Origin of the sequence: Stenotrophomonas sp. RIT309 (assembly GCF_000632045.1) — a bacterium.
Classification (GTDB): Bacteria; Pseudomonadota; Gammaproteobacteria; order Xanthomonadales; family Xanthomonadaceae; genus Stenotrophomonas; species Stenotrophomonas indicatrix.
Genome location: NZ_JFYS01000024.1, coordinates 1 through 41,409 on the forward strand (window position 1 = coordinate 1; position 41,409 = coordinate 41,409).

General features: G+C 66.1%; 33 protein-coding genes. 22 read left to right on the forward strand and 11 right to left on the reverse strand.

The window, feature by feature from the left end; translation table 11 throughout:
• Positions 1 to 358 precede the first annotated feature (358 nt).
• From pepQ to rph, 8 genes are all read right to left on the reverse strand, one after another.
• A complete protein-coding gene (gene pepQ / locus BW38_RS06635) occupies positions 359 to 1,690 on the reverse strand; it encodes a Xaa-Pro dipeptidase (RefSeq protein WP_025874203.1) in 1,332 nt (443 codons plus the stop codon).
• A 75-nt stretch (positions 1,691 to 1,765) separates the two neighbouring features.
• The gene (locus BW38_RS06630; RefSeq protein ID WP_025874204.1) at positions 1,766 to 2,140 is read right to left on the reverse strand and encodes a PilZ domain-containing protein; all 375 of its coding nucleotides are present in this window, start codon (positions 2,138 to 2,140) and stop codon (positions 1,766 to 1,768) included.
• The gene (locus BW38_RS06625; RefSeq protein ID WP_032976981.1) at positions 2,137 to 4,413 is read right to left on the reverse strand and encodes a DUF1631 family protein; all 2,277 of its coding nucleotides are present in this window, start codon (positions 4,411 to 4,413) and stop codon (positions 2,137 to 2,139) included. Before BW38_RS06625 ends, BW38_RS06630 begins: the two co-directional genes overlap by 4 nt.
• 119 nt (positions 4,414 to 4,532) lie before the next feature.
• Positions 4,533 to 5,759 carry a radical SAM family heme chaperone HemW gene (gene hemW, locus BW38_RS06620; RefSeq protein ID WP_081794584.1) on the reverse strand — a complete coding sequence of 409 codons (1,227 nt, stop codon included), beginning with the start codon at positions 5,757 to 5,759 and terminating at the stop codon, positions 4,533 to 4,535.
• A gap of 34 nt (positions 5,760 to 5,793) precedes the next feature.
• Complete coding sequence (locus tag BW38_RS06615; protein ID WP_140393531.1) at positions 5,794 to 6,288, reverse strand: hypothetical protein; 495 nt, start codon at positions 6,286 to 6,288, stop codon at positions 5,794 to 5,796.
• 32 nt (positions 6,289 to 6,320) lie between these two features.
• Entirely contained in the window at positions 6,321 to 6,923 is a 603-nt protein-coding gene (gene rdgB, locus BW38_RS06610; RefSeq protein ID WP_032976984.1) for an RdgB/HAM1 family non-canonical purine NTP pyrophosphatase, read from the reverse strand.
• Positions 6,923 to 7,309, reverse strand: coding sequence for a VOC family protein (locus tag BW38_RS06605; protein ID WP_025874209.1), 387 nt, complete (start codon positions 7,307 to 7,309; stop codon positions 6,923 to 6,925). The genes rdgB and BW38_RS06605 overlap by 1 nt, the downstream gene beginning before the upstream one ends.
• Positions 7,306 to 8,031 (reverse strand): ribonuclease PH, encoded by a 726-nt coding sequence (gene rph, locus BW38_RS06600; RefSeq protein ID WP_025874210.1) that lies wholly within the window; start codon positions 8,029 to 8,031, stop codon positions 7,306 to 7,308. Before rph ends, BW38_RS06605 begins: the two co-directional genes overlap by 4 nt.
• A gap of 122 nt (positions 8,032 to 8,153) precedes the next feature.
• Between rph and BW38_RS06595 the strand changes: the two genes are divergently transcribed.
• The 10 genes from BW38_RS06595 (at position 8,154) to BW38_RS06550 (ending at position 20,502) form a co-directional block, all read left to right on the forward strand.
• On the forward strand, positions 8,154 to 9,014 hold the full coding sequence (locus BW38_RS06595; RefSeq protein WP_032976986.1) for a YicC/YloC family endoribonuclease: 861 nt from the start codon (positions 8,154 to 8,156) through the stop codon (positions 9,012 to 9,014).
• Complete coding sequence (gmk, locus tag BW38_RS06590; protein WP_032976987.1) at positions 9,011 to 9,673, forward strand: guanylate kinase; 663 nt, start codon at positions 9,011 to 9,013, stop codon at positions 9,671 to 9,673. Before BW38_RS06595 ends, gmk begins: the two co-directional genes overlap by 4 nt.
• Before the next feature lie 110 nt (positions 9,674 to 9,783).
• Complete coding sequence (gene rpoZ / locus BW38_RS06585) at positions 9,784 to 10,083, forward strand: DNA-directed RNA polymerase subunit omega (protein WP_005410877.1); 300 nt, start codon at positions 9,784 to 9,786, stop codon at positions 10,081 to 10,083.
• A gap of 106 nt (positions 10,084 to 10,189) precedes the next feature.
• Positions 10,190 to 12,352: a bifunctional (p)ppGpp synthetase/guanosine-3',5'-bis(diphosphate) 3'-pyrophosphohydrolase gene (locus BW38_RS06580; RefSeq protein WP_025874213.1), complete on the forward strand. Its 2,163-nt coding sequence runs from the start codon at positions 10,190 to 10,192 to the stop codon at positions 12,350 to 12,352.
• 197 nt (positions 12,353 to 12,549) lie between these two features.
• The gene (locus BW38_RS06575) at positions 12,550 to 12,936 is read left to right on the forward strand and encodes a RidA family protein (protein ID WP_025874214.1); all 387 of its coding nucleotides are present in this window, start codon (positions 12,550 to 12,552) and stop codon (positions 12,934 to 12,936) included.
• Between the two features lie 7 nt (positions 12,937 to 12,943).
• Positions 12,944 to 15,055: an ATP-dependent DNA helicase RecG gene (gene recG / locus BW38_RS06570; RefSeq protein WP_032976989.1), complete on the forward strand. Its 2,112-nt coding sequence runs from the start codon at positions 12,944 to 12,946 to the stop codon at positions 15,053 to 15,055.
• A 909-nt stretch (positions 15,056 to 15,964) separates the two neighbouring features.
• Positions 15,965 to 16,903: a nucleoside hydrolase gene (locus BW38_RS06565; RefSeq protein ID WP_032976990.1), complete on the forward strand. Its 939-nt coding sequence runs from the start codon at positions 15,965 to 15,967 to the stop codon at positions 16,901 to 16,903.
• Positions 16,904 to 16,990: 87 nt separating this feature from the next.
• Positions 16,991 to 17,233 carry a type B 50S ribosomal protein L31 gene (locus BW38_RS06560; protein WP_006389217.1) on the forward strand — a complete coding sequence of 81 codons (243 nt, stop codon included), beginning with the start codon at positions 16,991 to 16,993 and terminating at the stop codon, positions 17,231 to 17,233.
• Between the two features lie 296 nt (positions 17,234 to 17,529).
• Positions 17,530 to 18,807 carry a citrate synthase gene (locus BW38_RS06555; protein ID WP_025874217.1) on the forward strand — a complete coding sequence of 426 codons (1,278 nt, stop codon included), beginning with the start codon at positions 17,530 to 17,532 and terminating at the stop codon, positions 18,805 to 18,807.
• 594 nt (positions 18,808 to 19,401) lie between these two features.
• Positions 19,402 to 20,502, forward strand: a complete 1,101-nt coding sequence (locus tag BW38_RS06550) for a hypothetical protein (RefSeq protein WP_032976992.1) — start codon at positions 19,402 to 19,404, stop codon at positions 20,500 to 20,502.
• Between the two features lie 237 nt (positions 20,503 to 20,739).
• Here BW38_RS06550 and BW38_RS06545 read toward each other — a convergent pair whose 3' ends face one another.
• Positions 20,740 to 21,513 (reverse strand): helix-turn-helix transcriptional regulator, encoded by a 774-nt coding sequence (locus BW38_RS06545; RefSeq protein WP_032976995.1) that lies wholly within the window; start codon positions 21,511 to 21,513, stop codon positions 20,740 to 20,742.
• Between the two features lie 141 nt (positions 21,514 to 21,654).
• Here BW38_RS06545 and BW38_RS06540 point away from each other — a divergent pair, with 141 nt between their 5' ends.
• The 7 genes from BW38_RS06540 to BW38_RS06520 all read left to right on the forward strand — a co-directional run bounded on the left by BW38_RS06540 (position 21,655) and on the right by BW38_RS06520 (position 33,592).
• Positions 21,655 to 22,374: an alpha/beta hydrolase gene (locus tag BW38_RS06540; RefSeq protein ID WP_235189978.1), complete on the forward strand. Its 720-nt coding sequence runs from the start codon at positions 21,655 to 21,657 to the stop codon at positions 22,372 to 22,374.
• Positions 22,375 to 22,766: 392 nt separating this feature from the next.
• Positions 22,767 to 23,273 (forward strand): CS1 type fimbrial major subunit, encoded by a 507-nt coding sequence (locus BW38_RS06535; protein ID WP_025874221.1) that lies wholly within the window; start codon positions 22,767 to 22,769, stop codon positions 23,271 to 23,273.
• 49 nt (positions 23,274 to 23,322) lie between these two features.
• The gene (locus BW38_RS06530) at positions 23,323 to 26,046 is read left to right on the forward strand and encodes a TcfC E-set like domain-containing protein (RefSeq protein WP_032976999.1); all 2,724 of its coding nucleotides are present in this window, start codon (positions 23,323 to 23,325) and stop codon (positions 26,044 to 26,046) included.
• Between the two features lie 137 nt (positions 26,047 to 26,183).
• Entirely contained in the window at positions 26,184 to 27,176 is a 993-nt protein-coding gene (locus tag BW38_RS22120) for a CfaE/CblD family pilus tip adhesin (RefSeq protein ID WP_327083162.1), read from the forward strand.
• 19 nt (positions 27,177 to 27,195) lie between these two features.
• The gene (locus BW38_RS06525) at positions 27,196 to 27,894 is read left to right on the forward strand and encodes a pilus assembly protein (RefSeq protein WP_032977002.1); all 699 of its coding nucleotides are present in this window, start codon (positions 27,196 to 27,198) and stop codon (positions 27,892 to 27,894) included.
• Positions 27,895 to 27,961: 67 nt separating this feature from the next.
• Complete coding sequence (locus BW38_RS21550; RefSeq protein WP_038380398.1) at positions 27,962 to 32,785, forward strand: ESPR-type extended signal peptide-containing protein; 4,824 nt, start codon at positions 27,962 to 27,964, stop codon at positions 32,783 to 32,785.
• A gap of 69 nt (positions 32,786 to 32,854) precedes the next feature.
• Complete coding sequence (locus BW38_RS06520; protein ID WP_032977004.1) at positions 32,855 to 33,592, forward strand: hypothetical protein; 738 nt, start codon at positions 32,855 to 32,857, stop codon at positions 33,590 to 33,592.
• A 61-nt stretch (positions 33,593 to 33,653) separates the two neighbouring features.
• Here the strand turns inward: BW38_RS06520 and BW38_RS06515 are convergent, their stop codons facing one another.
• Positions 33,654 to 34,298, reverse strand: a complete 645-nt coding sequence (locus BW38_RS06515; protein ID WP_032977005.1) for a hypothetical protein — start codon at positions 34,296 to 34,298, stop codon at positions 33,654 to 33,656.
• A gap of 250 nt (positions 34,299 to 34,548) precedes the next feature.
• Positions 34,549 to 36,975 carry a penicillin-binding protein 1A gene (locus BW38_RS06510; protein WP_032977006.1) on the reverse strand — a complete coding sequence of 809 codons (2,427 nt, stop codon included), beginning with the start codon at positions 36,973 to 36,975 and terminating at the stop codon, positions 34,549 to 34,551.
• A 217-nt stretch (positions 36,976 to 37,192) separates the two neighbouring features.
• On the opposite strand from BW38_RS06510, the gene BW38_RS06505 reads away from it, so the two are divergent.
• From BW38_RS06505 to BW38_RS0120825, 5 genes are all read left to right on the forward strand, one after another.
• Positions 37,193 to 38,251, forward strand: coding sequence for a pilus assembly protein PilM (locus tag BW38_RS06505; RefSeq protein ID WP_032951624.1), 1,059 nt, complete (start codon positions 37,193 to 37,195; stop codon positions 38,249 to 38,251).
• Positions 38,251 to 39,147 (forward strand): PilN domain-containing protein, encoded by an 897-nt coding sequence (locus tag BW38_RS06500; protein ID WP_032977007.1) that lies wholly within the window; start codon positions 38,251 to 38,253, stop codon positions 39,145 to 39,147. Before BW38_RS06505 ends, BW38_RS06500 begins: the two co-directional genes overlap by 1 nt.
• Positions 39,144 to 39,800 (forward strand): type 4a pilus biogenesis protein PilO, encoded by a 657-nt coding sequence (gene pilO, locus BW38_RS06495; RefSeq protein WP_032977008.1) that lies wholly within the window; start codon positions 39,144 to 39,146, stop codon positions 39,798 to 39,800. The genes BW38_RS06500 and pilO overlap by 4 nt, the downstream gene beginning before the upstream one ends.
• 26 nt (positions 39,801 to 39,826) lie before the next feature.
• The gene (locus tag BW38_RS06490) at positions 39,827 to 40,333 is read left to right on the forward strand and encodes a pilus assembly protein PilP (protein WP_051501657.1); all 507 of its coding nucleotides are present in this window, start codon (positions 39,827 to 39,829) and stop codon (positions 40,331 to 40,333) included.
• A gap of 21 nt (positions 40,334 to 40,354) precedes the next feature.
• A partial coding sequence (locus tag BW38_RS0120825; RefSeq protein ID WP_032977014.1) for an AMIN domain-containing protein occupies positions 40,355 to 41,409 on the forward strand: 1,055 nt, incomplete at its 3' end.

A 41,409-nucleotide genomic window follows, 5' to 3' on the forward strand; every position in this document is an offset into this window, starting at 1 on the left:
AGGCTTGGTCGCCGCATCCATGCGGCTCACACCCCGCAAACCCACAGTACCCCGCCTTCGACAGTTTCCCGCGGCTGTTGGTAACGGCGGTTGTCGGCACGCGGGACTATTGGTAGGTGTCGACCTTGGTCGACACGGAGCGAGCGCAGCAAGCGACCCGCTCCTGCTTTTCTTTTTTCTTTTCCGTGGTTGGACGCGCGCAAGGAACTGTCAAAGGTGGGGCGGGTGGGCCATGCAGGGGCGTTGGCGCCATGGATGGCGCCATCGAGCTTACAGGGACGTACTTGCAGCGTCCCCTGCATGGCCCACCCGCCCCACCAACCGCGGCTTTTGATTTCAGCATCCAACCACGAGGGGCTCAGCCGTTGGCCGCCGCAAACACCGGGCGCGTCAGGTTGTCCGCTTCGCCATCAGTGCACAGCACTTCGTCTTCAATGCGGATGCCGCCGTACGGACGGAAGAAGTCCACACGCTCCCAGTTGATCGCATCGCCATGACCGGCGGCCTTCACTTCGTTCAACAGCATGTCGATGAAGTACAGGCCCGGCTCGATCGTCACCACCATGCCCGGCTCCAGCACGCGGGTCAGGCGCAGGTACGGATGGCCGGCGGGACGCTCGATGCGGCCGCCTTCATCGCTGGCCGCGAAACCGGCCACGTCATGCACCTGCAGGCCGATCAGGTGGCCGATGCCATGCGGGAAGAACGCGGCGCTGACGCCGGTTTCCAGCGCAGTCTGCGGCGATACCTTGATCACGCCGAAGTCTTTCAGCACGCCCATCAGCGACAGGTGCGCATCCACGTGCAGCTGCTTGTAGTCGAAGCCCGGGCGCACGGCCGCGCACATCGTCTGCTGCGCGGCATCGACCGCTTCGATCATCGCCGCGAACTCGTCATGGCCGGCGGCGGCGTAGGTGCGGGTGATGTCGCTGGCATAGCCGTGCGCGCTGGCGCCGGCATCGATCAGGAAGCTGCGCAGCGGCTGCGGTGCCTTGCGGCCCAGTTCGGTGTAATGCAGCACCGCCGCATGCTCGTTCAAGGCCACGATGTTGCCGTACGGCAGCTCGGTGGCGTCCTGGCCCACGGCCTGGCAGTACGCCATGTGGATGCTGAACTCGTCGGCGCCGTTGCGGAACGCCGCTTCGGCCGCGCGATGGCCGCGCACGCCGAGCACCTGCGCCTGGCGCATCAGGGCGATTTCGTACGGCGTCTTGCTGCCGCGGTGCCATTCCAGGTAGTTCACCACCGGCGCCGGATTGTTGGGCACATACGCGCCCAGCGCGCTCTGCGGCTCACCCAGGATCGCGCAGCGCGCCGGGTCGGGCGGCAGCAGTGCCAGCGCTTCGTCCGGCGTGCGGATGATATGGATGTCGAAGTGCTCGACCCACCAGCCGCTCGGTGCATCCGGCACCACATGCCAGTAGTCGAACGGCTGGTGGAAGATCACCGCTGGACGCTTGCCCGGGGTGAACACGATCCAGCTGTTGGGTACACGGGTCAGCGGCAGCCAAGCCTTGAACTGCGGGTTGACCGCGTACGGATAGTCACGATCGTCGAAGACCTGGTAGTGCAGGGTGCCGCTGGGCACCACCAGGTGGTCGAAGCCGCCGCGTGCCAGCGCCTGCTCGGCGCGTCGGCACAGCACGGCCAGGTGGTCGGGATACAGGGCGCCGGGGTCTTGCTGGATCATTGCGGTGGCTCGACACGGAAAACGGCCCTAGATTCTGCCGGATACCGACGCAATCCGCTGTGCCGGAACCGGCACTCAGCCCGTCGAAACCGGTGCCTCGTCGCTGTCTTCGCCGATCCACCGGCGCAGCAGCTGCCGATGCTCGCGTGACAGGGTCAGGAAGCGGAAGCCTGCCCAGCTCTGGCCGGGGGCATGCGCCGGTTCGCTCCACAGCAGGTGTACGCCGACGTCGATCCACTCGCTGCGGCCATCGGCCAATGGCAACGGGAAGCGCAACTGATACAGCGCGTCGTCGCGCAGCGCGGCGCTGGCCAGCATCAGCATGCCGGTCTCGGACACGTTGCCAAGCCGGCCGACCACGCTGTCGCGCATCTGGTCGGTCACCGGTACCAGATCGGACACCTGCCGGCGCGGCGCGCGGCGGGTATCAACGGGCGGTTGCGTACTCATGCCTTGGGCTCCTGCGGGCGACGTCCGGCCAGCGTGCGCAGTGCGCTCAGGCTGGCCTGCCAGGCGCGGTCGACCAGACGGCCCTTGTCTTCGGTGACCAGCTGCGCGCGTCCGGCGGCCATCTGCCGGGCGAGGGCATCCAGGGTGGTTTCGCCGATCTTCTGCCCGCGCGCGTTGACCAGCAGCACATGACCGGTCAGCAGGCTGTACCAGGACAGGCGCTGGCGGCGCAGCGCGCCTTCGCCATCGTCGATATCGAACCAGCTGCCGAAGGGCAGCGCGCACAGCTGCTGGTAACTGGCCTCCTCGGCCTCGCTGCGCGGTGCGGCGTCGCTTGCCAGGGCCTGTGCGCCGGTGTGTTCGCCCAGCCGTGCACGGGCCTTCAGGCGTGCACTGAGCTCGGTGCGCGAGGTGCTTTCGTCTTCGCCACCCGGCGTGGACAGGCGGCGCGCGACGGCAGCCGCCTCCTCTGCGTGGTAGCCCACCTGCAGCAGGGCCGATTCAACCTCGGCAGCCAGCGCAGCGTCGGTCGCGCTGCTTTCGCTTGCGGCCTCGGCCGTGATCGCCGCGATGCGTTCGGTCTGCTGCAGGCGCTCCTGCCATTGCGGCGAATCATCGCCGTGGCGCAGGCGGGTCAGCGTCAATGCATCTGCCCACGCCTGGCGCAGTAGTGTCTGCACGAAGCGCGGCGGCTCCTGCGTATCGCAGCACTGGTCGATCTGCGCATTGGCCTGGCGTCGCGCAAGTTCCAGCCGCTCCTTGCCGCGTGCGGCTTCCACGTGACGGCGCTCGGCCAGCTCGGCGCGGTGCGCGGCGGCGCGCTGGTGCTGCTGTATCTCGTCGTTGGCGGCGGCAAAGGCCTCGGGCGTGCGTGCATCCTGGCCGAGCAGGCCCTGCACGCTCTGCGCCAGCCGCTGCAGCAGCTGCGGATCGACATCGTCATCGCCGAGCCAGCTGGCGCCGGCTTCAGCGACATGGTTGAGCAGTTCGCGTGCCGGATGTTCGTCGCGCACGAAGAAGCCCGGGTCGGCCATCGCTGCGCGCGCCAGCGGTACCTGCAGGCGCGCGAGCAGGGCGGCTGGCACCGGGTCCGGCCGTTGCTGCTGCTGCACCTGCTGCAGCAGCAGGCGCAGCAGATCGAGGTTGTCGCGGTCGTGGCTGCCAAGGCTGGCCTGCGCGCCATGTTCGCTGCGCAGCTGGGCGACCACGGCGGCCTGCAGATCGGTCATGGCGCTGGCGGCGCTGGCCTGCCCCTGCAGGCGCGCCAGCACGGCATCAACCGCTGCACTGGGCAGGGCCGCTGGATCGGCCGCTGGCTGCGGGATCTGCCGCGCCTGTTGCAGCATCTCGTGCAGCACGCTGCTGGCCGGTACCGTCATGCCGGCCGACGCGCCGGGCGCGTCCGCATCAGCGAAGGCGTCCTGCATCAACGTCGACCACGAGCCGGGCGGTGCCGAGCCGCCCCAGCCGGTCATCGGCGTGGGCACGCGCGGAGACGGGCGTCCACTGCGGTCGCTGCCGACCGACTGGGTGATGATCCGGCGGGTGCTCGAAGAACGTGCCAGGTACGGGGTGTAGACCAGGCCCGGCAGGATGCCGTGCTGTGCCAGCAGCGCATTGGCGCGGTCGAGCACATTGCCCAGCCGCTCCAGTACCTGCCGCTCGAAGCTGCGGTACAGCGCCATCTGTACCTCGGCGCTGAGGGCATCCTGCTCGGCCAGCTTCCGCACCATCGCGCACAGGGCCTGCGGTGCCAGGGGCAGGGTGTCAGCTTCAAAGGCTGGTGCGCCGGCAACAACACCCAGGCGCTGGCCCAGCAGGTTCAAGGCGTTGGCCGAACGCAGGGTTTCCCGGCGCACCATTTCGGTCAGCAGCAGGTCGCGGTCGACTTCATGCTCGGCGACCAGGCTCAACCCCAGCATGCCGGGCAAGGGCGGTGGCGTGGTGGCGGCCACGACCGGGGTGATCGGTTCACGCAGCCGCGCAAGCGCATCGGCCAGCGCATCGAGCATGCGGTCGCTGAAGTGGCCGGCGAACGCATGCAGCTGGCCGCGCTGTGCCAGCAGGTCGGCCTGCTGTTGCGGGTTGCGGGCATGGTCGGCGTCATGCAGCAGGGTCTGCTCCAGCGCTTCCACGGTCAGGATCAGCGGTGCCGTCAGGGCCTGGTGGCACAGGCCGATCAACGCGCCCAGCAGCTCGCGCACGCGCGGCGGCAGGTCGGCTGCGGCCAGGCGGGCAGTGTCGGCACTGGAAAGGGAAAAGACAGCAGACATCGGCGAGGGGGTCCGGATTCCCGCGGATCGATCTTGGAATCTACCGTGTCGGCCGGTGAAGGCGCTACTTTAGCGATGGATCCATTCAGGGCCGCCTGCGATGGCGGCGCCGCAGCAGATCATGCTTCCAGGAACAGGCTGACCACATCGTTGGTGAAGCGCCGGCCCAGTTCGGTCGGCTGCACGTGCCCGTCTGCCACCACCAGCCAGCCACGCTGCACTGCTTCGCGCAGTGGTGTGTCCAGCACGCTGCGGGCCAGGCCGGTGCGCGATTCGAAGTCGCGCAGGCTGAACCCTTCGTGCAGGCGCAGCAGGTTGAGCATGTACTCGAACGGCAGGCGCTCGGCGGCGATCACTTCGTCACCTCCGAACGATGCGGCCGTGCCTGCGGTATCCATGAACGTCTGCGGGTGCTTGTGCTTCCAGCGTCGCAGCACGTGTTCCTCGGCACCGGAACTGATCTTGCCGTGTGCGCCGGCACCAATGCCGAGGTAGTCACCAAAACGCCAGTAATTCAGATTGTGCGCGCTCTGCCGGCCGGGGCGGGCATAGGCACTCACCTCGTACTGGCCGAAACCGGCCTGCGCCAGCAGCGCCTGGCAGTGTTCCTGCATGTCCCAGGCATGGTCTTCATCGGGGATGCCCTGCGGCGGCCGCGCGAAGAACACGGTGTTTGGTTCCAGGGTCAGCTGGTAGTGCGAGATGTGGGCCGGCTGCAACGCGAACGCGCGTTCCAGATCGGCCTCGGCACCGGCCAGGGTCTGCTCCGGCAGTGCGTACATCAGGTCGATGTTGAAGTTGTCGTAGCCCGCGTCCTGCGCCATCTTCACCGCGCGCTCGGCCTCGCCACTGTCGTGGATGCGGCCCAGTCGTTTCAGCGCGGCATCATCGAAACTCTGGATGCCGAAGCTGAGGCGGTTGACCCCGGCCGCGCGGTAGCGATCAAAGCGACCGTGCTCGGCGGTACCCGGGTTGGTTTCCAGAGTGATCTCGGCATTCGGCGCAAAGCGCAGGCGGGCACTGGCCTGCTGCAGGAAGCGGTCGATCGCCTCGGGCGGGAACAGGCTGGGCGTGCCACCCCCGAAGAACACGCTGCTGACCACCCGGCCCCAGACCAGCGGCAGGTCCTGGTCGAGGTCGCGCACCAGCGCATCGATGTAGGCATCGAAGGGCAGTTCGCCCTTGGCCTGGTGCGAGTTGAAGTCGCAGTACGGGCACTTGCGCACACACCACGGCAGATGCACGTACAGCGCCAGCGGCGGTGGCACCAGACGTGGCGGGGCGTCGTGGTCGCAGGACTCGCCGGGCAGGTGGTTGCAGTGGTCGTGGTCGTGGGCGTGCGTCATGGCTGGCGTGATGCGGACGTGGGGGAGCGGCAGATCAGTCCGCCGCCCGTAGAAGAGGGTCGACCAGGGAGCGCGGCTGCGCGCGAAGCACGGCAGCGGCAATCTGGCGGAAGAAGGGCGAGGGCCCTTTGTAGCTGCCTATAGCGTTGTCCATCAAACGGTGGCGCGCCGGACTGCAGCCATTGCGCATGCACAGATGGAGACCGGAGACCATGGCCTTGCGCTTGTCGGCAAAACTGTCAAGCCGTACTTCCAGCACGTCCACCAACGCCACATGGCGCCACCGATGCAGGCTGCCGATGTTGTGATAGCGCATGTGGCCGGCAGCAGCGTCCAGTTCGACGCGCTGCCACATGATGGGCGCGCCGATGAGCGTGATGACGGTCATGCCGACCAGCGCAACCACCGGTACCGCCCACCAGGATTCCTTCCCTGTCCACGCCAACATGCCGCCAAAGATCGCACCACTGATCAGCCCCAGTACGGCAAGCAGTTGCACCAGTTCCATTCCGGTGCGGTAGCGCTTCACTGTCATCCTTGAGTCTCCTGTCGGATGCTGGTTCAGGCCGCGAACTGCTGCTTGAGCTGCTGCTTGAGCTGCTGCAGGGCGATGGCGCGATGGCTGATGGCGTTCTTCAACGCCGGTTCCATTTCCGCAGCAGTCAGGCCGTGGGTGGTGTCCAGGAACACCGGGTTGTAGCCGAATCCATTGGTACCGCGAAGTTCGCGGATGATCTGACCTTCCCAGCGGCCTTCGCAGATCAGCGGCTGCGGGTCGGTGGCATGGCGCAGCAGCACGATCACGGCGTAGAAGCGGGCGCTGCGCTGGCCATCGGCGATGTCGGCCATCGCTTCCAGCAGCTTGGCATTGTTGGCCGCCGCATTGGTCGGGTGACCGGCATAGCGCGCGCTGTACAGGCCCGGTGCACCGCCGAGGGCATCGACGATCAGGCCCGAATCATCGGCCAGCGCCGGCAGGCCGCTCGCTTCGCAGGCCGCGCGCGCCTTCAGCAGCGCGTTCTCGACGAAGGTCAGGCCGGTCTCTTCCACATCGCCCAGGCCCAGTTCGGCGGCCGAAGTGATCTGCAGCGGCAGGTCGGCGAGGATTTCCTGCATTTCCACCAGCTTGCCAGCGTTGTGGCTGGCCAGGACAAGCTTCTTCATCAGCGGGGCTCCAACAGGTCCCAGGTGTTGCCGTACAGGTCGCGGAACACCGCGACCGTGGCGTAGGGTTCTTCGCGCGGTTCTTCCAGGAACTGGACACCGGCAGCCAGCATCGCCGCGTGGTCGCGGCGGAAATCATCGGTATTGAGGAAGAAGCCGACGCGGCCACCGGTCTGGTTGCCGATACGACTGCGCTGCTCGTCGTCGCTGGCGCGGGCCAGCAGCAGGGCGGCGGCGCTGCCATCGGTCGGGCCGACCACCACCCAGCGCTTGCTGCCCTGGTCGATGTCGTCCAGCAGCTGGAAGCCGAGCTTGCCGGTGTACCAGGCGATGGCCTCGTCATAGTCGGCCACCACCAGGGTGGTCAGGGCAATGCGCCGGTTCATGCCGACAGCGCTGCCTGCTGCGCGGCCAGCAGCTCGGTCACGCCCTTCTCGGCCAGGCCCAGCAGGGCATCGAGCTCGTCACGGCGGAAGGCATGGCCTTCGGCGGTGCCCTGCAGTTCGATGAAGCCGCCACCGTCGTTCATCACCACGTTCATGTCGGTGTCGCAGTCGCTGTCTTCGGCGTAGTCCAGGTCCAGCACCGGGGTGCCGCGGTAGACGCCGACCGATACCGCCGCCACCGCGCCGAGGATCGGATTGCGCTTGATGTCGCCGCGCTTCATCAGTACGTTCACCGCATCGACCAGGGCCACGTAGGCGCCGGTGATGGCCGCGGTACGGGTGCCGCCGTCGGCCTGCAGCACGTCGCAGTCCAGGGTGATGGTGCGTTCGCCCAGTGCGTTGCGGTCCACGCAGGCGCGCAGGCTGCGACCGATCAGGCGCTGGATCTCCAGCGTGCGGCCGCCCTGCTTGCCGCGTGCGGCTTCGCGGTCGCTGCGGGTGTGGGTGGCGCGCGGCAGCATGCCGTACTCGGCGGTCACCCAGCCTTCGCCCTTGCCACGCAGGAAGCCCGGCACCCGGTTCTCGATGCTGGCCGTGCACAGCACGCGGGTTTCACCGAAGCAGACCAGCACCGAACCTTCGGCGTGGCGGGTGAAACCGCGCTGGATGACGACCGGGCGCAGCTGATCGGGCTGACGGCCACTGGGGCGGAAATCGGACATGGGGCAGGTTCCGTAGGGAAAGGGAGTACGCCACCATCCCCGCGGCCTTCACGGGGCGGGGAAAGGGGCTCAAAAGAGACCGCTAGGGTACCATTCCCCCTTTGCAAGCACCGGATACATCCATGATTCGAAGCATGACGGCCTATGCCGGCGGCGAGCGCTCCACCCCGTGGGGAACGCTGGGCTGCGAGCTGCGCTCGGTCAACCACCGCTTCCTGGAAGTGGGCACGCGCCTGCCCGAGGAACTGCGCGCATTGGAACCGCAGCTGCGCGAACGCATTTCCGCGCGCCTGAGCCGTGGCAAGCTGGATCTGGTGATGCGCCTGCGCGCGCCGGACTCGGCCGCCAGCCTGCAGGTCAACGAGGTGCTGCTGGGCCAGCTGGGCCAGTTGGCACACCGGCTGACCTCCGATTTTCCCAACCTGCAGGTCAGCTTCACCGACCTGCTGCAGCTGCCGGGCGTCACCCAGGGTGAGGCCACCGATGCGGCAGCCCTGCAGATTGAAGCGCTGGCGCTGCTGGACCAGGTGCTGGAGGGCTTCATCGCCGCCCGCGAGCGTGAAGGCAATACGCTGGCCACCGCCATCGCCGAGCGCGTGGATGCCATCGAGCGCATCGCCGCGGAGGTCCGTACGCTGATTCCCGCCATTCGCGACGGCCAGCGCACCAAGCTCGCCGCTCGCCTGGCCGACCTGCCGCATCCGGTTGATCCGGGCCGCGCCGAGCAGGAACTGGTGATGTGGCTGCAGAAGCTGGACGTGGACGAGGAGCTGGATCGCCTGTCCAGCCATATCGTCGAGATCCGCCGCGTGCTCAAGCAGCGTGAACCGGTCGGCCGCCGCCTGGACTTCCTGCTGCAGGAGTTCAACCGCGAGGCCAACACGCTTGGCTCCAAGTCGGTGGACAGCCGCACGTCCAACGCCGCCGTCGAGCTGAAGGTGCTGATCGACCAGATCCGCGAGCAGGTGCAGAACATCGAATGAGCATTTCCACGCCCCCGGCCGCGATCGCACGCGGCACGCTGTACATCGTTGCAGCGCCCTCCGGCGCCGGCAAGAGCAGCATCGTCAACGCCACCCTGGCGCGCGACCCGCAGATTGCCCTGTCGATCTCGTTCACCTCGCGCGCCATGCGCCCGGGTGAAGTGAACGGCCAGCACTACCACTTCGTCAGCGCCGAGAAGTTCGAGGAAATGATCGCCGCCGGCGATTTCTTCGAACACGCCTGGGTGCATGGTGACTGGAAGGGCACCGCCCGGCAGTCGGTGGAGCCGCAGCTGGCCGCCGGCCAGGACGTGCTGCTGGAAATCGACTGGCAGGGCGCGCAGCAGGTGCGCCAGCTGGTGCCGGGCACGGTGACGGTGTTCATCCTGCCGCCGTCCAAGCAGGCCCTGCAGGACCGCATGCGCAAGCGTGGCCAGGACAGCGAGGCGGTCATCGCCCAGCGCCTGGGCGCCGCCCGCGATGAAATGCTGCACTTCAACGAGTTCGACTACGTCATCGTCAATGAAGTGTTCGACACCGCCGTGGACGAACTGTGTGCGATCTTCACCGCCAGCCGCCTGCGCCGGGACGCCCAGAAGGTCCGCCATGCCGGCCTGATCCAGGCCCTGCTGACCCCGGATGCGGGTTCAACTGATTGATTCCTAAAGGGTCCGGTGGGGGTTGGCTTGATTTTGTCCAGCCCCTGCCAGTACACTCCGTCCCCTTTCCCTCATTCGACTGAGCGGCCGACCGGTCGCCGGGAGCCCGTATGGCCCGCATTACCGTAGAAGATTGCCTGGAAGTCGTTAACAACCGTTTCGAGCTGGTGATGATGGCCTCCAAGCGCGCCCGTCAGCTCGCCAATGGCGTGCAGGCCACGCTGGACAACAGCGAGACCGAGGACAAGCCGACCGTGCTGGCGCTGCGCGAAATCGCTGCCCGCAAGATCGACAACGCGCTGATCGACGAAGTCGAGAAGGCCGAGCGTGAGCGCGCCGAGCGCGAAGCGCTGGAGTGGGCCGCCGCCGAAGTGGTCGCCGACGAAGACATGTCCAAGAACGACGATTGATCGCATCGATCAACGTCATTGCTGGATACGCCGAACAGCCCGCCCCGTGCGGGCTGTTTCGCATTCAGGGTTTGCCGTAAACGTCGCGCTGGCATAGGCTTTGGCCATGAACCCAGGCCCCACTGCCAAGGTCGCCGCAGTCCCCGCTGCCGCCGTACCCGATTACGTCCTCCAGCTCGAACGCGCCGCCCACTACCTGCCGCCCGAGCAGCTGCCGCTGCTGCGCCGTGCGTGGGAAGTCGGCGCCTCCGCGCACGCTGGGCAGACGCGCAAGTCGGGCGAACCCTACATCACCCATCCGGTGGCCGTGGCCCAGGTGCTGGCCGAGCTCGGCCTGGACGTGGAAGCGCTGATCGCCGCGATCCTGCACGACACCATCGAAGACACCCCGCTGACCCGCGAGGCCCTGTCGGCCGAGTTCGGCGAAGCCGTGGCCGAACTGGTGGACGGCGTCACCAAGCTGGACAAGCTGAAGTTCCGCGACCGCCAGGAAGCGGCCGCCGAGAGCTTCCGCAAGATGCTGCTGGCGATGTCGCGCGACCTGCGCGTGATCATGATCAAGCTGGCCGACCGCCTGCACAACATGCGCACGCTGGGCGCGCAGAGCCGCGAAGCGCGTGGGCGCATCGCCCGCGAGACGTTGGAGATCTACGCCCCGATCGCTCAGCGGCTGGGCATGAGCCTGGTCAAGAGCGAACTGCAGAACCTTGGCTTCAAGGCGCTGTACCCGTGGCGCCACGCGATCCTGGAAAAGCACATCCGCAGCCAGCCGGTCGTGCGCCGCGAGGCGCTGGCGCAGGTGGAAGTGCAGCTGTCGCAGCGCTTGGCCAAGGAAGGCATCGAGCACCGCCTGGTCAGCCGCATCAAGACCCCGTGGAGCATCTACAACAAGATGCGCGACGAGAACAAATCCTTCGACCAGGTGATGGATGTGTTCGGCTTCCGCCTGGTGGTACGCGGCGTACCGCAGTGCTACCACTCGCTGGGCGCGGTGCATGCCGCGTTCAAGCCGCTCGATGGGCGCTTCCGCGATTTCATCGCCATTCCCAAGGCCAACGGCTACCAGTCGCTGCACACGGTGCTGTTCGGCCCGTATGGTTCGCCGATCGAGGTGCAGATCCGCACCGAGGAAATGGACCTGATCGCCGAGCGCGGCGTGGCTGCGCACTGGACCTACAAGTTCGGCGGTGATTCGCCCAACAGCGCGCAGAGCCGCGCCCACGCCTGGATCGTCGAACTGATCGATTCGCAGCGGGCCGCCGGTTCGTCGCTGGAGTTCCTCGACAACGTCAAGGTCGACCTGTTCCCGGACGAGGTCTACCTGTTCACCCCCAAGGGCAAGATCCTGGCCCTGCCGCGCAATTCCACCGCGCTCGACTTCGCCTACGCCGTGCATACCGACGTCGGCAACATGGCCGTGGCCTCGCGCGTGGACAAGAAACTGGTGCCACTGCGTACCAAGCTGGTGTCCGGGCAGTCGGTGGAGATCATCACCGCGCGCTCGGCCACGCCCAAGCCGCAGTGGCTCGAATTCGTGGTGACCAGCAAGGCGCGCACCGCCATCCGCCACCAGCTCAAGCAGCTGGAGCACGAAGACGCCGTGCAGTTGGGCCACCGCATGCTCGACCGCGCGCTGGAGGCGATGGACAGCTCGCTGGAGCGCCTGCCCAAGGGCCGCCTGGATGCCTTCCTGGCCGAACACCGGTTCCCGCGCCTGGAGGCCCTGCTGGCGGAAGTCGCGCTGGGCAACTGGATGCCGACCCAGGCTGCGCAGGCACTGATGGCCTACGCCGAACTGCGCGGCGGCGCGCATTCGCGCCACAGCTCGCAGGAAAAGATCCTGATCAACGGCAGCGAGCGTGGCGTGGTCACCTTCGCCGGCTGCTGCCAGCCCATTCCGGGCGACGACATCATGGGCTACCACACCGCCGGCAAGGGCATCGTGGTGCACCGCATGGATTGCCCGAACCTGGCCGAACTGCGCAAGTCGCCCGAGCGTTGGGTGCTGATCGGCTGGGATACCACCGTATCCGGCGACTACGACACCTCGCTGGTGGTGGAAGTGGAGAACGGCACCGGCGTGCTCGCACAGCTGGCCGCTGCGATCGCGCAGAGCCACTCCAACATCGAGCGCGTGGATTACCTGGACCGCGATTTCAACGCCGCAGTGCTGGCGTTCAACATCCAGGTGCGCGACCGCAACCATCTGGCCGAAGTGATGCGTCGCCTGCGCCGCCTGTCGGTCGTGCAGGCCGTTCGCCGGCAGTAGATCCTGCGCGTACTCTGGTAGCGCCGGGCCATGCTCGGCGAGCGCGCGGCGCGGCATGAATCAAATGCCGCCGGGCATGGCCCGGCGCTACCGGATCCGCGCTGTTTCCCAACGGGAAGAGGATCCGACCCCAGCCGACATTGCCCCCACCCGGTACAATCACCGCTCTGTTTTCCCCCAACGCACCGGAGCGACCCATGTCCCGCCAGATCATCAACACCGAAAAGGCCCCGGCCGCCATCGGCCCGTACTCGCAGGCCGTGCGCGCCGGCAACACCGTGTATTTCTCCGGCCAGATTCCGCTCGACCCGGCCACCGGCGACATCGTCGGCGTCGGTGACGTCGAAGCGCAGGCCCGTCGTGCCTTCGACAACCTCAAGGCCGTGGCCGAAGCCGCCGGCGGTTCGCTGGACAAGGTCGTGCGCCTGGGCCTGTACCTGACCGACCTGGCCGAATTCGCCAAGGTCAACGCGGTGATGCAGGACTACTTCCAGGCCCCGTTCCCGGCCCGTTCCACCATCGAAGTCTCCGGCCTGCCGAAGGGCGCCAACTTCGAGGTCGACGCGGTGATGGTCATCGACTGACCGCCACGTGGCACGCAAGGCGGCGGTCACCCCGGCACTGGCACCGTCCGGTGAAGCATCGCTTGCGATGCTCGCCGGCGTCGGGCCGGCCGTGGCCGCCAAGCTGCAGGCGCGTGGCCTGGCCACCCTGCAGGATCTCTGGCTGCACCTGCCGCTGCGCTATGAAGACCGTACCCGGCTGACCCGCATCGAAGACCTGCGCAACGGCATTCCGGCGCAGGTGGAAGTGCGGGTGGTGGCCGTCGAGCGCGGCATGCGCTACCGGCCGATGCTGAAAGTGGCAGTGGAGGATGAAGGGCAGGGCACCCTGGTGCTGCGCTTCTTCCATTTCCGCCAGCAGCAGGTCGGCCAGTTCGCGGTCGGCAACCGCCTGCGCTGCTTTGGTACGCCCAAACCGGGGCACCTCGGGTTGGAGATTGTCCATCCCAGTTACCAGGTGCTGGGCCGCAACGACGATCCCGATCTCGGCGACCGCCTCGACCCGGTGTATCCCACCGTCGAAGGCGTCGGCCCGATGACGATGCGCAAGCTGATCGGCCAGGCGCTTGATCGCCTGCCGGAAGAAAGCACGCTGGAACTGCTGCCGACCGGCTGGCTCGAGGGCCTCGGCCTGCCATCGCTGCGCAGTGCGCTGCTGACCGTGCATCAGCCACCACCGGATGCAGACCTGGCCGCACTTGCCGCCGGTACCCATCCAGCGCAGCGCCGGCTGGCAATGGAAGAACTGCTGGCGCACCACCTCAGCCTGCGTCGCCAGCGCATTGCGCTGCAGGCGCATCACGCGCCGCCGCTGGCCGGTCCCGGCAAGCTGGCCAAGGCGTTGTTGAAGCAGCTGCCGTTCGCGTTGACCGGCGCGCAGGCACGCGTGTTCAAGCAGATCCGCGAAGACCTTGCGCGCCCCAGCCCGATGCTGCGGCTGGTGCAGGGCGATGTCGGCTCGGGCAAGACCGTGGTGGCGGCATTGGCAGCGATGCTGGCGGTGGAGCAGGGCAAGCAGGTCGCACTGGCCGCCCCCACCGAACTGCTGGCCGAACAGCATCTCAACAACCTGCGCGGCTGGCTGGAGCCGTTGGGCGTGCGCATCGCCTGGCTGGCCGGCAAGGTCACCGGCAAGGCGCGCGCGAAGGTGATGGAACAGGTTGCCAACGGCGAAGCGCAGGTGGTGGTGGGTACCCACGCACTGATGCAGGAGGCGGTGGTATTCCACGATCTGGCGCTGGCCATCGTCGATGAGCAGCACCGCTTCGGCGTTCACCAGCGCCTGGCGCTGCGCGACAAGGGCAAGGGCGGCAACAACGTGCCGCACCAGCTGGTGATGACCGCCACGCCGATTCCGCGCACGCTGGCGATGTCCGAATACGCCGACCTGGATGTATCGGCCATCGACGAACTGCCGCCGGGCCGCACGCCGGTGCAGACCGTGGCACTGAACAACGATCGCCGCCCCGAGCTGATCGAGCGCATCGCCCTGGCCTGCCGCGAAGGGCGGCAGGTGTACTGGGTGTGCACGCTCATCGAAGAAAGCGAAGAACTGGATGCCACCCCGGCACAGGCCACCTACGAATCGCTGCAGGCGCTGCTGCCGGGCGTGCGCGTGGGGCTGGTGCATGGCCGGCTGAAAGCGGCCGAGAAGCTGGCGACGATGGTCGCGTTCAAGGCCGGCGACATCGACCTGCTGGTGGCCACCACCGTGATCGAAGTCGGCGTGGACGTGCCCAACGCCTCGCTGATGGTGATCGAGAACGCCGAGCGCTTGGGCCTGGCCCAGCTGCACCAGCTGCGTGGCCGCGTCGGCCGTGGTTCGGCGGTGTCGCGCTGCGTGCTGCTGTACCAGGCACCGCTTTCGCAGATGGCACGCGAACGCCTGCAGACCATGCGCGAAACCAACGACGGTTTCGTCATTGCCGAGAAGGATCTGGAGCTGCGCGGGCCCGGCGAACTGCTGGGCACCCGGCAGACGGGCCTGGCCGGTTTCCGCATTGCCGATCTGGCCCGCGATGCCGGCCTGCTGCCGGGCGTGCATGCGCTGGCCGAACGCCTGCTGGCGCAGCAACCGGCGCTTGCAGATCGCATGGTGCAGCGCTGGATCGGTACGGCCGTGCGCTACGCCTCGGCGTAAGGATCGGGCAGCCGGCCGGGGTCAGAGCCCTTGTCCTGCGACCAACGGATCCGACCCCTGCATTTCCTACGCTGCCGGCAACTGCGTGCCCATGTATTCGGCCAAACCCCGGCATGCCAGCAGCAACCCGAAGGGATAACGGGACGCGGTCATGTCGGCGGTCCTTGTGCGCAAGGCAGGAGGCCACCCACGCGAAGGCGAGGGTGGCGGGCGGTGAGTGGTTGCAATACCGGTGACGGCCTCAAGAACGCCGGCGGGCGCGAAGCCCCCACGCACCGCCCGCCATAAAACGCACGGACGGATTGCCTGCCGGACGCCACGCAGGAACACGCGCGCAACGCCGGCAGGCAAGCGTAAACAACAAGGCAGTCAAACGGGATTGCAAGCCCGTGCCATCCGTTGTCGATGGCCTCCCATGTTTTCCATGAAGGACTGTGGGCCTCAATGAGAAAAGTTGGAAAGATCGAAAACGCTGCAATTGCAGCGCGGCCCCGCCCGGCACGCCGATTACGTCATCTTTCCCGATCCCGCCGACGTCCATCCACGCATGGCGTGGATCTACCGTGTCGACCAAGGTCGATACCCACCAAGAGCAGACCATGCCGTGTCGACCAAGGTCGACACCCACCAAGAGCAGTGGACAACTGTCGAAGGCGGGGTGGGTCCGGTTGCGGGGGCGTGAGCCGCATGGATGCGGCGACCGAGCTTACATGGACGTACTTGCAGCGTCCCCCGCCACCGGACCCACCCCGCCATCCCACGGAATGCCAGCTTCTGCCGTTGCCGTTGCCGTTGCCGTTGCCGTTGATTCGGCGGGTGCCGGGCGCAGCCCGGCCGAACCCGAACCCCCGTACTTGCAACGGTCATCATCCCGGTCCACACTTCGTTGCCGATCTGAAGACGGCAACGATGACCAAGAAGATCCCGCTGTTGATCGATACCGACCCCGGTGTCGACGACGCACTGGCCCTGCTGATGGCCTTCGCCGATGAACGGCATGACGTGGTCGCCCTGACCATCGCCGCCGGCAACGTAGGCCTGCAGTACACCGTCCGCAACGCCCTCAAGCTCTGCGACATCGTCGGCCGCACCGACGTGCCGGTGTTCGCCGGCAGCCCCGATCCGCTGCTGCATCCATCCGTCGACGCCGCCCACGTGCATGGCCGCGATGGCTATGGCGATGTGGACCTGCCGCCGCCGAGCCGCCAGGCCGACGCCGAGCACGCCGCGCTGGCCATCCTGCGCCTGTCGCACCAGCATGCCGGCGAACTGATGCTGGTGATGCTCGGCCCGCTGACCAACCTGGCACTGGCGCTGAAACTCGATCCGACCCTGCCCCAGCGCATCAAGCGCATCGTGGTGATGGGCGGCGCAGTCACCTGCCACGGCAACATCACCCCCGCCGCCGAATTCAACATCGCCTTCGATCCGGAAGCCGCGCATGTGGTGTTCACCGCGTTCCCGCACTTGCTGGTGTCGGACTGGGAAGCCACCGTTGCCCACGGCCTGCCGTTGGCCGAAGCCGAGCAGTGGCTGGGTGCCGATTCCGATCGCGCGCGCTTCTACGAGCTGATCTCGCGCAAGACCCGTGGCCTGTCCGAAGACAGCAAGGGCGGCCGCTGGTATACCGCCGACGCGCTGGCCATGGCCTGGGCGCTGAACCCGGAAGGGCAGCTGCAGGTTGAATCGCGGCCGCTGAATGTGGAACTGAACGGCACGTTCAGCCGCGGCGCGACCATCGTCGACTGGAACCGCCAGACCGGCCAGGCGGACAACTGCGACCTGCTGATGGCCTACGACCAAGGGCGTTTCGAGGCCCTGGTACGCCAGGCCCTGGGTGCGGACTGAGGTCAGCCCCCTGCACTGGTTGCCCCGGGCGGCAACCAGTGCTTATAATGCCGCTCTTGACCACCAGCCCATTTACGGTGTGAGCCCATGAAGGCCGATATCCATCCGAACTACCGCGACGTCGTCTTCCATGACGTCACCTCCGATTTCAAGATCCTGACCCGCTCGACCATGAGCACGAAGGAAACCATCAAGTGGGAAGACGGCAACGACTACCCGCTGGTGAAGGTTGAAATTTCCTCGGCTTCGCACCCGTTCTACACGGGCAAGCACAAGGTCATCGACACCTCGGGCCGTATCGACAAGTTCCAGAAGCGCTACGCGCGCTGATACGTCGTTCCCGGTTCGAACCGACGGCCGCGCTCTGCGCGGCCGTTTGTTTTTGTCCAGCGCCTACCCAACGGGCGTTTGGATGGACGGAACACTGCGTCCTTGTGACAACGCTTTTGCCGATCCCGGCCGCTCGCTGGCAGGGTGCCGGCTGCCTGTCGTCTACGACTTCTGTCTAGCGCCCGGCAAATGCTGCTGTGCGATAATGACCTGATCCCCGGCACAGGCCGAGGACGTCATTCACGTGCCTGACCAATGCGCTTGGGCAGGCGCCTTCCCATGAAGGAGCGCACACAGTGTCCGATCTTGATCAGGTCACGCTCAACGCCGGCGATAAGTCGGTCGTTCTGCCCGTCATCAAACCCACCCTCGGCAACGACTGCGTCGACATCGCGAAGCTGACCAAGGAAACGGGGTATTTCACCTACGATTCCGGTTTCACCGCGACGGCCAGCTGCAAGTCCGCCATCACCTACATCGACGGCGACAAGGGCGTGCTGCTGTATCGCGGCTACCCGATCGAGCAGCTGTCGGAAAAGTCGAGCTACGTCGAAGTGGCCTACCTGCTGATCAACGGCGAGCGCCCGAGCGCCGAGCAGCTGAAGGCCTTCACCGACGAGCTGGCTGCCGAAGCCAACGTCGATGAGTCGATCAACACCCTGATCGGCAGCTTCGCCAAGGATGCCCATCCGATGGCCATCCTGACCGCCGCCATCGCGCAGCTGTCGGGCATCTACCACGCCTCGCTGGACCTGTCCGACGCCGAACAGCGCCGCCAGGCTGCCGTGCGCCTGATCGCCAAGGTGCCGACCCTGTCGGCGCTGATCTACCGCCACGGCAAGGGCCTGCCGGCCAACAAGCCGGATACCTCGCTGGACTACGTCAGCCGATTCCTGAAGCAGACCTTCGAGTCGGCTGATGGCAAGTACGAGCTGAACCAGGACGTGGTCAAGGCACTGGACCTGCTGTTCATCCTGCACGCCGACCACGAGCAGAACGCGTCGACCTCGACCGTGCGTCTGGTCGGTTCGACCGGTGCCAACCCGTATGCGTCGGTCGCCGCTGGCGTCACCGCGCTGTGGGGTCCGGCCCACGGCGGTGCCAACGAAGCCGTGCTGAAGATGCTGGAAGAGATCGGTTCGGCCGACAACGTCGAATCGGCCGTGCTCAAGGCCAAGGACAAGACCTCCGGCTTCCGCCTGATGGGCTTCGGCCACCGCGTGTACAAGAACTTCGACCCGCGTGCCAAGGTCATCGGCGAGATGACCGGCAAGGTGCTCAAGCAGCTGGGCGTGCAGGATCCGCTGCTGGACGTGGCCGTGAAGCTGGAACAGGCCGCGCTGCAGGACGAGTACTTCGTCGCGCGCAAGCTGTACCCGAACGTCGATTTCTACAGCGGCATCATCTACAAGGCGCTGCAGATCCCGACCGAGATGTTCACCGTCATGTTCGCCTTGGGCCGTACCTCCGGCTGGGTCTCGCATTGGCTGGAACAGCAGGTCGACCCGGAAATGAAGATCGGCCGTCCGCGCCAGGTCTACACCGGCCACGACGTGCGCGACTACCAGGGCTGATCGCCTGCGGTAGGTTGTGCTGAAGACGCCCCGCGATTGCGGGGCGTTTTTTTTGCTTCGCTTTTGGTAGATGCCAACCTTGGTTGGCACGCTTTCGGCGCCCGCGAAACATCATCCACGCATGGCGTGGATCTACTGCGCCCCGGCTCCGGTGGGTGCCAACCTTGGTTGGCACGCTTTCGGCGCCCGCGAAACATCATCCACGCATGGCGTGGATCTACTGCGCTCCGGCTTCGGTGGGTGCCAACCTTGGTTGGCACGATTTGGGTGTCCGCGGAACATCATCCACGCATGGCGTGGTTCTACTGCGCCCCGGCTTCGGTGGGGGCCAACCTTGGTTGGCACGATTTGAGTGTCCGCGGAACATCATCCACGCATGGCGTGGATCTACTGCGCCTCGGCTTCGGTAGATGCCAACCTTGGTTGGCACGCTTTCCCATCCACGCGTGGCGTGGATCTCCTGCGCCCGGGCGCTTGGCACGATGTTCGCCGCGGCAAGACCGCGTGATTCAAGGGTCTCACCAGCTTCACAAGCGCTCGCGCAGCCTCAGGACGCCAGCTGCACCTGCAGCACTGATACGGAGCGTCCAACCCATGAGTACCCGTTTCGACCTGCCCGAGCGCGATCCACTCGGTCCTGACATCGCCACCGTGGTGGCCACTCCCGTCGTGCCACCGCCCAGCGAAAGCGCGGTGTCCTGGGGCGCCATTTTCGCCGGCGCCGTTGCGGCTGCCGCACTGTCGCTGATCCTGTTGATCCTGGGCGTTGGCCTCGGCCTGTCCTCGGTTTCGCCCTGGTCGTTCGAAGGGGTGTCCAAGGAAACCTTCGGCTGGACCAGCGTCGCGTGGCTGACCTTCACCGCGCTGGCCGCTTCCGGTCTGGGCGGCTATCTGGCCGGTCGCCTGCGCACCAAGTGGACGCAACTGCACGGCGATGAAACCTACTTCCGCGACACCGCGCACGGCTTCGTGTCCTGGGCTGTGGCAACCCTGCTCACTGCTGGCCTGTTGACCTCGGCCATCGGTGGCGTGCTGGGCGCCGGCGCAAAGGTTGCCGGCGCGACCGCAGGCGCCGCTGCCACCACTGCCGGTGCTGCCGTGGCCGGAGCTGGCAGCGTTGCTGCAGGCGCACCGGAGAGCGACCTCAACTACTGGGTGGATTCGCTGTTCCGCGGTGCCACCACGGCGGGCCCGGACGCTGCCGGTGCGCCTCCGGTTGCGCCGGCAGCGGGCGCAGCGCCGGGTACCAGCCCGATGGACCCTGCCGCACCGCCGCCCCCCCCGGCCGCCGCCAGCGTTGGCCCACGTGACGCCCGCACGACACCTCCGCCGCCGCGCCCGATGCCGGGCAATGGCCCGATGGGCGACCGCCGCGAAGTCCGGGCCGAAGTGAACCGCATCATCGTCAACAGTCTGCAGGGGGATGGCCTGGACCCGGCCGATACCCAGTACCTGTCGCAGCTGATCGCGCGCGAGACGGGCATGAGCCAGGCTGAAGCGCAGGCCCGTGTGACCGACGTGCAGACCCGCATGCGTGCTGCGCTGGAAAAGGCCAAGAACACCGCCAAGCAAGCTGCCGACGATGCGCGCAAGGCCACGGCCTATGCCGCACTGTGGCTGTTCATCACCCTGCTGATCGGCGCGTTCTTCGCCAGCCTCAGCGCCACCTGGGGCGGCCGTCGCCGCGACCTGTAACCCGCATCTGATGCAAGGAGACCTGCCATGAAAACGCTTCTGCTCTGGTTCTTGGGCGTGCCGATTCCGCTGTTGATCCTGTACGCGATCTTCTTCTGAGATCGTGTCGTTGAGTGAGATCCATCAGGCCGCCGCGAGGCGGCCTGATGCCATCCAGTCGCGCATGGACATTTACAGCGTCGAGCCACGCTCGACCCACGCGCGCAGCGCGCATGACAACCAAGCATCGGCCGAGTACTACGCTTCTGCGTACCGGCTCGGCGAACATCCCAGCACACGCCGGAAGGCAGCAGAAAACGCGCTCGGGCTTGCATAGCCCAGGTCCAATGCCACACGCGTCACCGCCTGGCCCTGTCCCAGCCGCTCGATGGCCACCAGCAGGCACACCTGCTGCCGCCACTCGGCAAAACCCACCCCGGTATCGGCGCGGAACAGGCGCGTGAACGTGCGCCGGCTCATGCCTGCTTCGGCGGCAACGTCATCGAGGCGCACTGCCAGCGAAGGACTGTCGAGCAATGCGCGGCAGACACGTGCGAGGCGTGCATCGGCGGGCAGCGGTGCATGCAGGGAAAGTGTCGGCATCGATGCGATTTCCGCCACCAGCAGCTGCATCAGTTTGCCTGCGCGCCCGTCCTCGTCGTACAGCGGGGGCAGGTCCACCGCCGCCTCCAGCAGCCGCTGCAACAGCGCAGAGACCGCGTACACCCGGCAGTGCGCCGGCAGCGCTACTGCGTCGGCCGTCTCGGCGGAGAGAAAGGCGTTGAGCATCGTCACCGGCCCGCGCATGGTCATCTCATGCACCAGGCCTGCAGGCACCCAGCAGGCGCGCCGTGGGGGAACCAGCCACCGCCCCTGCGGCGTGGCCACACTGATGGTGCCGCGCGCGGCGAATGCGAACTGCCCGCGCCGGTGGGCATGGGGGGGAAACGCAAATTCGGCGGCGTAGTCGTTCGAGGTGACCACGACATCGCGTGGCAGGTCTTCGTAGGGATCAAGCAGCGAATTGCGCATGGCCCGGATTCTATAGCGATTGACCCGTCATCGACGGTGGGCCGGATCCGCGCTGTCTAGCATCAACGCTCCCCTCAGCTGTAATGGAACCACATGACCAATACTTTCCATCGCGTGGGACACGGACCCCACGCTGTCCTGGTGCTGCACGGCTGGTTCGGCGACGCGCACGCGTTCGAGCCCATCGAGCCATGGCTGTCGCGCGACGACTTCAGCTACATCTTCATGGACTGCCGGGGCTACGGCGGCATGCGCAATGCACGGGGGGCCTATACCATCGGCGAGATTGCATCCGATGCGTTGGATCTGATGGCCGTCCTGGGCCACGAACGCTTCAGCGTGGCAGGTCATTCGATGGGCGGCATGGCCATTGAACGTATGGCGGTGCTTGCGCCGGACCGGGTACACGGCATGGTGGCCATTGCGCCGGTGCCCTGCGGCGGCATTGCCTACGACGCTGCGACGCGAAGCCTGCTTGAAGCGGCAGCCGGGGACGTAGGCGTGCGTCGGACCATCATCGATCGCAGTACCGGCGGGCGGCTGCCAGCGCAATGGCTCGACTGGAAGGCCGCGTATTCGGCGGCACACGCTTCACCTGCAGCATTTGCTGCCTATCTTCCAGCATGGGCGGATACCGATTTCAGCAATGAGATCGTCGGCAAGCATCGGTTGAAGGTGCTGGTGGGTGCGCACGATCCCACCTTCAACCGCGCACTGATGGAGCGCACCTATCTGCGCCGCTACCGGCAGGTCACGATAGAGGTCCTGGAGGGTGCCGGGCATTACCCGATGAACGAAACGCCGCTGGCCCTGGTGGCGGCCATGGAATCGTTCCTGAAAGAGGCGTCGGGTTCGGGATGAATGGTTTCTGACACGGGATGTCGTTTCCACATCTTTCGGATCATCACATCCGCGACCAGCGTGACGACCAGCCTGTGGTGCTGCCGGGCACGCTGGTGGCCAGGATTGACCACCAGCGCTCAGCACGAGCACCCGTGCGTCGATCATGGCTCGACTCTGCAAAGTGCATGTCTCGCAATGAGGTTTGTTGCAAAGACCGGGTGAGGAAATTTGCATAACCCTCAAACATTGAACGCCTTCAAATAATTTCCTTAACGTTCAGCTATTTAGGAATGGTTGAATGGCCGTCGCAGGGTAGGCGTACCTACCATTCTCTCCGTCGCCCGCCCCCACGCAGGCGGGTGATGCCTCCGCACTGGAGGCCTCATATCCCACCGTCCGAGAGAGACACCATGAACTCCATCCTGAAGAAGGCCGCGCTCGCTGCAGCGCTGGCTACCGTTTCGCTGTCCGCCAATGCATTCGATGCCGACATCAAGGTCTGGGCCAACGTCGATCCGACCCTGGCCCTGCTCAAGGCCGATGGCACTGCGCTGGATTCGGTGGTCAACATGGTCCACAACCCGGTCAGCGGCCTGGTGCCCTGGTCGCAGCAGGTGCGCATCTACTCCAACGATGAAAGCAAGGACATCGAAGTGCGTGTTGGCAGCACACCGCAGCTGCTCAACACCGATGGTGGTGGCGCGCCGGTGCCGCTGACCGTCAGCCTCAATGGCAGGGCGCTGACCGTGGCGGCGCAGGACTTCTCCGCAACCGACCTGTTCGACGGCGCACTGCCGGGCGCATCGATCCCGCTGGCGCTGCGTATTGCACAGACCGTCCAGGCGCCGATCGCCCGCGGCGGCAGCTACGAAGGCATCGTCACCATCGCCATGCAGCAGAAGACCACCAGCCCGTAAGGCACCCGCGCCGGCCCGCTTGCCGGGCCGGCTGCTTCCGGTAATCCCTATGAATGCTCCCGCACCCGCCGTCACCCGGCTGGCGGTCGCGCTCGCCCTGTCGCTGGCCACACCCCTGGTCGCGGCGCGCGGCGTTCCCGCCGGTTTCGAGGATCTGGTCGAAGGCCAGACCGAACAACTGGAGATCCGTCTGTTCGGTCGTTCGACCGGGCTGGTGCCGGTGCGCGTGACCCTGGAACACGTGCAGCTGGAAACCCCGGCCGAGGCGCTGCAGGCGTTGCAGCTGTCCGCCGAAGCGCAGGCTGCGCTGCTGCCGGCGTTGTCGCAGCCGCTACCGCGCAACAGCCACCTGGCATGCCGTTACGGCGGTGCCAGTGCCGGTTGCGGGTACATCGATCCTCCCCAGGAGCCCACTGCCGTGCGCGCGCTGTATGACGAAGGCGAGGGCGCTGTGCGCCTGTTTGTCGCCCGCCAATGGATCCCCGGCGAGCCGGCCGCCGAGCGCTACCACCAGGTCAGTGCCAATGCCGAGAACGCCTTCCTGCACCAGCACACCTTCAATGTCAGCGGTGGCCGGGGCTACCAGGCGCTGGCCGCGCAGGGCATGGGTGCACTGGGCGTGTTCCAGCGCGGGCACCTGTCCGCCGACTGGACCTTCAGCCAGCAGCACTACCGCGGCGGTCTTGCCAGCCGCCGTTTCCAGCTAGACAACGCCTACTACCGCCATGACCTGGGCCAGCAGCACTACCTGCAGGCCGGGCGCATGGACCGCCGCAACCTGAGCAGCCCGCAGGGCGGCACCTTCAGTTTCAGCATGCTGCCGATGGATCGCTTCCAGGGCCTGCGGCTGGGCACCACGCAGGCCTACGTGGACTCCGCCGCCGCCGTGCAGGCCACGCCCCTCACCGTGCTGCTGGCGCGCGATGCGCGTGTGGATGCGTTCGATGGCGAGCGCCTGTTGCAGACCTTCTACCTGCAGGCAGGCATCAACCAGCTCGATACGCGCCGGTTCCCCATGGGCAACTACACCGTCAGCCTGCGCATCTACGAAGACGGCGTGCTGGTACGCAACGAGGACGCGCCGTTCGACAAGGGCGGTGACTGGACCGACAGCAGCGTGCAGTGGTTCCTGCAGGGGGGCCGCCGCAACGAGCGCCGCAGCGACCGCTTCGACGACGAACTGGCGGCCATGGGCGGCCTGCGCGTGCCGATGGGGCGCAACGTGGCCATGACCGCTGGCATCGCCGATCTGGGCGGTTTCAGCTACGGCGAACTGCGGGTGGACCTGCGCCATGTGTTTGCGACCCAGGAGGTCCGCGCCACCTTCAGTGGCATGCACGGCAGCGATGGCAGCCGTGGCCAGCAGCATCAGCTTTCCTACCGTCGCCGTGCTTCGTGGAATGTGTACCACCAGCGCATGCGCGGCCGTGCCTGCCAGTTCGAGGATGACGCCCGCGACCGGCTCGGCTGCGCCGATTCGCTCAGCGCCTCGATGGCGCTGCCGGTGGCCGGCGGCAACGCCTACTTGGCCTATACGCGCCGCCAGACCTGGCGTGCAGGCACCGTGCGGCCGGGGCTGGATGATGATCCGCTGGCCGGGCTTGACCCGCTGCTGCCGCCGTGGATGCCACAGCCCACGCGCATACCGCAGCTCAGCCGCACCTGGCAGGCCAGCTACAGCCGCAGCCAGCGCTGGGGCGAGTTCAGTGTCTCCAGCCGCATCGGCGTGTGGCAGCAGACCAGCGGCGGTGGACTGCGCGATGGACGTGACCGCGGCATCTACCTCAATTTCAGCCTCAACCGCCTGCAGCACGATGACCGCGGCAGTTCGCAGCGACGCTATGGCGTGGACGTGCGGCAACCACAGCATGCGCGGCCGGACATCAACTACAGCGCCGGGAAGACGCTGCGCCAGGAATACGAGGATCAGTACCGCGAGGTATCGGGCGAACTGCGCGGCAACAACAACGAGCGCTACAGCGCCACGCTGAGTACCCAGCTGCAGAACCGCATCGCCCAGACCGGTGCCACGGTGTCGCGCTACCAGCACCAGGGTGGCAACGAAGTGGCGTACAGCGCCACGCACAGTTCCGGCTTGGCCATCGGCAAGCGCGGCGTGTACTGGGGCGCTGGCGCTGGCGCCGACGCGGGGCTGGCAGTGCAGGTGGATGACACCGACGACCTGGACCTGAGCGGCGTTGCCGCCGAGCTGCAGGTGGGCGGGCTGCGTCGACAGCGACTGAAGCTGGGCGAGCGCCGGCTGCTGCCGATTTCCGCCTACCAGTCGCACCGCGCTGAAGTGCAGGACGCCAGCGCCCTGGACAGCATCGCCACCGTGCGCGTGAGCGGTGTGGGCGGCGCGCGTCCGTTGTTCCTGCCACCGGGCCGGCTGGTGCGCATGCCGGTGCCGATTGAAGTGACCTACACCTTCATCGGCAATGCCCAGGACATCGCCGGCGCACCGCTGCGCGGTGCCCGTATTCTCAACGCGCCGGTGCCCGGCACCGGCAGCAATGGAGGTTTCGTGGCCGACTTCCCACGACGCGAGAAGACCCTGTACCTGCTGCAGGACGACCGGTTGCTGCACTGCCCGCTGCAGGTGCGCGAGCGCCGCAGCGTGGTGATGCTGGTAGGCGCCGTGCAGTGCGAGCCGCTGGCCGTGGCCCAGCTGCCCGCCGACATCCGCCACCAGGCACGCGTGACGCGGCTGCTGCAGGAGCAGGCGCTGATCGCCGCCACGCCACAGACCGCAGCAGCGGGAGATGCGAAGTGAGCCGCCGGTTGTGGTGGGTGATGGCGGTGTTGTGTGGGCTGGTGCTGTTGGTGCCGCGAGCGAAGGCGCAACAGCCGCCGGAGACCGACCCCAGCTCGATAGTCCAGCAGGTCACCCGCGCATGGGATCGATCATCCATGCCCGGTGATCTCGAGATTTGGCCAGACCGGACTGTTCTGGGTTTCAGTCGCGACGTCTCCCGCAAGTTCGGACAAATACACCTGACCTGCCGATCCAACATCGACCCGTCGCAAGGTAGCTGCAATATCTCTGGCGATGAGAGTGTTTCATTCAGGCCGTCAGACATCGTACTTCGGATGGTTGAACAGCGATCTGGTCTTCCAACAGAAGTGAGGTTGAACGGATGGCTACGACGGATTGTGTCCGGTCGCGCATGCTCTGGCGATTTTTGGACCCCACACGTGTATCCGCTTTATTCGGCTGCTTGGGACCAGTGCAATGTCGATTCCCCACTAGGTACCGGGGTGAGGCTTGTACTTCCCCAAGAAGAACTGAGCCGATTGGTCGCCGGCCATTGGCGGGGCGAACTCCTCCTCGATCTCAGAGTGGATCCAATGCAGGCCGCAGTGCTCACCAACACGGTCTCCTTCGATTTCACCATCACTGACCACAACGCGGTCTCCATCTACTTCCCGCTTTTCGACCAGGTCACCCCGCACGTCGGCCTGAACCTGCAGTACGACCCCATCGCGCAGACCATCGGTGGCCGTACCCAGCTCGACATGTGCCTGTACGACGGGCTTGGCTCGCAGAGCAGCTACCTCGGCGTCACCGTGCGTGACAGCGGCGCGCAACCTCCCGGGCCCTTGGGCTACTCGGTATGGCACGTCGATGGCGGCAGTGATGCCACCCAGCGCGTGGACTACACCGTCACCCTGGATCACAACGGCAGTGCAGTGCCCATGCGCAACGGCGTGGAGCAGCTGCTGCATGGCATCGATACCGCAAGGTTGCGCCTGGTGCTGCTGCCCGGCATGACGCAGCCGGTGTTCTGCGTGCCTACACCATTGACGCTGGAAACACCGCGCGTGCCGGTCAGCACCAAGCGCCCCGGCTACTACAGCGGCGATCTCAAGGTGGAACTGCGTGTTCCCACCGTCACGCCCTGAACCCCACATGGAGTCCCCGATGAAACCCCTAGTCCGCTGCCTGCTGCCGCTGTCGCTGCTGATGGCGTTGCCTGCCCATGCCAATCTCACCGTGCACCCCATGCGTACGTCGGTGGACGCGAAGAAAGGCGCACAGATACGCATCTACTCGCAGTCCACCCAACCGCAGTACGTGCAGGCATCTATCAAGCGCATCGTCGACCCGGCGGGGGCAGGTGAACAGGAGGTTGAGGTGGAGCCGAATGAGGCCGCCATCGCCATCACGCCGGGAAAGTTCGCCCTCGCCGGTGGCGGCAACCGGCTGATCCGTGTGATTCCGCTGCAGCCGGTCGAAAAGGAAACGGCATACCGCGTGTACTTCGAGGGCGTGCGCGGCCCCGAACGTGCGGACCCGGAAGGCGAGGGTGAGAAGGCCCAGGCCAATGTCGGCGTCAGCCTGGTCTGGGGCGCGCTGGTCAATGTACTGCCCGCGCAATCGACGATGGACGTGCAGGTGGAGGGAAACCAGCTGCGCAACACCGGCACGGTACGCGTGGGCATCACCAGTATCGCTGACTGCGATGGCGCGCGCTGCACCGTGCATGACGTCTCGCGCAGCCTGTACCCCGGCAGCGCGCTGGAACTGCCATTTCCCCTGCAGCCGGGCCACACGCTGCAGCTGCGCTATCGGCTGACCCGCGATGGCTATCGCGAGCACGTGCACAACGTCGCGCTCTGAGTGCATCTCGCCGCTGTGGCTTGGTGCCACAGCGGTTCCTTCTGTTCCGTTTGTTAAGGAGAATCCCATGAACAAGATCTATCGACGACTCTGGTCCGCCGCCCGCCAATGCTGGGTGGTTGCAAGCGAACTGGCGGCAGCGCGCGGCACGCGCAGGCACACATCGCGTGGTCCCGGACTGGCGCTGATGCTGGCCATGCTGCCGGCATCGGTCATGGCAGCCACAGCGGGCCATCTCGAAACAGGCGCTGATGAGTGGACGGAAGACGCCCTGTACACTGGCTTTGGCCTGTTCAACACAAGCGCCATGCTTGTGCACGAGGATGCCGCCACCGCTGCCAGCGGGCGAGCGTTCTCCCGCGCGAACGCGCTTCCGCTGGCCTACAGCGATTTCGTCCAGCTCGGTTCGTATGCTGGTGCTCTCAACAGGGCAGTCGCGGTCGGCGTATGGGCACACTCCAACAACTACGGCGTGGCACTTGGCTACCAAGCCAATGCCAACGGGCAACATGCGACCGCGCTGGGGCATCAGGCCGTTGCCTGGGAGATTGGCAGCGTCGCGGTGGGTAACGATGCAAAATCCTACGGCTACAACGCGATTGCGCTGGGGAGCGGCGCGCTCGCGGCCGGGCGCAATTCCATCGTGCTTGGGGCGGATTCCAATGATTATGGTGACAATCAGGTATCGGTCGGAAATGGTGGAACGCGACGCAAGATTGTCTATGTCGCCGATGGTGCGGTCGACGCAAACAGCAGCGAGGTCGTGACCGGCAGGCAGTTGCATGCTACGCAGCAGGCGCTGGCCAGCGTACGCCAGAGTCAGACGTTGCTGGCGACGGGGACTGCGCCATCCAGTGCCAATGCCGCCAAGGCAATCGGCAGCCGTGCGCTTGCGATAGGTGTTGAGGCAACGGCTGACGGTGAAGATACACTCGCATTGGGCGGCGGCGCGCGCACGGCACCCGGGTCCGGAGTAGCGCGTATTGCCATTGGCGCAGGTGCCTTCGCTGGCAGCAGTGGCTGGACGGGTGCCGTCGCCCTGGGCGGCAGTGCCAGTTCCACGCATGATGGGGTTGCCATCGGCTATCAGGCCAAGACAAGCACCAACGGTACGGTGGCCCTTGGTCGCGGGGCAATCGCGACGCATGGGAATTCGGTTGCACTCGGCAGCAACTCGGTCACCTCTGGAGCCAACAGCGTCTCGGTCGGAAGTTCCTCCAACAGGCGGAAGATCCAGTACCTGGCCGATGGCGTGATTGCGGCGGGCAGTTCCGACGCGATCACCGGCAACCAGTTGCATACGACCAATGCATCGGTGGCGACCGCGGCGGCAACGGCGACTGAGGCAACGGCCGGTGTTGATGCAGTCAACCGGCGACTCAATGCAGAAGCGCTGGCGTTGGGGGGCGGTGCGCTTGCAGAGTCCAATGCTTATGGCATCAGCACCGCAGTGGGACGCAACGCCAGGGGCTACAACGGCAAGAGCGTCGCGCTGGGTGACGACGCAAGGTCTGGCGTGGACAAGGACGGGAACCGTGTTGCCAATGCCAATGGGGGCGTGTCGGTTGGGGCAATGTCACGCAGCGGCAACGGTGCTGTTGCGGCAGGGTTGCAGGCCAGCGCGGTGGGTGATCGTGCGATTGCCATTGGCCATGAGGCGTCGGCGGATGTGATTCACGCCACCGCGATCGGATATCAGAGCAAGGCCAGCGCTAGCCAGTCCACGGCACTGGGACGTGGTGCCCAGGCAACCGCAGCCTTTGCAACGGCCATGGGCAATCTGGCCAGAGCGTCGGCCGAGAGTGCCGTGGCCATTGGTGATCGCTCCTTGGCTCAGCACAATGGTTCGGTGGCGTTGGGCAATGGCTCGCAGACCAGTGCCGCCAATCAGATTTCGATCGGCAGCAGCGCCATCAAGCGCAAGCTGGTCAATCTAGCCGACGGTACGCTCAATACGTCCAGCACCGAGGCCGTGACCGGCAAGCAGCTCAACGCCACCAATGCCAACGTGACCACGGCGCAGAATACGGCCAACGCCGCGCAGACAGAGGCAACCGGCGCCAAGACCCTTGCAGAGAACGCACTGGGCAAAGCTACGGCGTTGGATGGTCTGGTCAGCCAGGTATCGGCCACGGGCAATGTGCGCCTGGGTGCAGACAATGCGGGCACCGTGGTGGATGTGGCCAACAAGGACGGAGCGAAGCGGCGCATCAACAACGTCGCCAATGGCGTGCTGAGCAGCACCAGTACCGATGTCGTGACCGGACAGCAGCTTCATGCCACCAACCAGGCTGTTTCCACTCAGGCCCAGGCGCTGGTGCTGCACGGCCAGCAGCTGGCAACGCATGCCCAGGCTCTTGCGGCACAGGACCAGCGCGTCGCGATCAACCGCGCCGACATCGATCAGCTTCGTACGGACGTGGACGACTTTGATCCGGATCTGGATGGGGTGGTGAAGTTCAGTGCCGATCGCCTGCTTGTGGACATGGAAGGTGCGCGCATATCGGGAGTGGCGGCGGGAGATGTGAGCTCGGCGGCCAGTACCGATGCGGTGAATGGGGGGCAGTTGTTTGCGGCCAACGAGCGTATAGCGGAGATTGAAAGCGATGGACGATTCCTGAGCATAGGAACGGACAGCCTCAGTGAGGCGGCAAGGTCGGGCTCTTTTGGTGTCGCCATTGGTGATTCCGCACAGGCAAGCACTGTTCATGAGGGAGGAACGGCGGTCGGGGCCTTTGCTGTCGCGGGCGGTAAGAATTCTGTGGCCCTTGGCAGAGGGGCGCTTGTGGAGAATGGGGCAGAAGGCTCTTTTGCCCTAGGTACTGGCTCACGCGTAGCGGGAGTCGAGGCGACTGCGATTGGCGCGAACAGTAGAGCTGAACCAAGTGCTGTCAGAGCGGTCGCCGTAGGAGCTGGATCAGTCGCAAGGGAATCAGACACCGTTTCATTCGGCACTGATGTTTATCAGCGACGCTTGGTCAATGTCAGTCGGGGCATAGGGAAGGGGGACGTATCAACAATCGCGCAGCTCGAGGAGGCTCTTGCTGCATTAGGTGGCGGATCCGGTCTGGACGGTAGTGGTTCAGTCATTGCTCCAACCTATAACGTGCAGGGCGGAACGCAGAATAATGTTGGTGAAGCCTTGGCTGTGCTCGATGGCGCAGTGATCAAGGCCGGCAGTCGCGTAGATGGCGTTGAAAGCCAGTTGCGCGCGACGTTCCAACAGTCGCCATCAATCAGTGCAGATGGAATCGGCCAACTAAACCTGGCTGGTGCGCAGGGCATGGTTCTGTCGAATCTCGCCGATGGGCATATTGCTGCGGGTAGTCGTGATGCGGTGACCGGGAGTCAGCTGTATGCGGCGAAGCAGGACATTGCTCGCAACAGGAGTGATTTGGAAACTCTGCTCGATGCAGACGTATCCGGAGTTGCTCCTGCTGCGAAAGCAAACAGCGTGATCGACTTTGGCGGCGCAAAGCTTAAGGGTGTGTCCGATGGAAAGCTGTCTGCCGAGAGCCGGGAGGTGGTAAACGGATCGCAGCTGCATGCAACAAATTCAAAGGTCGAGAAAATGGAGGGCCACGCAGAGATGTTCGCGGTCGGTTCGGAAGTCAATAGGGAGCGTGCCGAGGCGGGAATCTACGGCGTTGCTGTGGGTAATGGAGCGCAGGCTTCGATGGGATCTGAAGGTGGGACGGCTGTTGGCAGCTACACGAGCGCACTCGGTAAGAACTCTGTTGCCTTGGGGCGTGGGGCGTATGTCAGTTCTTTCGCAGAAAATGGCTACGCACTCGGCGCAGGCTCGAGCGTGGATCAGCGCAATGGAGTTGCATTGGGAAGTTATGCGCTTGTCACGGAGGGCGCCATGGAGTCCGTCGCTCTCGGCGCATATTCATTTGCTGGAGAAAGCCGAGTGGTTTCCTTTGGCAATGCGTCGCTCAAGCGAAGATTGACTAACGTCGCTAACGGCGTTGCTCAGCATGACGCCGCCACCATCGGCCAGCTCCGTGGCGCACTGTCTGCCCTCGGCGGCAACATAGACGCCAACGGCAACGTCACAAGCCCCGGCTTCAACGTCCAGGGCCAGCACCAGAACACCATCAACGAAGCCCTCGCCACGCTCGACTCGGCCGTAGTCACCACCGGCTCCCGTGTCGACCGTGTGGAAACCCAGCTCCGCTCGGTGTTCCAGGAATCTCCGTCCATCCGCAGCGACGGCACCGCCCAGCTCACCCTGGCGGGTGCCAACGGCATGGTCATCTCCAACGTCGCCAACGGCTTGATCGCCGCCGGCAGCCGCGAGGCGGTCAACGGTGGCCAGTTGCATGCCGCGCAGCAGCAGCTCAACGGTCGCATCGATGGCCTGGAGCAACGCGTGGACGCCCAGCCGCAGATGCGTGCAATGGCCACGGCATCGGCGGCGCCGACCGAAGAGATCATGCCAAGCCCGGAAGCCAGCGGTTCGCCGCAGGTCGCTTCGGCAGGCGAGGGCGCTTCGCCTGCACCGCAGCCGAAGTCGAAGAAGGACGATTCACCCGCGCCCACGCCGCAGGTCGACACCGCCGAGTTGGAAAAAATGCTGGCCCGCGCCAACGAGTACACCGATGGTGCGATCAGCAACTTCGAGCGCCGCCTGGACAAGATGGACAAGCGCTTCAACCGCATGGCGGCGATGAGCAGCGCGCAGACGGCCATGGCCATGAACACCGCCGGCCTGGCCACCTACAACCGCCTCGGCGCGGGCGTGGGCTACGCCGAGGGCGAGTCGGCCATGGCGGTGGGTTACCAGCGCGTGCTCAACGACAAGGGCTCAGCCACCTTCAGCCTCAATGGTGCCTTCACCAACAGCGGTGAACGCAGCATGGGCGTGGGTGTGGGCATCGGCTGGTAAGCCATGGCGCCCCGGTGTGGTGCGCGCAACGAGCCCCGCCGCGCCGGGGCCATTGCAGAGGAGGTTGCAATGTATCGCTTCATGAGCCGCTTCATGACCTATCGGCGCTACTACCTGTGGCGCGCCCGCATCCGCTACTTCACCCACGACATGGATACGTGGACGCTGGCCTGCCTGGTGCTGATGGTCTGCATGGGGTTGATGGTGTGGGGGTTCTGGCGCGTGGTGAACGTGCCGCAGCCGCGCATCCATCCGGAGGCCGCAGCCGTGCGGGTGGAGGTGCTGACCGACGAAGCGATCCACCGCATCGTGCTGGTGCGCCACGGCGGCACCACGCCGGGTGATCCCTTCTACAGCGCTGCGGAGATCCGCGGCAGCACCCAGCGCACGCTGAGGGTCCGGCAGACCCTGCAGGACCCGGTGGCGATGAAGCTGCAGGCGGACATGTACGCCGACATCGCCGACTACATCAACGCTACCGGTGCCTGCATGCCGTTTCCTTGCCGCCGCGTGAGTTTCCGCATCGAACAGCTGCAGCGGTCGGGGCACGAGAGTGCGGTACGCAACAAGGCGCTCGCCGAGATCCTGCAGGTGCCGTGGTACCTGGTGCCGAACCTTGATGGCGAACGCACGCGCGTGCGCAGTGGTTGGGCGGATGACTTCCAGGATGTGTATTCGCATGCCTGGAACCTGCATGACCTGCAGAAGATGCATGCGCGCATGATGGCCGAGTACCCGTACCGTGCGGCGGTGCCGTGGCTGGCACGATTGGCAACCCCTGCCCAGGAACAGCTGATCTTCCAGTAGCGCTGGGCCATGCTCGGCTGCTCTTGGCGCAGAGCCGGGCACAGGCCCGGCTCTGCCATGATCAACCGCCGATGTAGGCGGTGATTTCCATCTCGGCCAGCAGCTGCCGCAACTGCGTGGCCGAGGCCCGCCGCATGGGTTTCTCGTCCACCGGCGACAGCGGGGCCTGGCGCAACGCATTGTAGGGCAGGACGGCCAGGTCGAAGGTCAGGTCTTCGGCACTGAACACCCACACCGGTACATCCAGGTTGCGCTCACGGTCCATCCGCAGGCGCCGCGTACGCGATTCGGCGGGGACGCGATGTTCGTCCAGGAAGCGATGCACGGCCTCCGGGTCGTCACTGTGCAGGTGCAACTGCACGGGGCTGTTGGCATCGGCGGTGCCGTCCAGCACCGGTCCGGCCAGGCGCGGCGAAAACCCGTGCAGGAACTCCAGCGCCCGCAACGCGGACTCGCGCCGCCGCTGTAGTTCGCTGCCGTGCTGCGGGCCGGAGAACAGCCGCTGGTACTCGCGCAGCGCCTGTTCGATCTCGACGTTGCGGGGCAGGGAAGCATCGTCGTGGATGCCAAGGCGGCTGGCGGCCTTGAGTTTGGCCTGGTGGAAGTCGCGGATTCCGCCTTCGGCCATCAGCCGGGCGGCTTCGTGGGCGAGGCGATGACGCCGTTCGCGGGTCTGGCTGACAGCATGCTGGTGAGCGCGGTGCATGCGATGACTCCCTGTTGCGACCTGGCCACAGACTAGCGCAGGCGTGTGACATCTGCGTGGGCGAAGGCAACGGCGCCGCTACGCTCGCCGGGCATGGCCCGGCGCTACCGGGAGAGGGCGCCCGACGGGTGCGGCATGGTAGCGCCGGGCCATGCCCGGCGGATGCATCGGCGCCAACCAAGGTTGGCGACTACCAGGGCAGCGTCGGGCCATGGTGCCAACCAACGGTTGGCACCCACCCCGCCTGGCTTCAGAAGATATCGAACGCGGCCGCGTCAGCCTGCGGGGTGCTCTGCAGGTTGAGGTCGTAGTCGGTCAGGCGGTCCATGTCTTCCACCTTCACCCACTCCACCGCACCGTTGAGGGTGGCCTGGACCATGCCGCTCGGCGGTTCGTTCTGTGCGATCGGGGTGTCCTTCAGCGCGGTGCGCATGTAGTCGATCCAGATCGGCAGGGCGGCCTTGCCACCGTATTCGCGGTAGCCCAGCGAGCGGAAGTCGTCGCGGCCCACCCACACGGTGGTCACGTACGGGCCGCCGAAGCCGGAGAACCAGGCGTCACGGTGATCATTGGTGGAGCCGGTCTTGCCGCCCACGTCTTCGCGGCCAAGTACCTTGGCCTGCGCGCCGGTGCCGCGCTGGACCACGTCGCGCATCATCGACACCAGCTGGTAGGCGGTGCGGGCGTCGATCGCACGCGGTGCGGTACGCGCGTCCGGGTTGGCGGGTGCGGCCGGCGTTTCGGTCTTGGCTTCCGGCTTGGCAGCGGCGGTGGCATCGACCTTGGGTGCCGGGGCGCCGAAGTTGAAGCCGTCCACGACCTGGTTCACCGGCTGGTCGCTGCTGCCGGCGCAGTCGCGGCAGGCCATCGCCGGGGTTTCCTTGAACACCAGGTTGCCATCGCGGTCGTTGACCTGGTCGATCAGCCAGGTGTCCACGCGTGAGCCGCCGTTGGCGAACACGGCGTAGCCGCGGGCCACCGACAGCGGGGTCAGCGAGGCGGTACCCAGCGACATCGACAGGTTCGGCGGCAGCTCGGATTCGGCAAAGCCGAACTGGCTGATGTACTTGCGCGCGTAGTCCACGCCCATGCCATCAAGCAGGCGCACCGAGACCAGGTTGCGTGACTGCACCAGCGCTTCACGCAGGCGCATCGGGCCGCGGAAGCCGCCGCCGTCGTTCTGCGGTGCCCAGGTCTTGCCGCGGCGGTCGCGGAACACGACCGGGGCGTCGAGCACGATCGAGGCCGGGTTGTAGCCCTTGTCGAAGGCGGCCGCGTAGACGAACGGCTTGAAGCTCGAGCCGGGCTGGCGACGGGCCTGGGTGGCACGGTTGAACTTGTTGCCGGAGAAGCTGAAGCCACCGACCAGCGCCTTCAGGGCGCCGCTGTGGGCGTCCAGCGAAACCAGGGCGGACTGGCCGCGCGGGAGCTGGTCGAGCAGCCATTCGCCCTCCTTGGCACCAGCGCGCACGCGCACGATGTCGCCGCGCTGCACCAGCTTGGCCGGGCTCTTGTTGGTCCACTTGGCGGCACCGGCCGGCAGCACGATCTCGCTGCGGTTGGCCAGCACCACGGTGGCACTGCCGTCGGCGCCGGTGCTGGCGACGATCGCCGGCAGCAGGCCGGCCTGGCCGAACATGCCGCGCAGGTGCTCGGCCAGGGCCGCGGCGTCGTCGCCGGCGCCCAGCTGTACCTGCTTCTCCACGCCGTGCCAGCCGTGGCGATGGTCGTACAGCAGCAGGCCGTCGCGCACCGACAGGTTGGCGGCGGTCTGCAGGGTCGAATCGATGGTGGTGGTGACGTGGTAGCCCTTGTTGACCACGTCGCCGCCAAAGCGGGCGATCATTTCCTGGCGCACCAGCTCGGCCACGTACGGGGCATCGACCTGCACCGGCGGCTCGTGGGCGGTGGCGTGCATCGGCACGGCCTTGGCCGCATCGGCCTCGGCCTGGCTGACGAACTTCAGGTCGGCCATGCGCTGCAGCACATAGTTGTCACGACGCTGGCGGGCGCGCTCCGGGTTGGAGATCGGGTTGCCCGAGGACGGGAACTTGGGGATGCCGGCCAGCGAGGCCATCTCGTCCAGGTCCAGCTCGCCCAGCTTCTTGCCGTAGTAGAACTCGGCGGCGGCGGCCACTCCGTAGGCGCGGTTGCCGAAGAAACTCTTGTTCAGGTACAGCTCGAAGATCTCGTCCTTGCTCAGCTCGGACTCGATCTTGCGCGCCAGCAGGATCTCGGCCAGCTTGCGGGTATAGCTGTACTCGGAGCTGAGGAAGAACTGGCGGGCCACCTGCTGGGTGATGGTGGAGCCACCGGGCACGCGCTTGTCGTTGGTGGTCGCCAGCAGCCACACCGCGCGACCGATGCCCTTGTAGTCCACGCCGCCGTGCTCGTAGAAACGGGCATCCTCGGTGGCCAGGAACGCCTGCTTCAGCTTCTCCGGCACGTCCTTCATGGTGATGGGGGTACGCCGGGTCTCACCGAATACCGCCATCAGCTTGCCGTCGGCAGCGTAGACGTACATCGGCTCCTGCATTTCCACGTCGCGCAGGGTCTGCACGTCGGGAAGCTTGGAAGAAACGGCGTAGTACAGGCCGCCAACGGCGGCCGCTCCGACCAGCGCCAGGACCAGGACAACAAGAAAGATCCAGCGCAGCCAGCGGCGGAGACGGGTCATCGGTGTCAGATTCCGATTGCGAATTTCGTGGTCGCAGAGTATAGATTACGCAAGGTGGCGGCTGGGGCCGGCACTGGGGAGTGCAAGGGGACGCCAGGGGCTGCGTGTTCATCCTGTGAGGGATGTCACAGCAGGGCGGTTGCCATTTGCTAAGAATACGTTATTAATGCGCGGACGCAGCTCTTGCGTCCAAGTGCCCGTCGGCAGGGGAGAAACCGTGGGGCTCATCCCAAAAAGTCAGTCGCCGCTCATTGGCGTCGACATCAGTTCGACTGCGGTAAAGCTGTTGCAGCTTTCCCGCAGCGGCAACCGTTTCCGTGTGGAACATTATGCCGTGGAACCGCTGCCGCCGAATGCGGTGGTGGAGAAGAACATCGTTGAAGTGGAGGCCGTGGGAGAGGCCATCCGCCGGGCGATGAACCGTTCCGGCAGCAAGGCCAAGCTGGCCGCTGCGGCCGTGGCCGGTTCGGCGGTGATCACCAAGGTGATCCCGATGCCGGCCGACCTGGACGAGAACGACATGGAAGCCCAGATCGAGCTGGAAGCGGTCAACTACATTCCGTATCCGATCGAGGAAGTGAACCTGGACTTCGAGGTGATCGGGGCGATCCCGAACAACCCGGAAATGGTCCAGGTGCTGCTGGCGGCCTCGCGTTCGGAAAACGTCGAGCTGCGTCAGTCCGCACTGGAGCTGGGTGGCCTGCAGGCCAAGGTGATGGACGTGGAGGCCTTCGCGGTCGAGAACGCCTTCGCCCTGGTGGCCAGCGAGCTGCCGGTGTCGGCCGAGGGCGTGGTTGCGCTGGTCGATATCGGCGCCACCATGACCACCCTCAACGTGCTGCGTGGTGGCCGTAGCCTGTACAGCCGCGAACAGGTGTTCGGCGGCAAGCAGCTGACCGACGAGATCATGCGCCGCTATGGCCTGAGCTACGAGGAAGCCGGTCTGGCCAAGCGCCAGGGCGGGCTGCCGGAAAGCTACGAGATGGAAGTGCTGGAACCGTTCAAGGAAGCCACGGTCCAGCAGATCAGCCGCCTGCTGCAGTTCTTCTACGCCGGCAGCGAGTTCAACCGCGTCGATCACATCGTGCTGGCTGGCGGCTGTGCTGCCCTTGCAGGCCTGCCGGAGATGGTTGAGGAACAGCTGGGCGTGCCGACCGTGGTCGCCAACCCGCTGGCACAGATGACCCTGGGGCCGAAGGTGCAGGCGCACGCGCTGGCCCAGGATGCCCCCGCGCTGATGATCGCGACCGGTCTGGCGCTGAGGAGCTTTGACTGATGGCACGCATCAATCTATTGCCCTGGCGCGCCGAACGGCGCAAGCAGCGCCAGCGCGAGTTCGGCATCATGCTGGGCATGGCCGCCCTGGGTGGCCTGCTGCTGTCGCTGTTGATCTGGTTCTACTACGACATGCAGGTCAGCGGGCAGAATGACCGCAATGCTTACCTGCAGACCGAGATCGACAAGGTCAAGGAGCAGAACAAGGAAATCGACCGCCTCGACGAGCAGAAGAATCGACTGCTGGCCCGCAAGGCGGTGATCGAACAGCTGCAGGCCAAGCGTTCGCAGATGGTCCACCTGTTCGATGCGCTGGTCCGCACCATCCCCGATGGCGTGGTGCTCACCGCTCTGCAGCAGGAAGGCGACGTGCTGACCCTGGAGGGCCGCACCCAGTCCAACGCCCGTGTCTCGGCATACATGCGCAACCTCGAAGTTTCCGGCTGGATGACCAATCCGGAGCTGGCGATCATCGAGGCGCGTGAGCCTGACAAGGACAAGGACGGGCGCGCGACCGGCCCGGTGGCTGACATCAAGGCATTGCCGTACGTGTTCAAGGTCAAGGTCAAGCTGCCTGCGCAGAGCGAGGAAGCAGGCGCCACGCCGGGCCTGAACCCGGATGGCAGTGTGGCCGGCACCACGCCGGCGGCACCGACAGTCGCACCGCTCAGCGCCGGGTCGGACGCCGCCGCACCGGCTGCTGCCGCACCGGCGTCGGGATCGACTCCGGCACCGGCAGCCACGCCTGCAACTGCTCCGGCACAGGCCCCAGCACCGGCGGCAACGCCTGCGCCGGCCACGCCTGCACCAGCCGCACCCGCACCCAAGCCTGAGGGCAGCCGCCTGGCGCAGCCGCCGCAGGCCTTCCACGCCCCGCTGCAGGGGGATCGCGCATGAGCAAGAAAGTCGACATCAAGAACCTGGACTTCAACGACATCGGCAATTGGCCGAGGAACGCGAAGATCGTGTTCTGCTCGCTGATCGCTCTGGTGATCATGTTCGTGCTCTGGATGCTGCTGATCAGCGGCAAGCGCGAGGAGCTGGCGGGCCTGGAATCGCGGGAAACCGAGCTGCGTGCCGAGTTCACCAAGGAACAGGAACGCGCGGTCAACCTGGAGCCGTTGAAGCAGCAGCTGGCACAGATGGAGCAGGTGCTGCAGCAGATGCTGCGGCAGCTGCCCAGCAAGACCGAAATGCCGGACCTGATCATCGACATCTCGCAGACCGCGCTGTCCAGCGGCCTGGCCAACGAGCTGTTCGAGCCCGAACAGGAGCAGATCAAGGAGTTCTACGCCGAGAAGCCGATCAAGCTGCGGATGGTGGGCAGTTACCACCAGTTCGGCGCCTTCGTCAGCGGCGTGGCCTCGTTGCCGCGGGTGGTGATCCTGACCATGCACGACATCAACCTCAAGCCGAAGGACAAGACCGGCGGCAACATCCGCGCCGGTGCGCTGGAACTGTCGGGCACGGTCAAGACCTACCGTTACCTGGATGAGGCCGAGGTCGCCGAACAGCAGAAGGCTGAAGCGGGCAAGGAGGCGAAGAAGTGATCGGTTCCTTCATTGCACGTGGCGGAATGGTGCTGACGGTGCTGCTGCTGGCCGCCTGCGGCCGCGGCGTAAGCAGCACGCCGGGCGATGCACCCAATCTGGAAAAGTGGGTCGAGAGCGAGCGTGCGCGACCGGCGCAGCCGCTGGAACCGCTGCCGGTGATGCAGCAGTTCGAGACCTTTGAATACTCCGCGCAGGGCATGCGCGATCCGTTTACCGATGCCTGGACCAACCCGCAGCAGGGGAATGGGGGACTGCGGCCAGATCCGAACCGGCGCAAGGAGCCGATGGAAGGCTTCCCGCTGGACGCGCTGGACATGGTCGGCACCATCGGAACAGGCGCCGGCACCGTGGCGCTGGTGATGGGGCCGGACAAGGTGACCTATCGGGTGCGTCCCGGTGGTTACCTGGGGCAGAGCGACGGGCGGGTCACCGCGGTCTTCGAAGACCGCGTGGAGCTGATCGAACTGGTGCCGGATGGCGCGGGTGGCTGGCTGGAACGTCCAGCAACGCTCGCGCTGGAAGATCAATGATCGTTTACTGGGGATAGCACGATGACCTTTCACCAAGCCAAGGGGCTGCGTCCCATCCGGCGCTCTACCTTGAACCGCATCAGCGCGCTGGGAGTCGCGTTGATGCTGGCCTGCGCTCCGGCGCTGGCCGCCGCACCGTCGGAAAAGCCGACCGGCACGGCGCTGGCCGCCACGCCGGCCGCTGCACCGGCAGGCCTGTCGGTCGCACGCATCGATTTCAAGCGTGGCGATGACGGCGCTGGCCGCCTGATCCTGCAGTTCGACGGCCAGGGCGCCATGCCCGACCTGCGCAGCCAGGGCAACAGCGTGGTTGTCGATGTCGGCAACGCACGCCTGCCGGCCAACCTGCAGAAGCCGATGAACGTCACCGACTTCGCCACCCCGGTGCAGCGCATCGACGCCAAGCCGTCCGGGGCCGGCACCCAGCTGGTGCTGAGCACGGGCGGTCCGGTCGAGTCGCTGGCCTACCAGAGTGGCAACGAGTATGTGGTGGAGATCAGCCCGCGGCAGGCCCAGGCCGCCGTTGGCGCAGTCACTGCCGGCAGCGTGACCCAGGCCGCCAAGGGCGTGCCGCAGCGCGGCTACGCCGGCAAGCCGGTGACCTTCAACTTCCAGGACGTGCCGGTGCGCACCGTGCTGCAGTTGATTGCCGAAGAGTCGAATCTGAACGTGGTGGCCTCCGACTCGGTGCAGGGCAATGTGACCCTGCGTCTGGTCAACGTGCCGTGGGACCAGGCGTTGGATATCGTGCTGCGTGCCAAGGGCCTGGACAAGCGTCGTGACGGCAGCGTGGTGTGGGTTGCGCCGCAGTCCGAGCTGGCCAAGTTCGAGCAGGAGAAGGAAGACGCGCGCATCGCGATCGAGAACCGCGAAGACCTGGTCACCGACTACGTCCAGATCAACTACCACAGCGCCACGCAGATCTTCAAAGCGCTGACCGAAGCCAAGGGAATCGGCGGTGGTGGTGGTGGTGGTGGTGGTGGTGGCGGGGGCGGGGGGGGCAGGTTGCAGGAAGAAAGTGGGTTCCTCTCGGGGCGCGGGCGCCTCGTCGCCGACGAGCGCCCCCACACGCCGAA

Coding starts and splice junctions, on each gene's coding strand:
- pepQ (WP_025874203.1), bottom strand. CDS start 1,690: ATGATCCAGCAAGACCCCGGCGCCCTGTATCCCGACCACCTGGCCGTG.
- BW38_RS06630 (WP_025874204.1), bottom strand. CDS start 2,140: ATGAGTACGCAACCGCCCGTTGATACCCGCCGCGCGCCGCGCCGGCAG.
- BW38_RS06625 (WP_032976981.1), bottom strand. CDS start 4,413: ATGTCTGCTGTCTTTTCCCTTTCCAGTGCCGACACTGCCCGCCTGGCC.
- hemW (WP_081794584.1), bottom strand. CDS start 5,759: ATGACGCACGCCCACGACCACGACCACTGCAACCACCTGCCCGGCGAG.
- rdgB (WP_032976984.1), bottom strand. CDS start 6,923: ATGAAGAAGCTTGTCCTGGCCAGCCACAACGCTGGCAAGCTGGTGGAA.
- BW38_RS06605 (WP_025874209.1), bottom strand. CDS start 7,309: ATGAACCGGCGCATTGCCCTGACCACCCTGGTGGTGGCCGACTATGAC.
- rph (WP_025874210.1), bottom strand. CDS start 8,031: ATGTCCGATTTCCGCCCCAGTGGCCGTCAGCCCGATCAGCTGCGCCCG.
- BW38_RS06595 (WP_032976986.1), top strand. CDS start 8,154: ATGATTCGAAGCATGACGGCCTATGCCGGCGGCGAGCGCTCCACCCCG.
- gmk (WP_032976987.1), top strand. CDS start 9,011: ATGAGCATTTCCACGCCCCCGGCCGCGATCGCACGCGGCACGCTGTAC.
- rpoZ (WP_005410877.1), top strand. CDS start 9,784: ATGGCCCGCATTACCGTAGAAGATTGCCTGGAAGTCGTTAACAACCGT.
- BW38_RS06580 (WP_025874213.1), top strand. CDS start 10,190: ATGAACCCAGGCCCCACTGCCAAGGTCGCCGCAGTCCCCGCTGCCGCC.
- BW38_RS06575 (WP_025874214.1), top strand. CDS start 12,550: ATGTCCCGCCAGATCATCAACACCGAAAAGGCCCCGGCCGCCATCGGC.
- BW38_RS06565 (WP_032976990.1), top strand. CDS start 15,965: ATGACCAAGAAGATCCCGCTGTTGATCGATACCGACCCCGGTGTCGAC.
- BW38_RS06560 (WP_006389217.1), top strand. CDS start 16,991: ATGAAGGCCGATATCCATCCGAACTACCGCGACGTCGTCTTCCATGAC.
- BW38_RS06550 (WP_032976992.1), top strand. CDS start 19,402: ATGAGTACCCGTTTCGACCTGCCCGAGCGCGATCCACTCGGTCCTGAC.
- BW38_RS06545 (WP_032976995.1), bottom strand. CDS start 21,513: ATGCGCAATTCGCTGCTTGATCCCTACGAAGACCTGCCACGCGATGTC.
- BW38_RS06535 (WP_025874221.1), top strand. CDS start 22,767: ATGAACTCCATCCTGAAGAAGGCCGCGCTCGCTGCAGCGCTGGCTACC.
- BW38_RS06530 (WP_032976999.1), top strand. CDS start 23,323: ATGAATGCTCCCGCACCCGCCGTCACCCGGCTGGCGGTCGCGCTCGCC.
- BW38_RS22120 (WP_327083162.1), top strand. CDS start 26,184: ATGCCCGGTGATCTCGAGATTTGGCCAGACCGGACTGTTCTGGGTTTC.
- BW38_RS06525 (WP_032977002.1), top strand. CDS start 27,196: ATGAAACCCCTAGTCCGCTGCCTGCTGCCGCTGTCGCTGCTGATGGCG.
- BW38_RS21550 (WP_038380398.1), top strand. CDS start 27,962: ATGAACAAGATCTATCGACGACTCTGGTCCGCCGCCCGCCAATGCTGG.
- BW38_RS06520 (WP_032977004.1), top strand. CDS start 32,855: ATGTATCGCTTCATGAGCCGCTTCATGACCTATCGGCGCTACTACCTG.
- BW38_RS06515 (WP_032977005.1), bottom strand. CDS start 34,298: ATGCACCGCGCTCACCAGCATGCTGTCAGCCAGACCCGCGAACGGCGT.
- BW38_RS06510 (WP_032977006.1), bottom strand. CDS start 36,975: ATGACCCGTCTCCGCCGCTGGCTGCGCTGGATCTTTCTTGTTGTCCTG.
- BW38_RS06500 (WP_032977007.1), top strand. CDS start 38,251: ATGGCACGCATCAATCTATTGCCCTGGCGCGCCGAACGGCGCAAGCAG.
- pilO (WP_032977008.1), top strand. CDS start 39,144: ATGAGCAAGAAAGTCGACATCAAGAACCTGGACTTCAACGACATCGGC.
- BW38_RS06490 (WP_051501657.1), top strand. CDS start 39,827: ATGGTGCTGACGGTGCTGCTGCTGGCCGCCTGCGGCCGCGGCGTAAGC.